This is a genomic window from Halodesulfovibrio sp. (assembly GCF_015482765.1).
In the GTDB taxonomy this organism is placed as follows: Bacteria; Desulfobacterota; Desulfovibrionia; order Desulfovibrionales; family Desulfovibrionaceae; genus Halodesulfovibrio.
In genome coordinates, this window is the sequence record NZ_JADMLB010000061.1 from 1 (window position 1) to 57,671 (window position 57,671).

General features: G+C 45.6%; 46 protein-coding genes and 5 tRNA genes (1 of these 51 running past the window's edge). 10 read left to right on the plus strand and 41 right to left on the minus strand.

All coding sequences use genetic code 11. The features are described from left to right. Positions 1-77: 77 nt before the first annotated feature. The 10 genes from QZY95_RS10600 to QZY95_RS10645 all read right to left on the minus strand — a co-directional run bounded on the left by QZY95_RS10600 (position 78) and on the right by QZY95_RS10645 (position 13,865). A complete protein-coding gene (locus tag QZY95_RS10600) occupies positions 78-1,430 on the minus strand; it encodes an SLC13 family permease (RefSeq protein ID WP_290923224.1) in 1,353 nt (450 codons plus the stop codon). A 110-nt stretch (positions 1,431-1,540) separates the two neighbouring features. After that, positions 1,541-2,857 carry a malic enzyme-like NAD(P)-binding protein gene (locus QZY95_RS10605; protein ID WP_290923226.1) on the minus strand — a complete coding sequence of 439 codons (1,317 nt, stop codon included), beginning with the start codon at positions 2,855-2,857 and terminating at the stop codon, positions 1,541-1,543. Between the two features lie 23 nt (positions 2,858-2,880). Continuing rightward, complete coding sequence (locus QZY95_RS10610; protein WP_290923227.1) at positions 2,881-3,426, minus strand: Fe-S-containing hydro-lyase; 546 nt, start codon at positions 3,424-3,426, stop codon at positions 2,881-2,883. Next, positions 3,426-4,262 (minus strand): fumarate hydratase, encoded by an 837-nt coding sequence (locus QZY95_RS10615; RefSeq protein ID WP_290923229.1) that lies wholly within the window; start codon positions 4,260-4,262, stop codon positions 3,426-3,428. Before QZY95_RS10615 ends, QZY95_RS10610 begins: the two co-directional genes overlap by 1 nt. Next, the gene (locus QZY95_RS10620; protein ID WP_290923231.1) at positions 4,249-5,037 is read right to left on the minus strand and encodes a fumarate reductase iron-sulfur subunit; all 789 of its coding nucleotides are present in this window, start codon (positions 5,035-5,037) and stop codon (positions 4,249-4,251) included. Before QZY95_RS10620 ends, QZY95_RS10615 begins: the two co-directional genes overlap by 14 nt. Positions 5,038-5,048: 11 nt before the next feature. Next, positions 5,049-6,944, minus strand: coding sequence for a fumarate reductase flavoprotein subunit (locus QZY95_RS10625; protein WP_290923233.1), 1,896 nt, complete (start codon positions 6,942-6,944; stop codon positions 5,049-5,051). 28 nt (positions 6,945-6,972) lie between these two features. Continuing rightward, positions 6,973-7,626, minus strand: a complete 654-nt coding sequence (locus QZY95_RS10630; RefSeq protein WP_290923249.1) for a succinate dehydrogenase/fumarate reductase cytochrome b subunit — start codon at positions 7,624-7,626, stop codon at positions 6,973-6,975. Between the two features lie 430 nt (positions 7,627-8,056). Continuing rightward, complete coding sequence (locus QZY95_RS10635; RefSeq protein WP_290923251.1) at positions 8,057-9,481, minus strand: sigma-54 dependent transcriptional regulator; 1,425 nt, start codon at positions 9,479-9,481, stop codon at positions 8,057-8,059. After that, a complete protein-coding gene (locus tag QZY95_RS10640; RefSeq protein WP_290923253.1) occupies positions 9,453-11,372 on the minus strand; it encodes a cache domain-containing protein in 1,920 nt (639 codons plus the stop codon). The genes QZY95_RS10635 and QZY95_RS10640 overlap by 29 nt, the downstream gene beginning before the upstream one ends. A 276-nt stretch (positions 11,373-11,648) precedes the next feature. Then, positions 11,649-13,865, minus strand: a complete 2,217-nt coding sequence (locus QZY95_RS10645) for a hypothetical protein (RefSeq protein ID WP_290923255.1) — start codon at positions 13,863-13,865, stop codon at positions 11,649-11,651. Between the two features lie 1,033 nt (positions 13,866-14,898). Between QZY95_RS10645 and QZY95_RS10650 the strand changes: the two genes are divergently transcribed. The 6 genes from QZY95_RS10650 to QZY95_RS10675 all read left to right on the plus strand — a co-directional run bounded on the left by QZY95_RS10650 (position 14,899) and on the right by QZY95_RS10675 (position 22,570). After that, positions 14,899-16,632: an ABC transporter substrate-binding protein gene (locus QZY95_RS10650; protein WP_290923257.1), complete on the plus strand. Its 1,734-nt coding sequence runs from the start codon at positions 14,899-14,901 to the stop codon at positions 16,630-16,632. A gap of 59 nt (positions 16,633-16,691) precedes the next feature. Continuing rightward, positions 16,692-17,723 carry an ABC transporter permease gene (locus QZY95_RS10655; protein ID WP_290923260.1) on the plus strand — a complete coding sequence of 344 codons (1,032 nt, stop codon included), beginning with the start codon at positions 16,692-16,694 and terminating at the stop codon, positions 17,721-17,723. Between the two features lie 10 nt (positions 17,724-17,733). After that, the gene (locus tag QZY95_RS10660) at positions 17,734-18,669 is read left to right on the plus strand and encodes an ABC transporter permease (protein WP_290923262.1); all 936 of its coding nucleotides are present in this window, start codon (positions 17,734-17,736) and stop codon (positions 18,667-18,669) included. A gap of 1 nt (position 18,670) precedes the next feature. Beyond that, positions 18,671-19,831, plus strand: coding sequence for an ABC transporter ATP-binding protein (locus QZY95_RS10665; protein ID WP_290923264.1), 1,161 nt, complete (start codon positions 18,671-18,673; stop codon positions 19,829-19,831). After that, the gene (locus QZY95_RS10670; RefSeq protein ID WP_290923265.1) at positions 19,828-20,865 is read left to right on the plus strand and encodes an oligopeptide/dipeptide ABC transporter ATP-binding protein; all 1,038 of its coding nucleotides are present in this window, start codon (positions 19,828-19,830) and stop codon (positions 20,863-20,865) included. The genes QZY95_RS10665 and QZY95_RS10670 overlap by 4 nt, the downstream gene beginning before the upstream one ends. A 559-nt stretch (positions 20,866-21,424) precedes the next feature. Further along, the gene (locus QZY95_RS10675; protein ID WP_290923266.1) at positions 21,425-22,570 is read left to right on the plus strand and encodes an aromatic amino acid transport family protein; all 1,146 of its coding nucleotides are present in this window, start codon (positions 21,425-21,427) and stop codon (positions 22,568-22,570) included. 163 nt (positions 22,571-22,733) lie between these two features. Here the strand turns inward: QZY95_RS10675 and QZY95_RS10680 are convergent, their stop codons facing one another. The 27 genes from QZY95_RS10680 to rpmE form a co-directional block, all read right to left on the minus strand. Beyond that, positions 22,734-23,564, minus strand: a complete 831-nt coding sequence (locus QZY95_RS10680) for an amphi-Trp domain-containing protein (protein WP_290923268.1) — start codon at positions 23,562-23,564, stop codon at positions 22,734-22,736. A gap of 24 nt (positions 23,565-23,588) precedes the next feature. Further along, complete coding sequence (locus QZY95_RS10685) at positions 23,589-24,758, minus strand: GAK system CofD-like protein (RefSeq protein ID WP_290923270.1); 1,170 nt, start codon at positions 24,756-24,758, stop codon at positions 23,589-23,591. Positions 24,759-24,769: 11 nt separating this feature from the next. Continuing rightward, positions 24,770-25,882, minus strand: coding sequence for an HprK-related kinase B (locus QZY95_RS10690; protein WP_290923272.1), 1,113 nt, complete (start codon positions 25,880-25,882; stop codon positions 24,770-24,772). Further along, a complete protein-coding gene (locus QZY95_RS10695; RefSeq protein ID WP_290923274.1) occupies positions 25,873-26,748 on the minus strand; it encodes a GAK system ATP-grasp enzyme in 876 nt (291 codons plus the stop codon). Before QZY95_RS10695 ends, QZY95_RS10690 begins: the two co-directional genes overlap by 10 nt. A 67-nt stretch (positions 26,749-26,815) precedes the next feature. Beyond that, positions 26,816-28,456, minus strand: coding sequence for a PhoU domain-containing protein (locus QZY95_RS10700; RefSeq protein WP_290923276.1), 1,641 nt, complete (start codon positions 28,454-28,456; stop codon positions 26,816-26,818). Positions 28,457-28,539: 83 nt separating this feature from the next. After that, positions 28,540-29,709 (minus strand): hypothetical protein, encoded by a 1,170-nt coding sequence (locus QZY95_RS10705; protein WP_290923278.1) that lies wholly within the window; start codon positions 29,707-29,709, stop codon positions 28,540-28,542. Positions 29,710-29,733: 24 nt separating this feature from the next. Next, positions 29,734-30,264, minus strand: coding sequence for a GAK system XXXCH domain-containing protein (locus tag QZY95_RS10710; RefSeq protein ID WP_290923280.1), 531 nt, complete (start codon positions 30,262-30,264; stop codon positions 29,734-29,736). 143 nt (positions 30,265-30,407) lie between these two features. Beyond that, positions 30,408-34,565 (minus strand): DNA-directed RNA polymerase subunit beta', encoded by a 4,158-nt coding sequence (rpoC, locus tag QZY95_RS10715; protein WP_290923282.1) that lies wholly within the window; start codon positions 34,563-34,565, stop codon positions 30,408-30,410. A 101-nt stretch (positions 34,566-34,666) separates the two neighbouring features. Then, positions 34,667-38,770 (minus strand): DNA-directed RNA polymerase subunit beta, encoded by a 4,104-nt coding sequence (rpoB, locus tag QZY95_RS10720; RefSeq protein ID WP_290923284.1) that lies wholly within the window; start codon positions 38,768-38,770, stop codon positions 34,667-34,669. A gap of 476 nt (positions 38,771-39,246) precedes the next feature. Beyond that, positions 39,247-39,624 carry a 50S ribosomal protein L7/L12 gene (rplL, locus tag QZY95_RS10725; RefSeq protein ID WP_290923286.1) on the minus strand — a complete coding sequence of 126 codons (378 nt, stop codon included), beginning with the start codon at positions 39,622-39,624 and terminating at the stop codon, positions 39,247-39,249. Between the two features lie 55 nt (positions 39,625-39,679). Continuing rightward, positions 39,680-40,201, minus strand: coding sequence for a 50S ribosomal protein L10 (gene rplJ, locus QZY95_RS10730; RefSeq protein WP_290923289.1), 522 nt, complete (start codon positions 40,199-40,201; stop codon positions 39,680-39,682). A gap of 168 nt (positions 40,202-40,369) precedes the next feature. Next, the gene (rplA, locus tag QZY95_RS10735) at positions 40,370-41,077 is read right to left on the minus strand and encodes a 50S ribosomal protein L1 (protein WP_290923290.1); all 708 of its coding nucleotides are present in this window, start codon (positions 41,075-41,077) and stop codon (positions 40,370-40,372) included. Between the two features lie 107 nt (positions 41,078-41,184). Beyond that, complete coding sequence (rplK, locus tag QZY95_RS10740) at positions 41,185-41,607, minus strand: 50S ribosomal protein L11 (RefSeq protein WP_290923292.1); 423 nt, start codon at positions 41,605-41,607, stop codon at positions 41,185-41,187. Between the two features lie 60 nt (positions 41,608-41,667). Then, a complete protein-coding gene (gene nusG, locus QZY95_RS10745) occupies positions 41,668-42,222 on the minus strand; it encodes a transcription termination/antitermination protein NusG (protein WP_020000631.1) in 555 nt (184 codons plus the stop codon). Between the two features lie 12 nt (positions 42,223-42,234). Beyond that, positions 42,235-42,471 (minus strand): preprotein translocase subunit SecE, encoded by a 237-nt coding sequence (gene secE, locus QZY95_RS10750; protein ID WP_290923298.1) that lies wholly within the window; start codon positions 42,469-42,471, stop codon positions 42,235-42,237. A gap of 31 nt (positions 42,472-42,502) precedes the next feature. Further along, positions 42,503-42,579 (minus strand) — tRNA-Trp (locus QZY95_RS10755). 15 nt (positions 42,580-42,594) lie between these two features. Further along, positions 42,595-42,744 carry a 50S ribosomal protein L33 gene (gene rpmG / locus QZY95_RS10760; RefSeq protein ID WP_074216730.1) on the minus strand — a complete coding sequence of 50 codons (150 nt, stop codon included), beginning with the start codon at positions 42,742-42,744 and terminating at the stop codon, positions 42,595-42,597. A gap of 3 nt (positions 42,745-42,747) precedes the next feature. After that, complete coding sequence (tuf, locus tag QZY95_RS10765; RefSeq protein WP_290923304.1) at positions 42,748-43,941, minus strand: elongation factor Tu; 1,194 nt, start codon at positions 43,939-43,941, stop codon at positions 42,748-42,750. 51 nt (positions 43,942-43,992) lie between these two features. Beyond that, positions 43,993-44,068, minus strand: a tRNA-Thr gene (locus QZY95_RS10770). A gap of 40 nt (positions 44,069-44,108) precedes the next feature. After that, positions 44,109-44,184: transfer RNA gene (locus tag QZY95_RS10775), tRNA-Gly, on the minus strand. A gap of 55 nt (positions 44,185-44,239) precedes the next feature. Beyond that, positions 44,240-44,325 (minus strand) — tRNA-Tyr (locus tag QZY95_RS10780). Between the two features lie 5 nt (positions 44,326-44,330). After that, positions 44,331-44,406: transfer RNA gene (locus QZY95_RS10785), tRNA-Thr, on the minus strand. A 493-nt stretch (positions 44,407-44,899) separates the two neighbouring features. After that, entirely contained in the window at positions 44,900-45,814 is a 915-nt protein-coding gene (lpxC, locus tag QZY95_RS10790) for a UDP-3-O-acyl-N-acetylglucosamine deacetylase (protein WP_290923306.1), read from the minus strand. 144 nt (positions 45,815-45,958) lie between these two features. After that, positions 45,959-46,837, minus strand: a complete 879-nt coding sequence (prmC, locus tag QZY95_RS10795; protein ID WP_290923309.1) for a peptide chain release factor N(5)-glutamine methyltransferase — start codon at positions 46,835-46,837, stop codon at positions 45,959-45,961. Between the two features lie 14 nt (positions 46,838-46,851). Then, positions 46,852-47,922 (minus strand): peptide chain release factor 1, encoded by a 1,071-nt coding sequence (prfA, locus tag QZY95_RS10800; protein ID WP_290923313.1) that lies wholly within the window; start codon positions 47,920-47,922, stop codon positions 46,852-46,854. After that, entirely contained in the window at positions 47,922-48,932 is a 1,011-nt protein-coding gene (locus QZY95_RS10805) for a DUF1385 domain-containing protein (protein ID WP_290923316.1), read from the minus strand. The genes prfA and QZY95_RS10805 overlap by 1 nt, the downstream gene beginning before the upstream one ends. Before the next feature lie 110 nt (positions 48,933-49,042). Further along, complete coding sequence (rpmE, locus tag QZY95_RS10810; RefSeq protein WP_290923318.1) at positions 49,043-49,252, minus strand: 50S ribosomal protein L31; 210 nt, start codon at positions 49,250-49,252, stop codon at positions 49,043-49,045. A 339-nt stretch (positions 49,253-49,591) separates the two neighbouring features. Here rpmE and QZY95_RS10815 point away from each other — a divergent pair, with 339 nt between their 5' ends. Together QZY95_RS10815 and QZY95_RS10820 are read left to right on the plus strand one after the other, a co-directional pair. Further along, a complete protein-coding gene (locus QZY95_RS10815) occupies positions 49,592-50,335 on the plus strand; it encodes a TlyA family RNA methyltransferase (RefSeq protein ID WP_290923320.1) in 744 nt (247 codons plus the stop codon). A gap of 276 nt (positions 50,336-50,611) precedes the next feature. Further along, complete coding sequence (locus QZY95_RS10820) at positions 50,612-52,924, plus strand: methyl-accepting chemotaxis protein (protein WP_290923322.1); 2,313 nt, start codon at positions 50,612-50,614, stop codon at positions 52,922-52,924. A gap of 124 nt (positions 52,925-53,048) precedes the next feature. On the opposite strand, the gene QZY95_RS10825 is transcribed toward QZY95_RS10820, so the two are convergent. The 4 genes from QZY95_RS10825 to QZY95_RS10840 all read right to left on the minus strand — a co-directional run bounded on the left by QZY95_RS10825 (position 53,049) and on the right by QZY95_RS10840 (position 55,874). After that, the gene (locus QZY95_RS10825) at positions 53,049-53,609 is read right to left on the minus strand and encodes a manganese efflux pump MntP family protein (RefSeq protein ID WP_290923324.1); all 561 of its coding nucleotides are present in this window, start codon (positions 53,607-53,609) and stop codon (positions 53,049-53,051) included. Beyond that, entirely contained in the window at positions 53,609-54,022 is a 414-nt protein-coding gene (locus tag QZY95_RS10830; RefSeq protein WP_290923325.1) for a MarR family transcriptional regulator, read from the minus strand. Before QZY95_RS10830 ends, QZY95_RS10825 begins: the two co-directional genes overlap by 1 nt. A 12-nt stretch (positions 54,023-54,034) precedes the next feature. Then, a complete protein-coding gene (locus QZY95_RS10835) occupies positions 54,035-54,991 on the minus strand; it encodes a sulfite exporter TauE/SafE family protein (protein ID WP_290923327.1) in 957 nt (318 codons plus the stop codon). Between the two features lie 157 nt (positions 54,992-55,148). Further along, positions 55,149-55,874: an energy-coupling factor transporter transmembrane component T gene (locus QZY95_RS10840; RefSeq protein WP_290923329.1), complete on the minus strand. Its 726-nt coding sequence runs from the start codon at positions 55,872-55,874 to the stop codon at positions 55,149-55,151. A 127-nt stretch (positions 55,875-56,001) separates the two neighbouring features. Between QZY95_RS10840 and umuD the strand changes: the two genes are divergently transcribed. Both umuD and QZY95_RS10850 read left to right on the plus strand, forming a co-directional pair. Continuing rightward, positions 56,002-56,442 (plus strand): translesion error-prone DNA polymerase V autoproteolytic subunit, encoded by a 441-nt coding sequence (gene umuD / locus QZY95_RS10845; protein WP_290923331.1) that lies wholly within the window; start codon positions 56,002-56,004, stop codon positions 56,440-56,442. Beyond that, positions 56,439-57,671: the 5' portion of a Y-family DNA polymerase gene (locus tag QZY95_RS10850; RefSeq protein ID WP_290923333.1), read on the plus strand. 66 nt of this gene lie beyond the right edge of the window; 1,233 of the gene's 1,299 nt are visible here — the first part of the coding sequence; its start codon is at positions 56,439-56,441; the stop codon falls past the right edge of the window. Before umuD ends, QZY95_RS10850 begins: the two co-directional genes overlap by 4 nt.

Here is a 57,671-nt window from a genome sequence, read left to right on the forward strand (position 1 = left end):
AGCTTTTTTTTTGTGTTATGGGGGTTTCAAACTGTGAATGTTTTTGGAACTATGATTCTTTCTGGCGGATCTGTTCATTATGGAGCGGTAGGGTTGAACGGCCAGATAAGAGGAACAACCGCAACAATTACAACAAAGCAGATAACCTGAAGTGGCCAGCCTGCTTTTACATACTGACTGAAGGTATATTTACCCGGGCCAAGCACGATGGTGTTAGGCGGGGTAGCTACAGGGGTAAGGAAACAGGCAGAAGCAGACATTGCAATACCCATAACCAAAGGCAGTGGAGAAAGACCACTGTTAACAGCGATTGGAATAGCTAAAGGAGCCATAAGCGCTGCTGTTGCTGTGTTAGACATAAAGTTTGTTACCAAAGCTGTTACAGCGCAGACAACAGCTAGCAGTGCATATGGACTTGTCACATAATGAACGACTGTGTCGGCGATAAGTTGTGCAGCGCCGGATGATTTCATAGCAGTAGACATGGACAACATGCCCGCAAACAGGAAGATGGTTGTCCAGTCAACAGACCTGTAGGCTTCTTCCATTGTAATACAGCCGGTGATGATTACGAGACATGCGCCAAGCATTGCTGCGGTAACCAGAGGCATAATTTTAGTAGCCATGGCAACAACTACAAAGAAGAAGATGATAAGTGACCACCACATTTTTTCTGGACGGGAAGGCTTCATAATTTCGCCTTCTTCACATTCTGCTGTGTTGTCAGGAAGGAATTTGTGCCCGATGAAAGTATAGTATAAGATGCCTACAACAAACAGGATAGCGCCGATTTTTGCGAATTCGAAGAAGCCAAATGGCTCGATTCCGGCAGGACCCATTTTTTCAAGTACTGAGTTTACCAGACCGTTCGGCGGAGTACCGACAAGTGTCATGGTACCGCCAAGCGATGCAGCGAATGCAACAGGCATAAGAATTTTACTTGGGCGGATGTTGGCTGATGCACACATGCCCATAATCATCGGGATAGCAACTACTGTTGTACCTGTGTTGGAAAGAAACGCGGAAAGTACACCAACAGAACACATTGCCAGCACGAGCAGGCGAATTTCGCTGCCCTTGGAAAGTTTTACTGTAGCTTGGCCAATTTTATCTGCAAAACCGGTAATAAAGGTAGATTCACCGACAATAAACATTGCCATGAAAATAACTACCCACTTGTTACCGAAGTTAGCAAAAGCAGCGGTTGCAGGAATGATATTAAACATACTTAACGAAACAGGAACAAGCATTGCTGTTACTGGAAGTGGAATAATATCTGAGAAGAAAAGGACTGCGGAAACAAGCAGGATGCCAAGAGTAATGTAGGCGTCCATTGATGCACTTTCAGGAGCAGCTGCCGCAAATGCAAGAGAACATCCTAAAAACAGGACAGTTCCGACAATAGAGACGAGAAAAGCAAATTTTTTCATGTCGTATCCTCTGTTAAGGGGGAACGATGTGGCGCGAGCCTGATAACCTGTGGTCGCGCTTTCAGGAACCGCCTGCAGTTGCCGCTGCAGGCGGTTTTCTGTGGCATTGATTATTTGTAGTAGCTATCTACGAACGGGGCGATGCGGTCATGAGAAGCTGTAATACGTTTCTTGAGGTCGTTCTTGTATGCTTCCATGTCTGCGATTGGCATTGTTGCAACACCGGTATCCATAGCAGCCTGGGCTACTGCCGGAACTTCCCATTCAAGGACTCGTGGGTCGAGTGGCTTTGGAATAATGTAATCAATACCGAAGGAAAGGGATTCTACGCCGTAGGCTTCACAAATTTCGCTTGGAACCGGCTCTTTTGCCAGATCTGCGAGAGCATGTGCTGCTGCGACTTTCATTTCTTCGTTAATGATGGTTGCGCCTACATCAAGTGCGCCGCGGAAGATGTATGGGAAGCCGGACACGTTGTTAACCTGGTTAGGGTAGTCTGAACGACCTGTACCCATAATGCAGTTCGGGTTGGCTTCTTTAGCATCATCGTAAGTAATTTCAGGATCAGGGTTCGCCATTGCAAAGATGACAGGACTGTCTGCCATTGAGCGAACCATATCTTTAGTGAGCAGACCTTTCTTGGAGAGACCGAGGAAGCAGTCTGCGCCTTTAATAACTTCTTCAAGTGAGCCGTAGTCTTTATCCTGTGCAAATTCAGCTTTGTACGGGTTAAGGTCTGTACGGCCTTTATGGATCAGTCCTCGGGAATCGAACATGAAGATGTTTTTAGGGTCTATGCCCATTTGTGCGTAGAACTTGGTACAAGCGATACCTGCTGCACCTGCGCCTACAACAACAACTTTTAAATCTTCGATTTTGCGATTGGTGATTTCACATGCGTTGATGAGACCTGCGCCGGAGATAACCGCTGTCCCGTGCTGGTCATCATGGAATACAGGAATATTCATCATTTTTTTCAGAGTTTCTTCAATGTAGAAGCACTCCGGAGCTTTGATATCTTCAAGGTTGATACCGCCGAAGGTAGGTTCCATTGCTTTAACAATACGAACAAGCTCATCAGAATCGGTAACATCAAGGTTGATGTCGAATACGTCGATGTCTGCAAATGTTTTAAAGAGAACGCCTTTACCTTCCATAACCGGCTTACCGGCAAGTGGGCCGATGTTGCCGAGACCGAGAACTGCGGTTCCGTTGGAAACAACAGCCACGAGGTTTGATTTGCCTGTGTACATGGCAGCTGCAGCAGGATCAGCATGGATTGCTTTACATGCTTCTGCAACACCCGGAGAGTATGCCATGGAAAGATCTTTTTGAGAGCCGCACGGCTTCACAGGTACAACTTCAACTTTACCTCTGCGTGGAAGCTTATGATAGTCAAGCGCTTCTTCTTTAGTGAACAATGCCATTATCTTTTTCCTTTTTTGATGAGTTAAAATTCGAAGTTTGGTTTTGCGTACTGTTCTCCACCATGGCTGTCGTTTACTACGAGCAGTGGAAAGCTTTCTACGGTCAATTCACGAATTGCCTCAGGGCCTAAATCGTCAAACGCGATTACTTTGGCTGCGGTAATACACTGGGAGAGGAGTGCCCCAGCGCCGCCGGTTGCGCCAAAATATACACCGGTGTGTTCCTGAAGTGCCTTGCGAACTTCAGGGCTGCGTTTACCTTTACCTACGCTTGCTTTAACCCCGAGGCTGTGCAAACGCGGAGCATATGTATCCATACGGTAGCTGGTGGTGGGGCCAGCGGAACCGATTGGTCTGCCTTCTGGAGCAGGGCTTGGACCTACGTAGTAGATCACTGCGCCTTGCAGTTCGAAAGGAAGTTTCTCATTGTTATCCAGCATGTCGCACAGACGTTTATGAGCAGCGTCGCGTGCTGTGTAGATAGTGCCGGAAAGCTTTACCACGTCGCCTGCACGCAGTTTTGCTATGTCTTCATCTTTCAATGGTGATGTCATTTCGTAGGTAGGCATTAGAGTGTAACCTCCTTAATTCTGGAAGAGTGACACTGTACGTTTACAGCAAGCGGCAGGCTTGCAATGTGGCAAGGACGCATGGCGATTTTTACGCCGAGACATGTGGTGTTACCACCAAGTCCCATTGGGCCGATGCCGAGCTGGTTGATTTCGTCAAGAAGCTCTTGCTCCATTGCTGCCAGTTCAGGATCAGGGTTTTCAGCAGAAAGAGGACGGAAGAGTGCTTCTTTTGCTAAAGCCGGAGCCAGATCAAACGTACCGCCGATGCCGATACCTACGATGGTAGGAGGGCAAGGGTTAGGGCCTGCTTCTGCCATACGGCGCACAACAAACTCTTTAATGCCTTCCCAGCCTTGAGCCGGAGTAAGCATGGTGCAGCGGGACATGTTTTCGGAACCGCCGCCTTTAGCCATGTGCTTAATGTTAAGTTTGTCACCGGCAACGTGGGTGAAGTGGATAACAGCAGGACTGTTGTCCATTGTGTTTTTACGTGTCAGCGGATGACAGGAAGATTTGCGGAGCAGACCTTTTTCGTATCCGTCGATCATTGCTTTGTTGATGATGTCGGTAATATTTCCTTCAATCTGTACTTCATCACCGATTTCAACATAGAAAACGCCTAAGCCTGTGTCCTGACAGAGCGGAAGTCCGGACTCTTTGGCAAGATCTGCGTTTTCTAAAAGCTGGCCGAGAATTTCTTTTGCAGAATCAGAAGTCTCGTTGTTACGTGCAACACGGATGGCGGTTTTGACGTCTTCCGGAAGGTAGCGTGCAGCCTTTAAAACCAGATCAACAACAGCGTCATGAATCTGTTCAGCCTTAATGACTTTCATGGCAGCATCCTTTGTGTTTGAGTTTATCAAGAACACGTTTTGGAAGAATTCCTTTTACGGAATGAATGGCAAGCATGCGACGCATGATGCCAAGCTGGTCCTGAAGCGGGATATGCTTAGGACAAACATCTTCACAACCAAGCAAGCCCATGCAACCGAATACGCCTTGATCATTACCGATGACCTGATAGTAGTTTTCTTCGTTTCGCTCATCGCGAGGGTCAAGGTAGAAGCGGGCAATACGGGCAATAGATGTGGCCCCGAGGAAGTCTTCGCGCATACGGGCTGTACCGCAGGCAGAAACACAGCAGCCACATTCAATGCAACGATCAAGCTCAAAGATGTCATTTGCTAAATCGTTTTCCATACGTACTTCTTCAGCGCTTGCATCAAAGTCGTCATGGTCGTTATGAACCCATGCTTCAATGCGTGCGCCTGCATCGCGGAACCATGTTCCGGTATCAACGGAAAGGTCACCGATGAGTTTGAATACCGGCAGCGGGTGCAGAACAATATGATCTGGCAGGTCTTTTGTCTGTGTGTGACAGGCAAGCCCCGGTCTGCCGTTAATAACCATGCCGCAGGAACCGCAGATGCCTGCACGGCAGCAGAAGTCAAACTGTACTGTCGGGTCCTGTTCGTCGCGGATCAGGTTGAGTGCGATGAACAGAGTCATGGAGTCGTATTCATTTACATAAAATGACTGCATGTGCGGTTCGGAATTAGGATCAAGCGGGTTGTATCTGAATACTTCAATATGTAGACGACGGCTCATACTTTTGCTCCTTAGCTGGCTTTTTTGGTCTGTTTTGCTTTCTTTTTATCTGTGCCTTTGCCCGGCACTTGAAGCTTTTCTTCCGGAATGTCAGCTGCGATAATTTTACCGCCGCCGTAACCGCGTTCGCCCGGAGGAATTTCAAAGTATGGAGTTGTCTCTTCGTATTTCAGTTCAGGACGGGTCTCGCCATCTTTCCAGTAAGCCAATGTGCGGTTGAGCCATTCTTTGTCGTTACGTTCCGGGAAGTCTTCGCGAGTATGTGCGCCGCGTGATTCTGTACGCATGAGAGCGCCGTATGCAGTACACTGAGCAAGTTTGAGCATGCCCGGTATTCTGAGAGCCAATGAGATTTCTGGGTTGAAACCAATTGCAGTGCCTTGAAGTTTGATGCTCTTGGAACGGTCGATCAGTTCATCAAGCTTATCTACTGCAGCTTGCAGGTCTTTGCCGTTACGGAAAATACCAACATTATCCATCATGGTGCTGTGCATTTCGTCGCGTAACTGGATAGCGCTTTCCTGTTTGCTGCTGCTTTTGGTCATTTCCATAATGCGTGCTGCCACTTTAGTGTGGGCATCGTTAATGGCAGACTGTTTGAAATCAACAGTGTGACCCTGCAGGAATTCAACAATTTTCTTACCAACATAGCGACCAGCAACAACTGTTTCTGCAAGGGAGTTGCCACCAAGGCGGTTGAAGCCGTGCATATCCCAACAGGCTGATTCACCGGCGGAGAACAGACCTTTAAGGCCGTATGCTGCGCCGTCTTTGTTGGTGCGGATACCACCCATAGAATAGTGCTGAGTCGGGCGGACTGGGATGAGATCGTGGATCGGGTTAACACCGAGGAAGTTCGTGCAGATATCGTATACTTCACGGAGCTTGGTGGTAATGTGTTTTTCACCAAGATGGCGGATGTCGAGCCAGAGATGATCGCCATATGGGGATTTAACGCCGAGTCCTTTGCGAATGTGTTCCTGCATACGGCGGGATACAACGTCACGGGAGGCAAGTTCTGCTTTTTCCGGTTCATAATCCGGCATAAAGCGATATTCGTTCACGTCCAGCAGGGTACCGCCGTCACCGCGGCAGCCTTCTGTTACGAGAATGTCGGTAGGTACTGTTCCGGTTGGGTGGAACTGGATAGCTTCCATGTTACCCATTGGAACGAGTCCGGTATCGAGAGCTGCAATCTGACCGCCGCCGTCACAGATAACTGCGTTTGTTGTAGCACGGTAAATTCGACCGTAACCACCGGTAGCAATAAGTGTTGCTGTAGCGAGGTATGCTTTTAATTCCCCGGTCTTAAGACAGCGTACGATTGCGCCGAGGCAGTTTTCGCCATCATGGATAAGTGCTTCAGCCTGAGTACGGTCATGAATACCTACTTCATAGCGAAGGCACATAGAGTCGAGCGTGTTAAGAACAGAGCGTCCTGTACCGTCCGCGGTGTAGCAGGTACGCCACTTAGCAGTACCGCCGAATGCACGGGCATGGATAAGACCATGTTTATCACGCTTTTCTTCAGCATCAAATGGCTTACCGCCTTTGTAGTAGGTATGAACACCTGCTTCTACACGGTTCCAAGGAACACCCCAGTGAGCAACTTCGCGCATTACGATTGGTGCAGTGTCTGCAAAAATACGGGCTACTTCCTGGTCACAACCCCAGTCTGAACCTTTTACGGTATCAGCAAAGTGGATGTCAGGACAGTCGCCGTCACCCATGATTGCGTTACCGAGTGCCGCCTGCATGCCACCCTGAGCAGCAGAAGAGTGAGAACGGCGAGGGGGAACGATTGAAAGACAAGTTACATTAAAACCGGCCTTAGCAGCTTCTACAGCAACGCGTTCCCCGGCAAGTCCTGCGCCTATACAGAGTAAATCACTATAAATAATTTGCATGAGATAATCCTGTTAATCGAGTTGGCAGTTAAACCGTAAGGAACAAAAAGCGGATAAGGGTAATAAGACCGATAGTGATAAAGCCGCCCATCATGTAGTTTTCAAGACGCTGGTACCACTTACGGTTTGCTTTGGTAATGTATCCGTACTTTACGCCGATGCGGTAGAAACCGATGCCAACATGGATTTCGGCAAGAGGAAGAAGAACGAGGTAGAATGGAAGCCATGTTCCACTTTGAATACGGGCAGCACTTTTTACTGCTGTAATTGGGAGGTCTGTAAGAACAACCCACATGTGGATGGAAGCCATAACAAGAATGAGAAGCGCAGTAGCAACCTGAGCAAGCCAGAGCCAGGTGTCTTTATGGTGCATCATTACGCTATGTTTTACGAAAGCATTTGTTTCTGAAGCGCGCCAAGGCATTTTGCGTGCAGCGAGAAGGAAATGCGTAAAAATAAGCAGGCCGATCAGTGGACCCCCGACTTGTGCCATGTAGGTGGCTTCAAAGAACCATGCAATGGCGTCCATAAGTTTAGGGCTGATGAGAACACTTGAAACAAGCATCAAGTGTGCCCAGAGAAAAACTATAAGCAGAACTCCTGACAACATTTGCATGACATCAAGGCGTCCGACTCCGGCTCCGTTTTTTCTTACATGTAGCGTGAGCGTACTAGCATCCATGGTCTCTCCTTAGCAGGTACTTGTGGTGCAGGGGATAAAAGAATTGTTGATGATAACTTTCAAACAACTCTGCTTAGTTCTGCACCGTTAGTGTTGAGCGGTGACCCTCAAAGCGGGTCGAGTACTTTGCTAAAAGCATGGAATATGCCAAAAGATATAAAACAATAAAGTGCATTAAAACAATATGTTAACTTTGTTTGATTGATGAAATATTCCTGTGATTTTCTTGCGTCGCAGGAAAATCCTCTTGTCTCGCAAGAAAAGAGAAGTGGTTGATTACACAGTTTTTTTGTGGGGCAGGAATGCCGCGTTTGTTTTTTAGCAAACAGTAAAAGAAAGGGCTGTCCTTATGGTTAAGGACAGCCCTTTCTTTATTGAAATATACGATTGTTTGCCTTGTTAGGGCATTACATCCCGTTGGGTTGGGGAGTTATTTAATATGGTGTTTTTTCAACAAGGCGTACAGGCGGGATTGTGAGAGTCCTGAAAGTTCTACAGCCTGTTTAATTGAGCCTTTTGTAGAGTTCAGCAGGTGAGTCAGATAGCTGTGTTCTGCCTTTTCAATGACTGCGTTTCTGTGTTCCTGCATTGTCGGGAGACCTTCGTCGCTGGCTTCATATGAGAAGTTGGACGGCAGACCTTCCTTCGGTGTTTCATGCGGAGTGATACGGTTTTTTGCAAGTCGGGCTCGCAATGCCGGTGGCAGATGTTTTATAAAGATGCGGGATTCATTCTTAGACGTTGAGACCATGAATTCAACAGCATTGACGAGTTCCCTGATGTTTCCCGGCCAGTCGTAATCTTCAAGCGTTGTAAGAACACTTGGGTTGAATGCTTTTGAATCCAGACAGTTTTTCTTAAAGAAAAGTGTCATGTAATGGTCAATAAGCAGGGATATATCGCCCCGTCTTTCTCTAAGCGGCGGAAGAGTGATTTTTGCAGCACAGATGCGGAATGCTAAGTCAGTTCTAAAGGTGCCTTCTGTCTGCATTGCTTCAAGATCTCTGTTGGTTGCAGAGATGAGTCTGAAGTTACAGGGAACTTCCTTTTTGCTGCCAAGCGGACGCACTGTCCGTTCCTGTAATACACGAAGAAAGGCTTTCTGTGTGGAAAGGGGGAGTTCACCGATTTCATCCAGAAACAATGTGCCGTTGTTAGCTTGGAGAATAAGTCCTTCTTTATCCTGCAACGCGCCTGTAAATGTACCTTTTTCATGTCCGAAAAGGATGGTTTCAACAAGATTTTCGGGCAGGGCTGCACAGTCTACAACAATGAAAGGTCCTTTACTGCGTGCGCTGTTGTTGTGCAATGCGCGCGCAAAAAGTTCTTTGCCTGTTCCTGTTTCACCGGAAAGAAGCACGTTCATGTCGCTGTCTGCAAGTTTTCCGACCTGTTCAAGGCAGCGTGTGATGGCGTTGCTGTCACCAATAATGTTTTCTCTTCGTAAGGCTTGAATTTGACGAACCTTTCGGGAGGAGAGTTTATCGGAGCGGTATTCAAGTGCATTTGAGAGAGTATCCATAATGGTATGGATGGAGTCTCCCTTTTCCACGTAATCCCATGCACCATTGGAAATAGCCAGTTCAGCGGCGTCGGGGTCGCCGTTACCGGTTATGATGATAAGCTCAGGGTGAGCCGGCTGGTTCATAATGTCGGTGATAATATCCATGCCGTTTCCGTCCGGCAGCTGGACATCAAGGAACACAGCATCAAATTCCTGCTGTGTCGCTTTAAACAGAGCATCATGAATTGTGGCAGCGGAGTCAGCAGCGTATCCGAGATGGCGTGCTGCACGGCTAAGCGCATACGTTACTTCAGGATCATCATCAATTATGAGTATTGCTGGTGTATTCATGAGGTTCCTTGTCTGTTGAGCAGGATTCGTTCAGTAACTGGCGGACTGCTTCACACAGAAGTGCCGGTTCGAACGGTTTTGAGAAAAATTTAGTGACCCCAAGGTCTTCCCATTCGGAAGGAGTTTCTGCGCACAGGTCGCTTCCTTCCAACCCGCTGTATAAAATTGTCGGCATATTCGGTTTAACGGAATGAATTTCTTTGATGAGCTCAGTTCCAGTTAAATGCGGCATCATCTGGTCTGTCAACAGCAGGTCAAAATTCTCCGGAGCAGCTTTAAATGCAGTAAGCGCATCCTGACTGTTGGTGAACAGAGATACATTGTAGCCGTAGTGTGTAAATAGTTTTTGAACAGGGTAGGCAAGGTCTTTGTCATCATCTACGAAGAGGATGGATTCTGTGCCGCCCTGAACTTGTATTGCGTTGAGCGGTTGCGGTGCAACTTCTTCAGACTTGCCGGCATATGGCAGAAGTACTGTGAATGATGTGCCCACATCCGGTGTGCTGTCAACGCTGATGTGTCCTTTGTTTTGTTTTATAATAGAGGATATTACTGAGAGTCCGAGCCCTGTGCCTCCCACTTTTTTACGGGTTGTATAGAATGGATCATATATTTGATCGATTAAGTGTTGTGGAATGCCTGTGCCAGTGTCGCGAACTGTAAGGGCGACATAGTGGTAGGCTGCAATTTTCATATGCTGTGCTTCGGCAATGCCTACTTCACGGATGGCTAGTTCAATATGCAGGCTGCCTTTTTTTCCGTCCATAGCCTGAACAGCGTTAGTGCAAAGGTTCATCAGTATCTGAAGATATTGATCCGGATCAGCGTAGATGAGTGCTGAATCACATCTGTTGCGGACAGAAACATCAATGGTAGCAGGGATAAACGATTCAAGAAGGCGCATGCATTCTTGCAACACAGTTGAAGGACGCATCAGTTGTACATGCGTGCTGTTACGGGTGCTGAATGCTTTAATTTTACGTACCAGCGCCTTGCCGCGGTTTGCAGCTTGAAGAATACGACGTAAATCTTCATGGGCAGACATACTTTTCTTTATGTCCAGTAGCGCCAGTTCACTGCACGATATTATCGCCCCGAGAATGTTGTTAAAATCGTGTGCTATGCCGCCGGCAAAAATACCGATGGCTTCCATTTTCTGTGCATGGCGCAACTCACGTTCCATTTGCTTCCAAGGTTGAATGATCGTGTTAATCATATAGAAGCTCGCCGGAACAACCAGGAAGAACAGTACAAAGGTTGTACCCACTGATACGATTATAATCGCCTTTTGGACGTGACTTTCTAATTTCTTAGTCAAAGCATTTTGTTCTGCATCAATGGTATCGATATAGATACCTGTGGCTATCCACAGGTCAGTACCGGGAATCATTTGAGCATAGGCAAGCTTAGGAAGCGGTGTTTTATTATCCGGTTTGGAAAACCAATAGGTGGTGTATCCGCCACCGTTTTTCGCGGCTTCAGCGAGATCTGCAATGTAGCGGTGTCCATTTTGATCTTCATGGGTGAGACGATTGGTATTGATAAATTCTGGGTGAAGGGGGTGAGCAATGTTAATACCTTTTGTGTTGTACACAAAGTAGTATCCGTCAGAATCATAACGCAGTTTTTTTACAGCTTTTTGGATTTGAGCCTGATGCTCACTGGGGGGGGTGTTCTTTAGTTGATTGCCCAACAAGTCCGAAATGGTACGAATGGAGTAGGCTATGCTGCGCTTGTAGCCTGTAAGCATAGATTTTTGCGATTCTACTATCGCATCCTGCTTAACTTTATTCATGTAATAGATGTACGTAATGCCGATGGTCGCAGAGAAAAAGAACATAAAGACCAGCAATAACGTAACTCTGTTGGTGATCGTCGGTTGGTCGGACACTGCACTTACTCCAAACTTGATGAAAGAACACGGGTCGACTGTAGGACAAGCTGACAAAAAGGAAAAGGGAAAGGCGCAACTTTGCAGTTTAGCACCAATTTTGAGTGATTACGTAGGTGTTTTTTATGCTATCTTTGATTCTAATATACTGTTTTTAAAAGAATATTTGTGTGTTGATTGATTCATCAAAGTGTAAAAAGAAGTATTGTTTTTGGAATAAGCAGTTCTAGAAAAAACTAAGGGGCAGCACTGACGAGTGTTGCCCCTTAGTTTTTTCTATTGTGTTTTAAAGGTGAGGTGGCCGGAAGCATAACGCTTTGTGTTTGGGGCTACATTTAGAGTATAAACAAAGCGGACAATATCTGAAGATGTATACGGCTTAATTTGAAGTCTGCAATCTTTCCAGTCAGGCATGTAGTTCCTAAGTTCAAGGGTCAGCATTGTGTTGCCTCTGACGATGATGGCAAAGTCAATATTTTTTTCACGTACACATTCACCGTTGTCTTTCACGAAGCCATTTGATGAACTTTCTTCATTTTCAAAGCGAAGCATCACGGATAGTGGTGTTTCTCCTAAGGGATATTCAGGCTGCTCTTCTTTAGGGATTTCTGCAAGGTCATACCACGATAATATCCTGCAATTGAACGTAAAGTCAGGGAGAGTTACAATTGGATCCTCATGGTCTGCGGGGTATGTTTGCACTAGAGAAGGGGAGTCAACAAGTTGCATGTCAACGATTTGGTTAAGAGCTATTCTGGAAACAAAGCAGCCTTCAAGGGTGTCCTCTGCAATGACTTCCTTGGTTTCAAGATTAATTACCTGCATAGTAACTTTTTTCTTTTCAACTGAAACATCTTTTAATGTGACGATCTCAACCCAGGAGGGGAGAGTGAATATAAATGAATCGGCAGTAGTTTCAGGTGGAGTTGTAATGAGCTTTTCTTCAATTAGTGCATCGTCAATTTTGAATGCTAACCCCTCTGGGAGTTTAAACTTTACGCCAACGGATTTTATTAATTCTTCTGAAGAGATTGCATTGATATCTGTTGTTACAGTCGCAGCTAGTTGAGATTCCACAAGTGAGCATGACGAATTTTTAACAATAGTCGTGTGGTCGCCTCCGCTAAAGACAAATAGTTTTTTACTACTAGTTCCATCGATAGACTTGATAACTACAGCATCTTCTTCCTCAGCAATGAACGTAATTGTAGCGGTGATTGTTGGATCGGAGACTGAAGTAAACGTTATTTGATGCGAAGAGCCAACGATAGCCCCGCTATCTAAAAAAAATGTAAACTCGCTACCATTCTCGAATGGTTGAGACGGTGCTGAAAGTTGAGTGTCCTGATTGGGTGAAAGAGGACTTCCTTCATTAAGGACACCTAGGGCATTGATTGCAGTAACAACATATTCACCAGAATATACAGGGGTAGGTTCTTTTGTATTATTAGCGGTTGTCTCAGCTATGCTGTCTTCGTTTCCAAGAAGAGTGATTTTGAAATGAAAAGGAATAGGAGTACTGTTTCGAGGGAGGGGGATTGTAGGTGGTAGGTTTGAATAAGAGCCATCTTCTTTTACTTTGGTTTTCAGAAAACGAACCGGCACTGCTGTATAATTGAATTCTGAACTGACGATCTCATTCATCTCTTTGAGAAAATTGATTCTGGATATTTCTTGTTGCTCAGGATCTGTCTCGCTTTTTGCAAGAAGTGAAGAAGCTCTGCTCGTAATCTCACTTTGATGAGCGGTTATGTAATCTGGAATTGTGGAAGTAAGGTTTGGATTAATGCTTTTTACTGCACCTAAAAAAGTATCACTCTCCATTTTATGTACTATGTCGGTAACAGTTGGGATAAAAGTATCCATTGCAATGGCGTCTGTTTCTAAACCTAATCCTAATGTAACTAAAAATGCTTGCTGGAGTACTTCATGTTTTGAAAGCCCTTCTTGGGCAGGGTCTGCAAAAGGGTTGAAGTGAGGCAATCCATATGTGTTGTGAACAAGTAGAGTGATTTTGCGTTTAATTTGCTCTGCAGCTTTTTGAGTTTGTGGCCCTTGTTCAAACATAAGAGCGGCGAGAGTTGTAAGCGGCGTAATGTATGGCGAGTCTTTTTCAGACATCATTATACCACGTGGTTTAATGTTCACCTGCGTGCCGTCTGCAAAATGCCCTTTTCTTTGCTGGTTAGCATAGAGAATAACAGGGAATTTACTGATGATACTGAGGTTGGTGAAGTGAATAATGCCATTTTCAGTATAGCCTATATTTTCTAATTCGCCATTAAGCATAATGTCCACGGATGTATTGTGGACTGGAGCTGTTACAACTGCGCCTGAGATCGTTTCTGGTGTAGCTGGAGGCGTAATATTTTTTTCCGACCCATTTGATCCTGAAGACTGCTGAAAGGAGAATCCTTTATCATACAGATCACAACCAGGCAAAAGAACTGCAGTGCTAAACAATAGAAGTAAGATATAACGTTGTATTTTCATGTTTTCCCCCTAAGACGTGGGAATGTATTCACATAGTTCCTCTTTTTTTTATATGTTTTTTTATTTTGCAAGTGTTATGCAAATCAGATTTTCTATTTCAATACGTAAAGGCAAATTGTTTGGTTTGTGAAAAAACACGAGAGGATATTGGTATAGTATGCATCTATTGTTTTAAAAATATGAATTGTCAAAATAACAAGTTATGAATGTTTAAAAAAAAAATTTAATGATTGTTGCATCACTATTAACCGTGTAAAGAAAAAATATTATTGTAATATAACAATGAAAAGAAAATTTAAGCGACTGGTAGCGCTTTTATATAAAATGATAACATGTTTTTGTAAGTTTAATTTTTTTTTGAACATAGGGGTATGTGTTCAAAAAATAGTAGAAGTTTTTTTTTGTTACGAGTTTTCATGTTAAAAAAAGGAAAAGCTTTTTTGGGATTGATGGTATTTCTTCTTCAAAATGTGAACACATTTTTTTGTTTTTATCTATTTAATATAGAATGATATATGTTTATCGTCATGCAAAAGCCCAGAGGACTAAGGTTCTCTGGGCTTTTGCATCGCTCCTTCTAGAAGAGTGAAGTCAAAGAGTCACTAGCATAGAAGTACATTTTTTAAAGTGCATGGAAGGAGGAAGAGAGTGGAGACTGTGTTTAATTGTGCAACAAGTGGGAGCGTAGGACGGAGCTGATGCTTTCATCACAATGAAAAAATAAGAAAGTGTGATGTAATATAATAAAAAAGTTGAACTTCATTTTATAATAGCAGCGCAGTGGCTTGATGTTGGCATTTGATATGCTGATATGCGCAGAAAATGCTGATTTGGTGGCACTTCATCAGGGTTTTGTGGTTTGATAATATTGGTTTTTTACATTGTTGTATAGAAAGTTAATGTTGTTGGGTGCTTGCGATAAGGTAAACACTGTGTCATGAGTTAAACGATTTTATACTGTGTTGTTTACTGCCACTTGTTACTTGTTACCTGTTGAAGCGTCGTTGCACTCTTCGACATTAAGGAGGTTAGGGTGAAACGAATTATATTAGCATTTGCATGTGTGCTTTTGATGGCATCTGCTGCTGTTGCAGCATCCCCGAAAGACACATTTGTATTCGAAAGCTATGGTACTGTCCGTACTCTTGACCCTGCGTGTGCTTATGATGTTGTGTCGCATCAGCGTATCATGAACATTTATGAATCTCTTATCTTTTTTGATGGTTCAGCTACGGATAAATTTGCACCGGTTCTCGCTACAGAGGTTCCTTCTGTTGAGAATGGTGGCATTCGTGACGAAGGTAAGACCTACGAGTTTAAAATTCGTAAGGGTGTGAAGTTCCATAACGGTAACGATCTTACCGCGGAGGACGTTGCATACTCCCTTAAGCGCCACATGGTTGTCGACCAGGAAGGTGGTCCTATGTGGATGATGCTTGAGGCCGTTGCAGGTGTTTCTTCTACCCGTAAAGATGGTAAAATTATCGACGGAATTTTTGAAACAATTGATAAGTCCATTGACGTAAAAGGTGATTCCGTAATTATTCATCTTCCAAAGCCATTCCCTCCTTTGCTCGCTGTACTCGCATACTCCTACGGTGGCGTTATTTTAGATAAGGAATGGACTATGGCCAACGGTGGTTGGGATGGTACAGTCAAAAATGCAGCTAAATACAACGGTCCGGCTTTTGGTGCAGAACCATTACAGAAAATTGCGAACGGTACCGGCCCGTACAAGATGGTGAAATGGGCTCCTTCAAACGAATTTATTTTCCAGCGTAGCGATAACTACTGGGGCGAGAAGCCACAGCTTAACACCGCAATTATCCGTTACAACAAAGAATGGAGTTCCCGTAAGCTTGCATTGCAGAATGGTGACGCAGACCGTGTTACTGTTGATGCACAGTACCTTACTGAAGTGCAGGATATGGACAATATTAAATTGTTCTCAGTGCCGCAGCTTTCTGTAACTGGCGCTATGTTCTGTCAGAAAATTAACCCTGAAGCGAACCCGAACATTGGTTCAGGCAAGCTCGACGGTGAGGGTATTCCTTCCGACTTCTTTGCGGATATTAACGTGCGTAAAGCATTCCTGCATGCATTTGATCGCCAGATGTACATTGAAGATGTATGGAACAATAACGTTACTATTCCTACTACTCCAAACGCAAAAGGGCTTCCATACTCAAAAGAAGAGCCTGTGTATGAGTATGATTTGGAAAAAGCTGCTGAGTGCATGAAAAAAGCATGGGGCGGTAAAGTTTGGGAGAAAGGCTTCAAAATGGTTATTACCCACAATACAGGTAATGCCCAGCGCGAAGCAGCAGCGCTTATGATTGCTGAAAACATTATGTCCCTGAACCCTAAGTTCCAGATTGAAGTACGTAACGTTGACTGGAAAGATTACAACGTAGCTTACCGTAAATTCCAGTACCCGCTTTTCATTATCGGTTGGGGTGCAGACTACCCTGATCCTGACAACTTCCTCACTACCTTTATGGCATCAACCGGTGTGTACGGTAAGTACATGGGATACAAAAACGAAGAAGTGGATAAGCTTGCACGCTATGCACGTTTCGAGATTGATCCTGAAAAACGCCGTGATGCGTACTACCGCATGCAAGATCTTTGGTACGAAGATGCGCCTGGCGTAATTCTTTACCAGAAGGTTGATCACTTTGCGTACCGTTCAAACATCGACGGATTTATACCGCATCCGATGCTCGATCATGAATGGGAAAACCTGAAGCTGCTGAAGAAGAATTAATTAGATAACTCGAAACGCAATGCCCCGAAGGTTTTCCTTCGGGGCATTTATGGGATGTCATGACTGCTTATATTATTCGGCGGCTACTTTTTCTAGTGTTTGTTCTGTTCGGTGTATCAATCCTTATTTTTGGATTGCTCTCTACCTTCAGTCCGGAACGACGCGCAGCTGCTTATGTGACCACACCTAAGCAAGCAGAAAATATTCCGCTTATTATACAAAAATACGGGCTGGATAAGCCTTTTTATGTTCAGTACGGCAAATGGGTTGAGCAGGTTGCAGACGGCAATCTTGGCTGGTCCCTTGTTGCTGCCCGTCCGGTTGCTCAGGCTTTCTGGAATTACTTTCCGACCACTCTTGAGCTTAACCTTTTTGCGTCACCGCTTGTTATCATAGTAGGGATCTGGCTGGGGACGATGTCGGGAGTTCATCGCGACTCCTTTTTTGACCATTCGACGCGTATTGCCGCGATTGTCGGATGGTCGTTGCCTACCTTCCTTTTTGCGCTGATTCTTTTGATGGTCTTTTATGGATATCTGGACATGTTTTCTCCGGGGATTCTTTCAAGCGATCTGTCACTTTGGGTTGCCAATAATCCTGACAAGTTTGTGCGCTACACCGGCATGTATTCTATCGACGGATTATTAAACGGCAGACTTGATATTACTCTGAATGCACTCAGTCATCTGGTCTTACCTGTTGTAACGCAGGTTATTGTTGTCGTTGCGTTACTGATGCGTGTTATGCGTTCCGGCATGATCGAAGAAATGAATAAAGACTATGTCATCACAGCTAAGGCAAAGGGCGCAGATTTTAAAACAATCTATAAGAAACATGCAAAGAAAAATGCCCTTATTCCGGTAATTACCGTTGCTGGTCAGCTTGTTGCACTTTCTATGGAAGGCTCCATTGCCGTTGAGGTTGTCTTCAACCGCCAAGGCATGGGGTGGTGGCTTGCAGAATCGGCTACACAGCTTGATATGCCGGTTCTTATGAGCGTCTGTATGTTCGTGGGGCTTGTCTTTGTAACTTCAAACCTGATTATCGACATTATGTACGCATATGTTGATCCTAGAATCAGGCTCCACTAGGAAGGCGCTTATGGAAACAAGTACAGCTATGACTGCCGTACAGGCTCATGAGCATCCTCGCCTTCGTGAGCTTAAATTTACTCTTGCACGTATTTTTCGGAATCCTTCCGCTGTAATTGGTGTGGTTCTATTATCCTTTTTTATCGGCGTTGCTATTGCAGCTCCGTATATTGCACCGCCTAAATATGCACATGCGCCTTACAAGATGCCGCACAAAGGGTTTTCTCCAACCCCTAAGGCTCCTTCTGAGCGTTTTATTATGGGTACGACCTCTGGTCAGTATGACATTTTTTACGGTGTAGTATGGGGAACTCGTACTGCATTTAAAATCGGCTTGTTTGTTGTAGGTATTGCCGGTTTTGTGGGTATTACATTAGGGGTTCTTGCTGGATATTACGGCGGATGGTTTGATGAATTTTTAATGCGATTTGTGGACATAGTGTGGTCGATTCCGCTCCTTGTTCTGGCAATGACGATTGTTGTTGCTTTCGGAAGGGGGTTGGAAAACATTATGATTGCCTTGGCTCTTGTTGAGTGGCGGTGGTACGTGCGAGTTATTCGTTCAGAAGTACTGAAGCTGCGTAACCAAGAGTTTGTTCAAGCTGCAAAGTTGATGGGTGTTTCTGATTGTAAAATTATTCTTCGCCACATTCTCCCGAACTCCATTTATCCTGTATTGATTATGGGATCTATGGATATGGGGTCTATGGTAATCAGTGCATCGTTTATGAGCTTCGTCGGGCTCGGTGCTCCGAAAGGGTATGCAGACTGGGGGCAAATGGTAGCCCTTGCCCGAAACTATATTGTGGGGCCGTCTAACGATCCGCTTCAGTTCTGGTACACAATCTTCTTCCCGGGTATCTGTATTATTCTCTTTGTGCTGGCTTGGAACCTGCTGGGTGATGCTTTGCGTGATGCCTTTGATCCTAAGTTGAGGAGACGCTAGCATGGCTGTTCTACTTAAAGCACAAGATCTTACTACGAACTTCTATACATACGAGGGTGCGGTAAAGGCGCTGGATAAGTTTAGCTTGTCTATTGACCATGGATGCACTTTCGGGCTTGTAGGTGAGTCCGGTTGTGGTAAATCGGTAACTGTTCGTTCAATGCTTCGTGTTATTCAATCTCCGGGAGTTATTGAAGGCGGCAAAGTTTTGTTTTCTGAGAAAGCAGATGCCGAACCTGTTGATTTACTCGCTTTGACTGAAGAAGAGATGGAGAGTGTCCGCGGTGATTCAATTTCCATGATCTTTCAGGAGCCGAATGCAGCGTTGAATCCGGTTATTACAATTGGAGATCAAGTTGCAGAGAGTTTTCTCTTTCACCGCGTAGCGGAGATGAGCCAAAAGATCTGTGATGCAATTGACTCCGGTGAATCTTACGGACTTCTTACTCCGTATTATCGAGCAATGCTTGGGGTTGCGGCTAAGAATCCTAAAGCTCCACTTTTGAAGTTCTGTTCTCAGGTGCCATTTTTAAAATGGTGGGATAAGCCTGTGAAGAAAGAAGCATTGCAGCGTGCTATCAAGATAATCGGCAAACTGGGCATTGCTAACCCTGAAGAGATTGTCACCCGTTACCCGCATAACCTTTCTGGCGGGATGAAACAGCGAATTGTTATTGCAATCGCTCTTGCATGTCATCCAACGTTGCTTATTGCGGATGAGGCGACATCCAACCTTGACGTGACAGTTCAGGCACAGATTCTTCAGTTGTTAAATGATCTGAAGAAAGAAAGCATCTCCTCAATTCTTCTCATTACCCATGACCTTGGTGTTGTGGCGGAAACATGTGAAAAGGTAGGGGTTATGTATGCAGGAACGTTGTGTGAAACAGGTGATGTGAAGGATGTATTTTCTACTCCATTACACCCTTACACACAGGCTTTGCTTACTTCTGTTCCTAAATTTAATCAGGAAGGTGAGTTGCAGTCTATTGAAGGGAGCGTGCCGAACCTTGTGAATCCACCGTCCGGATGTAGATTCCATCCACGTTGTCCGAAAGCAATGGATAAGTGTTCCACTGATAAGCCGGAACTGAAGGAATTGATTCCGGGGCATTTGGTAGCATGTCACCATGCAGACAGGGTTATCGGGGGACTCTCATGAAAAAGAAGATAATTGAGCTTAAAGGGCTTGAGAAGCATTACCCTGTTTTTGGTGGTGTGTTGAAACGGCAGGTGAATTCTGTAAAAGCCTTGGATGGCATTGATCTTGATATCTACCGCGGGGAATGCCTCGGGGTGGTTGGCGAGTCTGGTTGCGGTAAAACGACGACAGGTAAAGCCATTATCAATTTGCATGCTCCCACAGGTGGCGAAGCCATTTATTATCCTGAAGACGGCGACCCAATGGATCTGGCAAAGATGTCTAATCGCCAGATGAAGAATGCGGGTATTCGCAGTCGGTTGCAGATGGTGTTTCAGGACCCGACAACGTCCTTGAACCCTCGTATGCTGATTAAGCATATTATTGCTGAGCCGATTAAAGAACAGGAAAAACTGAGTGCTCGTGAGCTTGAAAAAAAGATTGTTTCCATTTTGGAAATGGTTGGACTTTCTCGCATGCACCTTATGCGTTATCCGCATGAGTTTTCCGGTGGTCAACGCCAGCGCATTGCTGTTGCCCGTGCAATTGCAGCTTCTCCAGAATTTATCGTTCTTGATGAGCCGACAAGTGCGTTGGATGTTTCAGTACAGGCACAGATTCTAAATTTGCTTGATAAATTGCGTAAGGAACTGAATCTTACATACTTGTTTGTGACGCACCACTTGTTGGTTGTTAAATACATTTCTACGCGTATCGCTGTTATGTACTTGGGAAAATGTATTGAGACATGCCCGACGGATGAGTTGTTCAGCAATCCGTTACACCCTTATACTCACGCGTTGCTTTCTGGTATTCCGAACCCTGAAGTTGCAGCAGAGCCGAACCGCATTGTTTTGGAAGGAGATGTTCCTAGTCCTTTGAACCCGCCAAGCGGTTGCCGTTTCCATACGCGTTGTCCATTCTGCATTGATGTGTGTTCCCGTGAGGAACCGGTACTTCTGGATGTAGGGAATGACCACAAAGTTGCTTGTCATCGTCAAGATGTTGTGAAGGAACTTGTGAAAGAGAAATTCGGTATTGAGGGCTATTTTTAGCATATATTCCGAGTGTTATTTGAAAAAAGGACTAGTCAACAGCAACTGTTGATTGGTCCTTTTTTTTCTACGCATGACTTGAAAAAGGTATGTGATGCGAAGGTGTATGACAGAGCCTACTACAGAGGTAAGAGGGGGAGTATTTTTTTTCATGTCTAAAAATGCATAAAAAAAATTTTTAAAAAACAGACGGTTGAACAACGCTCTCTTTTTTTGGGTAAACACTGTAAAGTGTGTTTATGTCTTGTAACAACTTGTTTTTACGCGAGAAGAAACTGTTGTAGCAGGTGGAAAAGACTGTAAAATAACAAATATGTGAACTTCATCTATAGCGAAATGCACTTGATTTACACAAACGCCATGTGTAGGACTTATCTTCGCTAAAGGATTACTGCATTGTTGCAGTGAATTAGTATACAAAATTGTCAAAAAAATATGCACAGCATTTGTTTTGCGTTGTCATAGTTAATGCAATAGACACAGCATTGCAGTAAAGCACATTGCCTTTTGTTCATAGGCTGAGTGGGGTGTGATGCAGTACTATGAAAAAGGGAGAGGTATGCTTTCAAAAAATCTTGGTGCCATCAGCATTGTTGCAGGCACATCCATCGGGGCGGGAATGCTTGGACTTCCAATGGCAATCGGAAGTCTAGGGTTTGTTACAGGTTCTTTGGTCTTATTGTTCATGTGGTTTGTAGCAATCTACGTGGCCCTGCTTCTGCTCGAAATTAATATTGAATTTGGTAAGGGTGTTAACCTTAACCATATGACTCATAAAATTCTCGGACGTCCAGGACAGGTTTTGGGAACAGGCAGTGTTTTCTTTTTGTTTTACTGTCTGCTTGTTGCCTATCTGACAGGGATGGGGGGAATTATTGCCACGAATACAGGTATTGATGCTCGTCTTGGAACATTGATATTTACCGTGATCAGCGCCGCACTCTTGTTTTCGGGTACAAATTCTGTTGTGACTGCAAATAAGTATTTATTTATCGGAATGCTTGTTGCCATGGTTGTTTGTTTTGCGACTCTTGGCGGACAGCTTAATGTAGAGAATCTAGCGGTGGGACAGCCGAAGGCAAAAGTTCTGATCATGTCTTTGCCTGTGTTATTTACCTCTTTCGGGTATCATCCGTGTTTGCCGAGTATTGTAAATTACATTGGTGATGATAAGAAAACGCTTGTTCGTATTCTTATTGTCGGAAGTACTATTCCGTTTATCTGCTACTTTACTTGGTTGACCCTTGCTCTTGGCAGCGCAACTCCGGATCAACTTGCGACAATGGCAAACGTAGATGTGCTTATTAACCAGATGAGTGGTGGCTCTACTTGGGTTTCCACTATTTTGTCTCTGTTTGCTTCACTTGCACTCATTACTTCTTTTATCGGTGTTTCATTTGCTTTGTTTGATCTTGTAGCAGAAACCTTCCGTCGTACTGATGACAAAGCAAGTCGCGCAGGAACCACTGCAATGGTATTTGTACCACCGCTTGCCGCATCTCTTCTTGCCCCTAATGGCTTTATTGCCGCGTTGGGACATGCCGGTGCTGCATTCACCATCATCGCAATCTTTATCCCTTGCGTGATGGTATGGAAAATGCGCTCAGCCGGACAAAACCAAGCGTACAGAGCCTTTGGTGGTAAGCCGGCAATTGTTATCAGCTTTCTGTGCGGCATTGTTATTGTCACAGCAAGCTACCTGTAATTTTCAGTTACAGAAATAGGATATGAGAAAGCTCCCTTTGTTTAAAGGGAGCTTTTTTGTGTCTTATTAGGAGAGTGCAGTGCGGTAAACAAGGCAGAATGAAATATCCCGTGCGTATTGTTTTTTTGAATCAAAGAAGCAGTGCAATGACTTGATGGAGAGGCTATTTTTCTTTCTTTTTTGCCTTAGGAGTTTTGCTTTTCTCATCCGATTTAGCAGGCTTTTTTTTCTTATCTTCGCTTTTTTCTTTAGCGACACGTTCTTTTTTTGCACTGTCTTTTTTCTTGTGACTATCTTTCATCTCAGCCGATTCCAGATCTTCACCATAATTGTGTTCTGCACAACATCCAGCATGTGGAGTGTGTGTTTTGCCTTCGCAACACCCTCTATATCCATGAACGTGGTTGCCATGGTGATCGTTTGTGTCTGTTGGGTCTGCCTGTTCTGATGAAGCAGTCGCGCCGTAGTGATGCTCTGCACAGCATCCGTCATGAGGCTCATGATCTTTTCCCTGACAACAGCCGTGATGCATATCATGATGGCCTTCTGCATGTTCGTGAGTATGGCAGAGCTGGTGTTCATCTTTTCCGTGACAGTGGTAGTGAGAGTGGAAGCCTTCGGGATGTTCGGAGTGATGATCGCCGTGATGCCCGTCGTAGAGCTCATCATGGTGTCCGGGGCCATGCGAGTGGGCATGTTTTATAAAGTTACCGCTGCGGTGTGATTTATGCTTTCCGTGGGAATGGTGGGGAGAATGGGTATGGGAAGCACCCTGTGTTGTCCATTCTAGTGAAATGACAAGACGTTGTTTTTCGTACTTGGTTTTTGCCTCAATATTCATTTCAATTTCGGCATCGGGATGCAGGACTATTTTTTCATGCCCTTCTTCAATAACAACACTGCCGCTGCGTATTCCATCAAGAAAACATTCGATATGCGATACTGCGAGATCGCAAGGCATTTTTCCTGATATGTGAATTTTCTTTTTTTCCATGTGTCTCTCCTCATGCCGGCACTGCTAGCAAAGAGATAAGAGAACCTTGTTTAGCACTGCGGCATCTATGTATGGTGAGCTGTTTTTTGTAATTACGTTGCAGGATACCACATCAATGCCTTCTCGTGACAGCATATCATTGTTGAGGGAGCCATTATATCGCGTAGAATCAGAATCAACGACGATCAGGTTCAGCACATCTTTGGTGGAAATTGTATTTGGAGAGTCTTTTTTCAAATGATGTAGCAGTGTTTCTATCTGCTCGGATAGAGTATGTCCTGCAAGTTCTACATCAGTTCCTGTATTAGGAATAAAGATTTTCGGGCAGTTTGTTTGTGCAATGCTAGTTCCTACACCTTTAGGCAGCAGGTTGGCGATGACACTGGAGTAAAAGCTTCCCATTGGGTAGCAGATAAGCTCTGCACTGTGGATAAGTTCCTGTGTGCGTTGAGGAATGCTTACAGTGATCGGTGTCGGGTCATGTTGTGATGCTGCAAGCCATATGTTGTTAATTTTTGAGTGTAACGGTGCAGCTTCCTTCCCTGTAATGAGATGCTGCCCGACAATAGTTGTTCCATCAGTAAGAGAAACAGCCAGTTGAGCAGTAACATTGGCGATAGGCCGGACAAGCCCCCGCACTTCAGCCAGTTTGGAGAAAAGGTAAATGACCGGAGAAAGGTGTCTGCCGTGATCAAGGTATTCAGCTGCAAGAACAAGGTTACCAAGACTTGCACCGCGAAGATCAAAAGATTCAGATGCAGATCTTCTAAAAGACACCATACTTGCTTGAATGAAGCTGCGCATGGGATATGGAACAGCCAACATAAGGGGGTGTGTGCCGTCACAAAGGTGAGACAGTTCAGAACGCAGTTCTTGTTGGGATGCTTCCTTATCAAGCCTGTGAGCGAAAAAGGAATACATATCCGGATTTCCATGAATGGAACTGTCAGCAAGTGACATAAGGCGATTACGGATATCACCGACGGCAGGCATTGAAAATTCTTTACGTAATACCGCTGAACTGCCACCGGAATCAAACGGGGTAATCAGGTGGATAGAATTATGTGTGTATTGGATAATATCCCGTGAAACACCCTGTAATGCAGTTCCGCCACTGAAAAAGAGAATGCGTGGTCCGTTCTGCGGAGCAGAGCGGTAGCGTTCAATTTTTCGAGGGTCTGGAATGGAAACCATTCTGGTTATTTCTACATGCTGCATTGTTTATTATTAAGCTGTGTTTCAAGTTTCAGGGTTGATAGTAAGGCTTGTGTAGCGTCAGCAAAATTAACGCCGCCTTGCAAAATAAATATCGGGATATCGCGAAGCGCCTGTATATAATCTGGTAACGTCGGGTCTGTATAGTTTTTATTTTCTGGGAGAAAAAGCAGGTCGTTTTTCTTCATTAAATACTTAATAAAATAGGATGCATTTTGAGCTGAAAGTTGTTTAATTTGCACCGGTACATCAATTCGTTCCCAGTCCATAATGACAACACCACTGAGGGGAGCATGGGGGATAAACCTGTTTGCTCCATAGTAGGTTGGAATAAGCGCGTCATACTTTATTTCTGTCGTCCACAGTTGTTCTGAAGGCAAGCTTTCGAACTTATGGTGTTCCTGTTCTGAAAGTATACTGTCCAGACAAGGGTTGTTCAATGCTGTTCCCGGATTTATGCGTGGTTGCTGTGCTGTTCCGAAAAATAAACCTGTCCCGTCTTTATTGATGAGCACTCTGTCATTACTGACAAAGTTTGCTCCTGCTGTAACCATATGGAGCGCCAGAGTAGATTTTCCTGCACCGGAATCTCCACTGATAATCATACCATGTCCATCAAGTTCTACTGCCGAGGCATGTCCCAGCAGATAGCCTTCATCAACTTTGTTTTTAATAAAGCGGCTGTTAATGAAGTTCACAACTTGATTTTTCATTGTAAGGCAGGGACCAGCCATACAGTTTTGTTCGTTCCCTATGAAGTAGTGCATGTCAGTGATGCGGTGGTGAACTATTCTTCCTCCAGAAAGATCAATCCACTCATGCTTGCATGGTTTATGCGGAGCTGAGGGCGTTGCCAGTTTGTAGGAATAGGGAAAGCTTATGGAAGAAGCGTCGTGCACCGTTACAGTGCTGTGTACATCAGCCTGTGGGGTTTCGACAATGAATTCATGAAAGTAGGCGGTTAGAATTTGTTTAAGAGGAAGACTGTTTGTGAATACATCAATATAGAAACCATTGAAGGTTATTTGCAGACGGAACGTCGCTGGGTAGCGACTGCGCACGGCATCAATGACTGATGTGAAATCTGAAAAATCTATGTCCATGACAGTTCCTTAACTACAGAATCTACATAGAGTTTTGCTGCATTGATACCGCTGGACTTAAGGATACCTTTGAAGCCGCCAAATGCTGAAACCTCAAAGACAACTGGTCCGTCTGAAGTAATGGCGACATCAACGCAGGTAAAATCGAGATCAAACAGCTCCTGTGCCTTGCGTGCCAATTCAATGATCTCAAGAGAAGGTGTATAGCTTGCATAGTGCCCGCCTGAAGCTGTTGTTGTGTTCCAAGAGTTTCCTTTACAGCGGGCGTAGGTGGTTAAGTATTTTCCCTTAATGAAGACAACGCCAAGATCTTTATCTTCCTCTAAATCAACAACCTTTTGTATGTACATGAGAGGGAAATGTTCTGCGTATTCAACAATGGTTGAGTATGCTTCTGTGTTGTTCTCCACCACAATCATTCCCCGTCCTTTAGAAGAGTAGAGAGGCTTGAACACAGCTTTTCCGTATTCTTTTACGGTTGCCAGAGCTTCTTCGACATTTTCTGTCAACGTTGTTGGCGGCATTGGGATACCGGCAAGTTTGAGAGAGGCTGTGCACGATAGTCTGTTCAGTACAGATATGATGCTTGAAGGTTTTGAAAAAACGGGCAGCCCGTTTTCATTGAGGAACCGGAGCATCTCTAAACGATCAAGTAAGGCGGGAGAGTACCATGCTCCGACTTTTTTGATCATAAGACCGTTTAAGGTATTCAGGTTTACGCCATTGAACCAGCAGGTATTGTTATGCAGATCTAGGCGGATGTCCTTCATATCAATCAGTAATCTGTATCCAGTTTTTTCAGCAACCGTGTCGGCTAACAGCTCGGAAGACCATCCGCCGGGGGTGCCGATTACACCAATTTTCATGTGACCCATCCTGAGTTTAGTTGCTTCTTTGTTTTTTCCGGTGGCAGGTTACGTGCCGCACGCCAACTCAGTAGTATAAAATATCCTCTGGAAGCTTAAAGGCACTCCACTTCCCCGTGTGGCTTAGAAGTTTTTCCATAAGATAATGTGCCCGTAGGTACATTCGTTTTGCAAAGCTCTGGTTTAGTTCGAATCGGGTTGATGTGTAAAAGGAACGAGCTAGTGCAAACGTAAGTCTGGTTTCGAATGTGGAATCAGCGTGAGTTTTGGAGAATTCTTGAACAAACGAGTAGAAAGTCTCTGTGGTTCTATTGAGCTTGTCTCGAAGTTCAGGTTCAAAAATTGGCAGGCGAAAGAGTGAGATAAGAAATACGGAGGCATCCTGCACGTAGTCAAAGTCTCTTGAGCGGTAAAGATCAATATAGCGAACTGTTTGTTGCTGATTGTTGTATACGATGTTGTTCATATTAAAATCGCCATGAATCAGAACGGAAAAGGGAGCTGTCAGACCTTTTTCTAAGAGAGAGCACTGGGCAAGGAGTTCACGAGTTGAAAATGCTTTTATTCCGCCGATGGAAAGAGAATCCCGTGCGGATGCGGGGTGAACTTTCAGTACAGGAGACAGTCTGCTTGCAAGCTGTTGGATATAGTTTGTGGGAACTGGATGTACATTCTTGGTTGTTTCCCAGACACTTTGTACGGTTGTTGTTAGTGCAGTAAGAGCCCGGTCTGTTACATATTGATCTGCCTGAAGAATTATTTCATCTAATGTACAGCCGTGCAGCAACTCAATGAGTAGGGCGGCATTATCTGTTCCTTCATGGTAACCGTAGATGTGCGGCACTAGCGCAGGAAACAGGTTTTGCCAACGCTCAAGGTTTTCCTTTTCCTTCTTAATTTTATTAATCGACCCTTCTTTGTATATTGAGCCGTGTGGGGCATGTTCTGCTTGATCTGCTGTTTCTACAACTCCGACACAACAGCCGGAACGACTTCCAAGGATTGCTCGATAGTCGACTTCATTCATTGACCCTGTGAAGCCTGATTGTGTCAGGGTTTCTTGCAGTGCATCAAATTGTGATATTTTTAAGGTATTACCTATAGTTATACAGATGAGCGCTTCACCTATGCGTAGGAGAGAATCTCCGATGCGTTCCAGATAGCGGTAGATGAAAATAGCAGTAACATGTCCTGATGCTTGTTTGCCTGAATCTATTTCAGTTATGAGTTTAGAGAACACCTGTTCGTATTTTTCATCAAGTGTGTGCTCATACTGGCATATTTGGAGTGCTGTAGAGAGATCGCCTGTATCAATAGTGGGGCGGATAAGCTTCAATGCTTCTTGGATGTCAGTAAAAAACGGTGTGAATTCGTGAGGATTCAGTTTGCTGTAGCGGGTCAGGTAACGCATTTGTCCTGTTATGTTTACGCAAAATTCAGCGATAAGATGTAAGTGCGTAGCCATCTTCTGCAATGCGCGTAATTTATTAACCTCGGCTTGAGTTAATTTATGCGTTGAGTGGAGTTCGGAATAACATTTCGTTTCAACCACGGTTTGTATGTTGGCAGTACGATCACAACGAAGAGCGATTTCCTGCCGCAAACTTTTAGTTGGCCGCAGCAAAAATTGCAGGGTGGCATCTATTTGCCCCTGAACTTCGAGTAAGAGGAATGTAAAATGTTCGTGCAGTGCTTCAAACATCAGCATAGTGTTTCTACCAATTCCAAGATAACGTTGCCGTAAATATCCATTTGTCGGGGAAAAGTCAGGATTTTCGTAAAAAACGAGATCTATCCTGACAGACGGTTTCGATACTCTTCAATAACATTCTTTCGAGTAACGCCGCCGCGGATGAGTTTTTTTTGTATACAAAGGTCATCCCACGCTGGTTGCAGTCCTATTTCTCGTACGGTTTTTTCTGGGTCCTGCTCTTCTTTTCTGCGTGTTTTTTCACCTTGGTGGCAGTCATCGCCCATAAGAATGAGAAGTTCTCTACAAACGCCTTTGCGGGGCTTGTTGTGTTCGTTTACGACATCGATAAGAAACTCTGTGTAGCGGTGGGATTGTGGATTCCAGACTTCGTATCCATCAACATCATATCGGCCAAGAAGGATCGGCCAAAATTGTTCTGGATGAGGAATAACGATACAGCCGCCTATACCTCGCGTTTCTTCTATAATTTCAGATGCCCGATAGAAATATTCTAGAGGAAAGCTCGCTTTTACGAGATTTTTTACTTCCTGAACAAAGGTTTGGACGCGGTCGATGAATTGATGTCCGAACTGTGGACGCATGGCGTCAAAGTAGTTTCGGATAAGTTTATTACGTATGGAAAATTCGGGAACATTCTCCCAGTGTTCGTTCAGGAGGCGTTCGATTTTTCCGACAACTGTACAGGCAAATTTTACGGCAACCGGATCAACACCTGTTTTGCGGGAAGCTTTATGCAGGCGATCTTCTACAGGTTTGGTAAATGAATGAATGAAGTCGAAGAGTTGACTTGATCTGTACTTACGTGTGTGCGCAAGCATCGCACGAAGCATGGTGTCATTCCCTTCAAGTTTGCTTGTCTCAAAGTGAATAAGCAGTTGAACTTTTTCTTGAAAGCCGCTGGCATAACAATCTACTTCCGTCCCTGTATAAGCGCCATATGCAAGTAACTCATTATGCTGGGTGGGGATAATGAGTTCGTCCTTACGGTTGGGGAACATTTTCTCAATACGTTCTTTATTAAGCTCCATTGGAACAAATTCTGGGTGCCAATGGGTAGCCAAGACGTGTTGCTGCCTCGGATAAAGAGTATCCGGAGCAATAATTTGCTGAGCCTGCCAGTCTTCAAGCGTTGTAGAAATTATGGTTAAAAAGATTTTATGGTCTCTTTCTGTAACTTCTTCTGAGTAGTTACGCAGTGTATCAAGAAGTCTGGCATTATCTTTTTCCTGTTCGGCAGTGAACTTCATGTGTCCCCCCAACCGCAAGACACGTTATTTATACTTATGATGACATTCTGTTTTCATGTGGTTCATTGCATCTACGGTTTCATGGAATTTCTGTAAGTTTTTATTCTGCCATGCTTCTTCGAGTATATCTGTGAGTTTGTCGTATTCAGCATACAGCGGGTCACCTTTACCCGGATATTTTGTCATTAATCTGGAGTCCGTAATGAAGTCCTGCACAGCCTCTTCAGGCGGTGTAATATTTTGGTGTAGAGATTTAAATATGACTTTAAAACTTGAAGCCATGCGTTTTTTTAAGCGCTTGTAGCGTGGAAGACCATCAGGACGTCTGCCACCGCATTCACAGTCTTCACAAATTTCACATTCATCTATGTAGGCGCTCAGTTTCAATTTGACAGTAAGTTGGCCATATTCATCTTTGATTCCAAGACGTATTTTTTTTGCGTTTGTGCAATCTGGAAACCCTTCAGCCGGCGTAGATTCGCATGCGTCTGCAAGCTTGCGGAAGAAAGCGGGCAGATCTTCCCGTGTGATTGTCTGTGTGTATTTTTCAGCCATGTGGTCTCCTGTGAGTCGTAGTAAAATGAGAGTGTATGATGAGAAGAGCATGACTTTAATTGATAGTCAAATGGCAGCCGGTATTATCAACAAAAAAAGCCCCCGCATCTGTTGATGCGGGGGCTTTGAGTGCGAATAGCGTATTAAACGCCTGCAGAGTAAACCGGCTCGTCGAGTTCGTCGAGGAACTTGTCGGCACGTTCTTCCTGCTGAGGTACTTCGATGTTTGCGGAAACGAAGTCGCGGTAACCGGAACCAGCCGGAATGAGGCGACCCACAATAACGTTCTCTTTGAGACCGCGCAGTCTGTCGCGTTTGCCGCGCAGAGAAGCTTCGGTAAGAACTTTTGTGGTTTCCTGGAAGGAAGCCGCAGAGATGAAGGAAGATGTTGTGAGGGAAGCCTGTGTAATACCGAGAACCAATGGCTCAGCATTCGCAGGTTTGCGACCTTCAGCAACAGCTTTTCTGTTTTCATCACGGAATTCCTGCTTGTCGACCTGTTCACCAACGAGGAAGCTGGTTTCACCTGGATCAAGCACGGATACCTTCTTAAGCATCTGGCGAACGATAATCTCAATGTGCTTATCGTCAATACCTACGCCCTGGAAGCGGTAAACTTCCTGAATCTCTTCACACAAGTAGTTAGCGAGGAATTTCTCGCCTTTAATGCGGAGGATATCGTGAAGTTCTGGCTGACCTTCAGTAAGCTGTTCGCCTGCTTCAACGAAGTCACCTTCGGTAACAGTGATGTGCTTACCTTTTGGTACGAGGTATTCTTTAGGTTCGCCAACCTCAGGTGTAACCATAAGCTTACGCTTACCTTTTGTTTCACCTGCGTAGGATACGATACCGTCGATTTCTGTAACAACAGCGAGGTCTTTAGGTTTGCGAACCTCGAAGAGTTCCGCAACTCGTGGAAGACCACCAACGATATCTTTAGTTTTGGATGTTTCACGCGGCTTACGAGCGATAACATCACCCGCTTCAAGCTGCTGGCCATCCTGAATCATGATAATCGCGCCAACTGGGAGCTGGTAAACCGCAGGGATGGAAGAATCACCACGGAACTTAGGCTCGCCGTCTTCATCACAAATAGAGATGGAAGGCTTCAAGTTGGTTGTACGGTACTCAATAATGGTACGTGTTGCCATCTGAGTAGCGAGGTCAGTAGTTTCCTGGAAGGTTTTGCCATCGATAATATCGGTGAACTTAACAGTACCAGGAACTTCAGATACGAATGGTTCGTTAAACGGATCCCATTCTGCGATTACCTGACCTTTTTCAACTTCCTGACCTTCGGTTACGTTCAAACGGGAACCGTTAGGCAGGATGTATTTTTCACGCTCACGACCCTGTTCGTCAACAATGGAAACCTGACCGGATTTACCAAGAACAAGGTGGTAACCTTCTTTGTTGGTAACAGCTTTAACACGGGAGGTCACAATGCGACCAGCGTGCTGAGCTTCGATGCTGGATTTCTCAATCTGAGTAGATGCAGTACCACCAATGTGGAATGTACGCATTGTCAGCTGAGTACCTGGTTCACCAATTGACTGAGCAGCAATAATACCAACAGTTTCACCGCAGTTTACGAGACGACCGCGAGCGAGGTCACGACCGTAACACAGTGCACAAATACCGTGTTCGGAAGAACAGGTGAGTGCAGAGCGGATGGTGATGGAGTTAATGCCACGATCGTCGAGCAGCTGTGCGCGTACTTCGTCGATCAGGCCATTTGCAGGAATGATTTCTTCTTTAGTAACCGGATCAATAACCGGGTACAGAACAACACGACCGATTGCACGCTCGGAGAGGCGCATTTTGATCTCACCACCGATAATGAGGTGACCGAGTTCAAGGCCGTCAACAGTACCACAATCGTGTTCGCCGATGATAACGTCCTGTACAACGTCAACAAGACGACGGGTAAGGTAACCGGAGTTCGCGGTTTTAAGCGCGGTATCCGCAAGACCTTTACGAGCACCGTGAGTAGAGGTGAAGTACTGAAGCACGGAAAGACCTTCACGGAAGGAAGATGTAATTGGTGTTTCAATAATTTCACCGGACGGTTTCGCCATCAGACCACGCATACCTGCGAGCTGACGCATCTGGTCCTGGTTACCACGAGCACCGGAGTTGGACATCATGAAGATGGAGTTGAAGGAGAGGTTAGCCTCTTCTTTACCAGTCTTCTCGTCTTTGATGATATCACGGGAGATGTGTTTCATCATTTCGTTGGACACGTCCTGAGTGGTCTTAGTCCAAACATCAACGATTTTGTTGTATTTCTCGGTACGGGTAATGATACCTTCGCGGTACTGGCGTTCAATTTCGTCAACTTCTGCCTGAGATTTTTCCAGAATGCCTTTTTTGCTGTCCGGAATCTCAAGGTCTTTAACCGCAATGGTAACACCAGCGCGGGTACCGTACTCGTAACCTAAGTTTTTGAGACGGTCACAAAGAAGAACAGAAGCTTTGATGCCGCATTCGCGGTATGCGGAGCTTACGAGTTTACCAATGTTTTTCTTGGTCATAACTTCGTTAGCACGATCGAAGCTCATGCCTTTTGGCAGAATCTGAGAAACGATAACTCGACCCGGGGTGGTTTCTACGATGCGGCCGCTATCGAGGCGAACCTTGATGCGTGCATGCAGGGATACCTGACCATGGTCGTATGCTGTAATAACTTCCCAGCGTCCGCAGAATTCCATGCCTTCGCCTTTCTCGAAAGAACGCTCAACAGTCATGTAGTACAGACCGAGAACGATATCCTGAGAAGGAACGATAACAGGAGAACCGTTAGCTGGTGAAAGAATGTTGTTTGTAGACATCATAAGTACGCGTGCTTCAATCTGCGCTTCCACAGAAAGAGGTACGTGTACAGCCATCTGGTCACCATCGAAGTCAGCGTTGTACGCGGAACATACGAGAGGGTGCAGGCGAATAGCCTTACCTTCAACGAGGGTAGGTTCGAATGCCTGAATACCGAGACGGTGAAGTGTCGGCGCACGGTTAAGGAGAATTGGGTATTCGCGAACAACCTCTTCGAGGATATCCCAAACTACCAGCTCTTCTCGTTCAACCATTTTCTTCGCACTCTTAATAGTAGAGGCGAGGTTTCTTTCTTCGAGCTTGGAGTAGATGAACGGCTTAAACAGCTCAAGAGCCATCTTCTTAGGAAGACCGCACTGGTGCAGTTTAAGGTTTGGACCTACTACAATTACGGAACGACCGGAGTAGTCAACACGTTTACCGAGAAGGTTCTGACGGAAACGACCCTGTTTACCTTTGATCATGTCTGACAAAGATTTCAGTGGGCGACCGTTAGTACCGGTAATTGCGCGACCGCGGCGACCGTTGTCGAAGAGTGCGTCAACGGATTCCTGAAGCATACGTTTTTCGTTACGGATGATGATCTCAGGAGCACCAAGTTCCATCAAACGCTTCAGGCGGTTGTTACGGTTAATTACACGACGGTAAAGGTCGTTGAGGTCGGATGTTGCGAAACGTCCGCCATCCAGAGGTACGAGTGGACGAAGTTCTGGTGGAATTACCGGAACAACTTCCATAATCATCCATTCTGGACGGTTGTTGGACTCAAGGAAAGCCTCAACAATCTTCAGTCGTTTTGTAAGCTTTTTCTTTTTAGTCTGAGAACGGGTAGTCTGAGATTCTTCACGCAGCTCATGACGAAGTGTCTCAAGATTGAGCTCTTCGATGAGGCCGCGGATAGCTTCTGCACCCATGCCAACTACGATTGCGTCTTCGCCGTAGTGGTCGATTACCTGGAAGTAATGGTCTTCGGAGATAACCTGATTCTTGGCAAGGGATGTCTGACCCGGATCAAGAACAACAAAAGAGTCGAAGTACAATACTTTCTCAAGATCAGACATGGTCATGTCGAGCAGTGTACCGATCTTGGAAGGCAGAGTTTTAAGGAACCAGATATGTGCAACAGGAGCTGCAAGCTCAATGTGACCCATACGTTCACGACGAACTTTGGAAGCAATTACTTCTACGCCACACTTTTCGCAGACGATGCCGCGGTGCTTCATGCGCTTGTATTTTCCGCAGTTACACTCGTAATCTTTTACTGGGCCGAAGATCTTTGCACAGAAAAGGCCGTCGCGTTCTGGTTTGAACGTACGGTAGTTGATGGTTTCTGGCTTTTTAACTTCACCGAAAGACCACTCACGAATTGCTTCCGGAGCTGCAATTGAGATCTGAATAGCCTTCAGGTTGTGAATATCTGCAGCCTGAGCTGTATTGCTTCGTGCAGAGAAAAGATCATCTAAAGTCATAGTTGTTACCCCACCCATAAAGGTTGTCATGCGGGTTTTGGGAACTGTAACAGTATCCTAAAATCGGGTTTGCCTTGGCCTGCAAGGCAAACCCGTTCTATTTAGTCAGCAAGGAAGGTGCGTGGACCTTTTTGTTCCTCTTCCTGATGCAGGGTGACATCCAAACCGAGGGACATCAGTTCCTTAATAAGTACGTTGAAGGATTCAGGCATACCCGCTTCAAGGAAGTTGTCGCCTTTTACGATCTTCTCGTACATTTTTACACGACCGGTCACGTCATCAGACTTAACGGTCAGGAACTCCTGCAACATGTAAGCTGCACCGTGTGCTTCCAGTGCCCAAACTTCCATCTCACCAAGACGCTGGCCACCAAACTGAGCTTTACCGCCCAGTGGCTGCTGCGTAACGAGTGAGTAAGGACCAGTTGAACGGGCGTGGATTTTTTCATCAACCAAGTGGTGCAGTTTCAGGATGTACATAACACCTGTTGTTACGCGGTTCTGGAACTGGTCACCTGTACGGCCGTCGAACAGTACGTTCTTACCGTCATCAGGCATGCCTGCATCGGCAATCCATGACCAGATTTCTTCTTCGCGTGCACCATCAAATACCGGAGTCTTAGTAACGATACCGGTGCTGAGTCGACGAACGGCTTTGGTGAATTCTTCATCATCCATTTCGTCAACCATACGGTTGATGGTCTCACACTTGTAGACTTCTTTTACACGGGAACGAACATCTTTGAGGTGTTCACCGGTTTCGAGAAGTGCTGCAAGCTGTTCACCAAGCTTAAGTGCGCCCCAACCAAGGTGAGTTTCCATGATCTGACCGATGTTCATACGAGACGGTACGCCCAGTGGGTTCAGTACGATGTCTACGGTAGAACCGTCGGCGAAGAAAGGCATGTCTTCGATTGGCAGAATCTGGGAAACAACACCTTTGTTACCGTGACGGCCAGCCATTTTGTCACCTACGCTAAGCTTACGCTTAACGGCGATGTAGCATTTAACCATCTTGAGAACGCCTGGAGGCAGATCGTCGCCTTCAGATACTTTTTCGCGCTTGGTATCGTAGATGTTCTTAATAAACTCAACCTGTTTGTCATACTCTTCAATGAGATGCTCAATGGCGTCGTTTACATCTTTAGATTTAAACAGACCTGAAAGTTTCTTAACTGGTACTTCGTTAAGAATTTCAGCTGTTACTACGTGGCCTGCTTCTGCAAGAACTTCGCCTTTGCGTTTACCTGGAATGTTGTACGCAAGCTGCTTGCCTTCTGCTTCTTCCACAACTTTAGTCATGGTAGACATGGTGAGGGCTGAAATGTGGCTCTGTTCTTTACGATCAAGCTTAGCAAGTTCGTAGTCTTCAATATTTTTAGTGCGTTCGTCTTTTTCGCCGGAACGACGGTTGAACACTTTAACGTCAATTACAGTACCTTCGATTCCAGGAGGAACTTTCAGGGAGGTGTTCTTAACGTCGCGTGCCTTATCACCGAAGATCGCACGAAGGAGTTTCTCTTCAGGAGAGAGCTGAGTCTCGCCTTTCGGAGTAATTTTACCTACGAGGATATCGTCCGGGCATACGTTTGCACCGATGCGAATAATGCCGCTGCCATCAAGGTTGCGGAGCATTTCTTCACTTACGTTTGGAATATCGCGGGTAATTTCTTCAGGTCCAAGCTTGGTGTCACGAGCAACAACTTCAAACTCTTCGATGTGTACGGAGGTAAAGACATCTTCTTTTACCATACGTTCGGAGATGAGGATGGAGTCCTCAAAGTTGTAACCACACCAAGGCATAAACGCTACTACGAGGTTTTTACCCAGTGCCAGTTCACCGTCTTCAATACCAGGGCCGTCAGCGAGAATTGTACCGCGAACGACTGGCTGATTTGGATGACAGGTAGGCTTCTGACCAAAACATGAGCTCTGGTTAGATTTGTGGTGCTTCTGCAAGTCGTAGCTGCGCACGCCACCGGACTCTGGGTAGAGGCCGTTAGTGTAAGCAACAACAATGCGGTCTGCATCTGCAAAGCGAACAATACCTTCGCCTTCAGCAATGATACATGCACCTGAGTCCTGAGCAACTGGGCCTTCCATGCCGGTACCAACAATTGGTTTGTGACAGCGAAGCAGTGGTACTGCCTGACGCTGCATGTTGGAACCCATAAGCGCGCGGTTCGCGTCATCGTGCTCGAGGAACGGAATCAGCGCTGCGGAGATGGAAACCATCTGGCTTGGAGAAATGTCCATCAGGGTTACGTCTTCACGTGGAGACATGAGAACGTCGCCGAGGTAACGAGTTGTAATGAAATCTTTTACAAAGTTACCGTCTGCATCGAGTTCTGCGTTTGCCTGCGCAACAACCTGACCCTGTTCTGTGGTCGCATCCATGTAAATGATTTCGTCAGTAACGCGGGAATCTTTTACCACGCGGTACGGGGTTTCGATGAAACCGAAGTCGTTTACCTTGGAGTAGGTTGTAAGAGACACAATCAGACCAATGTTCGGACCCTCTGGAGTTTCAATAGGGCAGATACGGCCGTAGTGAGATGTGTGTACGTCTCGAACTTCAAAGCCAGCACGTTCACGGGTAAGACCGCCAGGACCAAGAGCAGACAGACGACGTTTGTGAGTAACCTCAGAAAGTGCGTTTGTCTGGTCCATGAACTGTGAAAGCTGGGAAGTACCGAAGAACTCTTTAAGAACAGCAGCAACCGGTTTAGGGTTGATGAGGTCGTGCGGCATAAGGGTCGCAACTTCCTGCAAGCTCATACGTTCTTTAATAGCACGTTCCATACGTACGAGACCGATGCGGTATTGGTTTTCTACCAGTTCACCTACCGGACGTACGCGACGGTTACCGAGATGGTCGATATCGTCTGCAGGACCGTGAGAGTCTTTCAATTTACACAGGATCTTAATAGCTGTGAAAATGTCGTTGTCTGACAGCGTGCGCATGTCGTTCTCGCGATCGAGATCGAGGCGCTGGTTCATTTTGTAACGACCTACTGGGGATAAGTCGTAGTAGTCTCCGCTGCGGAAAAGGTTTTCGAAGAATGTACTTGCGATTTCCGGGGTTGGAGGGGAACTTGGACGCAGACGACGGTAGATTTCAACACGTGCGGACTCAGAATCTTCTGTTTTATCAAGAAGAAGAGTGTCGCGCATGGAAGAAGATACATCAGCACCGCGAGTGTGAAGAACAGGCAGACGAGTTACGCCGGCTTCACGGATGCGTTCAACGATATCTTCAGTAAGTTCATCTGCTGCATCAGCAAGAACTTCACCTGTGTTTTCATCAACAAGATCTTCGGCAAGGAACAGACCGTTGAGGGTGTCCGGAGCAACTTCAATTGCTTCGACACCAGCTTCGAGAAGCAGACGCCATGTACGTTTTGTAATTGGCTTGCCCTGCTTTGCGAATACTTTTTCTCCATCGCCAAGATCAACGTACGCAATTTCTTTGCGGTACATGTCTTTTTGCACTTCCCACAGAACCTTGCCGTCTTCGAAACGGAAGTATTCTTTCTCGTAGAAGCAATCGAGGATCTCGGAACGAGACATACCCATTGCTTTAAAGAGAATAGTGGCAGGCATTTTGCGACGACGGTCAATACGTACGTACAAAATATCTTTATGATCGAAGTCGAAATCGAGCCAGGAGCCTCGCATCGGAATGATACGGCAGCTGTAAAGCACTTTACGGCTGGAGTGCGTTTTACCTGAATCATGTTCGAAGATGATACCAGGAGAACGCTGCAACTGGTTAACGATTACACGCTCGGTACCGTTAACAATAAAAGTACCTTTCTCGGTCATCAAAGGCAGGGTACCAAAATAGATGTCCTGCTCTTTAATATCACGGATGGTGCGGTTTTCGGTCTCTTCATCTACATCATACACAACAAGACGCACGGTAATGCGAATTGGTGCTTCGTAGGTAAGACCTTTAGCAATGCATTCAGCCTGGTCGTATTTAGGTTCGCTGATGTCATAGCGAACGTACTCAAGGCTTGCTGTGCGGTTAAAGTCTTCAATAGGGAAGACAGAACGGAATACACCTTCAAGACCTTCGTCAGGCAGTCGGTCAGTACGCCCTTCCTGCAAAAACTTCTTGTAGGAATCTACCTGCAAGTTAAGAAGATGCGGGATAGGAAGCGTTACTTCGATTTTACCAAATTTTTTATAAAGTTGGCCCATATTTACACCTCAAAAGAGACGGTTTGCCAAAGATGATGCCACTGCGGCTAAGAAGCATCGGAAAATGGCGCGTTTGCTTAACCAAAGTCGGCGGATTATCTCCGAAACGGATACATAAGCATGCGAAAAAGGGTGCCCGGTGGACTTAGCAGTCCGGGAAGACTGGGCAAAGGGTAGGTGCTGCTTGAAGCATGCAAATTCAGCAGCAGAAAGCAGAACATGTCCGCTCGGTCATGTTCTGTATTAAATGAAAAAATTCGGGATGGTAAACGTTCGGAAATGGTCAGCAACGTGTCGCCCAATTGTTAATTAGCGTTACGTAACAAAGACAAGTCGACCAAATGCGTAATCTAGTTCACTACTAGAATATATGCAAGCTTTTTTTTGATCTACCCCTGTACATCAGAGCTAATAAAACGCGGACAGGAATAAATTCCCACCCGCGCCTGAATTCGCTTCAGCAGTAAAAAGTAGAATTACTTAACTTCTACTTCTGCGCCTGCTTCTTCGAGAGCTTTCTTAGCAGCTTCAGCATCTTCTTTAGATACAGCTTCTTTGAGAGCTTTAGGAGCGCCGTCTACAGCTTCTTTAGCTTCTTTGAGGCCAAGACCTGTGAGAGCACGAACTGCTTTAATAACAGCAATTTTGTTGCCGCCAGCAGCTTTGAGGATAACATCAAACTCAGTTTTTTCTTCAGCTGCTGCGCCACCTTCTGCAGGTGCTGCTGCTACTGCTGCTACTGGAGCTGCAGCGGAAACGCCGAAAGTTTCTTCGAGTTCTTTGATGAATTCGGAAAGTTCGAGTACGGTCATGCTAGAGATAAATTCTACAACCTGTTCTTTGGTCACGGACATGGTAGTCTCCTTAAAATAAATTTTGGCTTAATATTTTAGTTAATACACGTTCTGCTTATGCAGCTTCTTTCTGGTCTCTGATAGCGTTCAGAGCGTAGAGGAAGTTGCGCAGAATGTTGGCGAAAAGGCCAACGAAGTTTGTTGGAACGGCGTTCATTGTGCCAAGCGCCATGCCAAGCAACTGCTGCTTGCCAGGGAGCTTTGCGAGTTCACCAAGCTGAGCTTCGGTGAGAAGCTTGCCTTCAAGAGAAGCATGCTTAACAACGAGGTGTTTGCTCTTTTTAGCGAAGTCAACGACAGCCTTAGCAACTGCAACGGGATCTTCGAAACCAAGGGCGATCGCGGTGTTCTCTTTGAATGTATCAGCGAGAATTTCATGATCACCACCGGTGACTGCGATGCGAGCCAGAGTGTTCTTCACAACATGGTATTCACCATCTGCTTTACGAAGGTCACTTCTAAGCACAGTCATCTCTTCCACCGGCAAGCCCTTGAAGTCAGTCACAACCGCAATAGAAGCACCTTCAGCTTTTTCTTTCAGGCGCTCAATAATGGCGGCTTTTTCAGACCTGTTCACGTTCAGTCTCCTTAGACTAAGGGGGATTTGCCAATGGAAAACTAAGCCAAATTGTCTCGGTAGGACTTATAATGCCTACTGTCTTGGACTCAGAATTCCAGTCCTCTGCCAAAAAGCAGGAGCGAAACGAGGTGTAACGCTCCTACCTAAATATGATTTCTCGAAAGACTAGCCTTCGAGGAACTTGCGAATAAGTGTAGTGTCTACTTTGTAGCCAGGACCCATAGTGCTGGAGAGGGACATAGCCTTCATGTAAGCACCTTTAGCGGATGATGGCTTAAGACGGTTCACGTTATCCAGAACGGTTTTAAGGTTGTCCATGAGCTTTTCAGCACCGAAGGAAACTTTACCGATTGGAGCGTGAAGAACACCAGCTTTGTCTACTTTAAATTCAACGCGGCCAGCTTTCATTTCTTTAACAGCATTTGCAACGTCGAAAGTTACAGTGCCGGTTTTTGCGTTAGGCATAAGACCACGAGGGCCGAGTACGCGACCGATCTGACCTACGAGTGCCATAACGTCTGGAGTTGCAACAGCTTTGTCAAAGTCGAGCTTGCCTTCTTTAACTTCTGCTACGAGATCTTCTGCACCAACGATTTCAGCACCAGCTTCACGAGCTTCAGCCTGTTTTTCGCCTTTACAGAATACTGCTACGCGCACATCTTTACCAAGACCGTGTGGAAGGGAGCATGCGCCACGAACCATCTGGTCAGAGTATTTAGGGTCAACGCCGAGGTTGATAGCAACGTCAACAGTTTCATCAAATTTTGCAAAAGCAGAATCAACTACTTTAGCCATCGCTTCTTCAACTGCAAAACGTGCGTTGATCTCAAGACCTTCTGCAGCCTTGCGGTATTTTTTCCCATGCTTAGGCATAGTAATATCCTTTTTATTCTCTGTGTTAATCTCCTGCCGTTCGATCTAAGATAAAAATAGCCGTGGTTAGTTCACGGCGAACGGCAGTCCAACTGATTTACAGAATGCTATTTAACTTCAATGCCCATGGAACGAGCAGTGCCAGCGATGATCTTCTTAGCTGCGTCCATGTCTGCAGCATTGAGGTCAGGCATTTTAAGTGTAGCAATTTCTTCGATCTGTGCATCGGTAACGGAACCAACTTTGTTACGGTTAGGCTCACCGGAACCTTTAGCAACTTTCGCAGCTTTAATGAGCAGCACAGATGCAGGTGGAGTTTTGGTGATGAAAGTGAATGAACGATCCTGGAATACTGTAATGATTACAGGAATGATCATGCCTTTCTGATCCATGGTCTTAGCGTTGAACGCCTTACAGAATTCCATGATGTTCAGGCCGTGCTGACCAAGAGCAGGACCTACTGGAGGAGATGGGTTCGCAGAACCAGCAGGAATCTGAAGCTTAATTTTTGCAATTTCTTTTTTAGCCATACCACTATACCTCTATAGCAAACGCCACTTACGTGGCGATAGGTGCTTTATTGTGCTTGTTTATCCCTTATCTACCTGAACAAAGTCCAGCTCGACAGGTGTTTGTCTGCCGAAAATAGATACGGATACTCTGAGCTTACCCTTGTCGTAGTTTACATCTTCCACGACGCCGTTGAAACCGCCGAACGGTCCATCAATAACGCGTACTTCGTCACCACGCTCAAAGTTGAACTTAGGACGAGGCTGTTCCTGACGAGCTTCCATCATAGAGAGGATACGTGCTGCTTCTGAATCCCGCATCGGGGTAGGGCGGTTTTTGCCGCCGATAAAGCCGGTTACCCGCTGAATGTTGGAAATAAGATGCCAAGAGAGGTCTGTCATGATCATTTTGACCATAACATAACCCGGGTAAAACTTACGTGTAGAGGTGCGTTTTTCACCTTTTACCAGTTCTACCACTTTCTCAGTAGGTACAACAACTTCCTCAATTTCGCCTTGCGCTTCACCGGTGCGGATCATCTGTGAGATGGTCTGCTCTACACGCTGCTCAAAACCTGAGTAGGTGTGGATAATGTACCAGCGAGCTTTTCTTACGGGTGCTTGTTCCTCGGTCATAGGAATATCCGTTTAGGAAAGAATGTATTCTACGAGCTTTGTAAGACCTAAGTCTACAAAGCCAAGAAATAGAGACATAACAACAACAAGAGCCAGCACTGCGATGCTGGTTGTCACTGTCTCTTTTCGGGAGGGCCAGACTACTTTTTTAATTTCGACCTGGGACTCTTCGAAGAACTCTTTAAGCTGAGTTACTTTATTTGCTTCAGAAGCTTTCACTTCAGCCTTTTTTGAGTGCTTTTTTGCCATTGTCGCCTCGCCGTGTAAGAAGGAAGAAAAATGGCAGGGGTGGAGGGATTCGAACCCGCAACATCCGGTTTTGGAGACCGGCGCTCTAGCCGTTGGAGCTACACCCCTGCGTTTTTATAACACTTACTTAGTTTCGCGATGAAGAGTGTGTTTCTTGTCCCAAGGACAATACTTCTTCAACTCAACGCGAGCAGTAGTGTTTTTCTTGTTCTTTACGGTCGCGTAATTGCGTCGTTTGCACTCAGTGCAAGCGAGCTGGATGTTAACGCGCATGAATTACTCCACGATTTCAGAAACAACACCTGCACCTACGGTACGGCCACCTTCGCGGATAGCGAAGCGGAGACCATTTTCCATAGCGATTGGGTTGATCAGTTCTACGTTGAATACAGCGTTATCGCCTGGCATTACCATTTCAACGCCTTCGTCAAGTGCGATTACGCCAGTGATGTCAGTTGTACGGAAGTAGAACTGAGGGCGGTAACCGGAGAAGAATGGAGTGTGACGTCCACCTTCGTCTTTGGAAAGTACGTATACTTCAGCTTTAAACTTGGTGTGAGGAGTGATGGAACCTGGTTTACAAAGAACCTGGCCACGCTCAACCTCGTCACGTTTAACACCGCGAAGGAGGAGGCCAACGTTATCGCCAGCTTCACCGCGATCGAGAAGTTTACGGAACATTTCAACGCCGGTACAAGTAGTTTTCTGAGTTTCTTTGATACCAACGATTTCTACTTCTTCACCAACAGTGATTACGCCACGCTCAACACGGCCAGTTACTACTGTACCACGACCAGAGATGGAGAACACGTCTTCAACTGGGAGAAGGAAAGGTTTGTCGATATCGCGCTCTGGCTCAGGAATGTAAGAGTCACAAGCATCGAGGAGTTCGAGGATTGGAGCAGCAGCAGCGTCTTCAGCAGAATCAGCTTCGAGAGCTTTAAGTGCAGAACCACGGATAACAGGAATGTCATCACCTGGGAAATCGTAAGAAGAAAGAAGTTCACGAACTTCCATTTCAACGAGTTCGAGGAGTTCTTCGTCGTCAACCATGTCGCATTTGTTCATGAATACAACGAGGGAAGGTACACCAACCTGACGAGCGAGCAGGATGTGCTCACGAGTCTGAGGCATAGGACCGTCAGTCGCTGCAACAACGAGGATACCACCGTCCATCTGTGCTGCACCGGTGATCATGTTTTTGATGTAGTCTGCGTGACCTGGGCAGTCAACGTGAGCGTAGTGACGTGCGTCAGTTTCGTACTCAACGTGTGCAGTCGCGATAGTAATACCGCGCTCTTTTTCTTCAGGAGCTTTATCGATTTCATCGAATGCTACTGCGGTACCGCCCTGTTTGAGAGCTGCAACTTTAGTGATAGCTGCGGTAAGAGTGGTTTTACCGTGGTCAATGTGACCAACGGTGCCGATGTTTACATGCGGCTTACTGCGTTCAAATTTTTCTTTACCCATGAGTAAATCTCCCTGGCAATGAATTTTTCTCGGTTATCCGAAAATAATTAATGGAGCTCTCAAGCAGAATTGAACTGCTGACCTCATCCTTACCAAGGATGCGCTCTACCTACTGAGCTATGAGAGCTTCTCTTATTCAAAAAGCTATAGGGAGAACTCAGGCTAGTTGGAGCGGGAAACGAGACTCGAACTCGCAACCCTCAGCTTGGAAGGCTGATGCTCTACCAATTGAGCTATTCCCGCTTATAAGCGCCGTAGTTCTCCGACTTGAGTCTCCTACAGCCTGCTACTTAGCAACTGGTGGTGGGGGGAGGATTTGAACCTCCGAAGGCATACGCCGACAGATTTACAGTCTGTTCCCTTTGGCCACTCGGGAACCCCACCTGTTCTGGAGCTGGCGATGGGACTTGAACCCGCAACCTGCTGATTACAAATCAGCTGCTCTACCAATTGAGCTACGCCAGCAACGAGAAGAGTGTTTATATAGCCCCCAAAGTTTTGGCAAGCAAAAAAACACTTTTTTCCATGTTTTTTTTGCCCTTTTTTAAAAGAGCAGTAAAAACAGATAGTTGAAAAAGAGCTTAGACTGAGGTTATTCTCTTGATTTTAGTTGGTTAGGCAGTGTTTGCCTAGACAACAAGTGTACACACTCTTTCTTTTTGCGGCATTTGTCCACTATAATTTAGATAAACAGCAGGCTAACGCTGCAAAACTTACCATCACCTTTTGATGCGCACACACTATAGTAAAATATCACTTGCGCGTGTTTTATATATTACCGCTCTTAAACATGAATATAATGTCTTGAATTTTGACGCTCAGCAGGGAGATTTTCTGTGTTTGCGGGTGATGGGGGTGCCGATCTTTTGTTACGAGGGTATCTATATATATAGAAGGGAATAAAAAAGACCGCCCAACAGGGCGGTCTGAAATAACGAAAGAAGAGGGAGGAAGAGAATTAAGCAACAGCCGGTGCTGCAGATGCTGCAACTTCCGGTGCTTGAGCGGCTGCTGGAATTTCAGCAGTAACGCTTTCGAGGTAGATGTCAGAATTTTCGTCAATGGCACGCAGGAACTGGTTGTTCAGTGCGTGACCGGAGCAGTATACTTCAAAGTGGCCTTCGAGAGGAGCGCCGAGCATTGTCATGTCGCCGATAAAGTCGAGGATTTTATGGCGCACGAACTCGTCTGGGAAGCGCAGTCCGTCTTCGTTGAGAACATTGTAGTCATCAAGCACGATCGCGTTCTCAAGAGAGCCGCCAAGTGCAAGCTTTTTGGAGCGCAGGTATTCTACTTCACGGAAGAAGCCGAAAGTACGCGCTTTAGCGATGTCGTTTGCAAATGTTTCAGGAGTGATCTCGAGAGACATTGTTTGAACACCGATAAGTGGGTGGTCGAAATCGATGGTGTATTCGATGGAGAGACCGTTGTGCGGCTTTGCAGTGATGCGTTTGCCGTCACGTTCGAAGTTGATTTCTTTCTTGATGCGTTTGACTGTGCGCGGGCGAGCCTGTTCGCGTAGTCCGGCATCTTTAAGCAGGAAGATGAAAGATGCAGCAGAGCCGTCCATAATTGGAACTTCGCCGCCTTGGATTTCAATGCGAATATTGTCGATCTGCATGCCGTGCACAGCTGCGAGAAGGTGTTCAACTGTGGCAGCTGAGTTGTTACCTACGCCAAGAACTGTGGCAAGCTGGGTTGCAGTTACAATTTGTGGAGTTGGTGCGATGACCTTAACGCCGTCTTCGCCATGTATATGAAAGATGATGCCAGTGTCTTCGGCAGCAGGGTGAAGTGTAAGTTTTACAATTTTACCGCTGTGTACGCCTACACCTGAGCATCCGATGGATTTACTGATTGTTTTCTGTAGCATTAATATTCCCTCCAGCCACTATTAAGCAAAGAGTGTGCCAGAGGTTTTGTTTTTAGCATTGTATTGAATTTTCAGTATTTTTTATACAAAGGCGAGTGAGGCTAACTGTGTGTTTTTAGCACAATGTGACTTTTTAGCACCATTCTATGCTTTATAACCACATACAAAACGGTCATGACCTGAGAGATCTTTAATGATTGCCGTGTCGCGCCACATAGAAGCGTTTTTGCTGAATTCATTCATAAAATCAGGTCCTTGCCAGAATCCCATTTCCATGATGAAAAATCCTGATGGCTTAAGCCAGAGCGCTGCAAGCTCAATCAAACGTATACCGTGCTCAAGTCCGCTTGAATCAGGGACGAGCGCAGATTTAGGTTCAAATTGCTGAACTTCAGGGTCAAGTGTTATATATTCTGATTGGCTGACATATGGCGGGTTTGTGGCAATTAGGTCAAATGTGTTGTTTTTGAACAACGGTGTGGTGAAATCGGCACGGATGCATTGAACACGTTGAGCCACATCATTTGTTTCTAAATTACGTTTTGCAGTTGCCAGTGCTCCGGCGGAAAGGTCAACCGCAACGCCATGGGCGTGTGGAAGTTCTGCAGCAATCGTTGTGGCAATACAGCCGCTGCCGGTTCCGAGATCTGCGAATAAGAAACGATCCTTATCTCCAAAGCGTTCAACAACAGCTTCGATGAGGTGTTCAGTCTCCGGTCTCGGGATCAGCGTATGGGGATTAACCTGAAACGGGCGGCCAAAAAATTCACGTTCACCCATGATGTAGGCAGCAGGTTCACCTGTACCTCTCCGAAGAATAAGTGGAAGCATGGCTGTGTATGCTTCTTCTGATACTTCGTTGTTTGAATTAACGAGAATGTCGAGACGTGTAATGCCGAGGATTTTGCGAAGCACCATTTCAGCAGAAAGTCTTGGAGAATCAACAGCCTTCCCGGAAAGGTATTCCGAGAAGGCTGTGAGTGTAGTCTGAATGGTGAGCTTTGCGGGTTTGTTAACCGCCATAATGCCCTCTTTGTTTATGCGTCAGCCTGAGCTTTAAGCTTTTCAGTCTGGTCAGCAGTAATAAGAGCGTCGATAAGCTCGTTGATGTCGCCGTCCATGATGGCGTCGAGTTTGTAGAGAGTCAGGTTAATGCGGTGGTCGGTACAACGACCCTGTCCGAAGTTGTATGTACGGATACGGCCAGAACGGTCACCGGAGCCAACCTGTGATTTACGCTGCTCTGCAAGTTCATCATGCTGTTGCTGCTGTACTTGCTGTAACAGACGTGATGAGAGAATTTTAAGAGCTTTCGCTTTGTTTTTGTGCTGAGACTTTTCATCCTGACAGGAAACAACGAGGCCGGTCGGGATGTGAGTTACACGGATTGCGGAGTCTGTGGTGTTAACAGACTGTCCGCCAGGGCCGGATGCACGGAAAACATCAAAGCGAAGGTCTTCGTTACGGATGTTGAGATCAACTTCCTCGGCTTCAGGCATAATTGCCACTGTAGCAGCTGAAGTGTGAACACGACCCTGAGTTTCAGTTGCCGGAACACGCTGTACACGGTGGATACCGGACTCAAACTTCAGGCGGCTGTAAACTTTGTCGCCTTTAACGAGAGCGATAACTTCTTTAAGTCCGCCAGTTCCGGTTTCACTTGAACTGAGGAGCTCAATTTTCCAGCCGATACGTTCAGCGTAGCGGGTGTACATGCGGAAAAGGTCGCCAGCAAAAAGTGCTGCTTCATCGCCGCCTGTACCGGCACGGATTTCAAGAATGGTGTTCTTTTCATCCATTGGATCTTTAGGAAGAAGGAGGATGGTGAGCTCGCCTTCCATTTCTGGAATCTGACGCTCAAGTTCTTTCACTTCTTCTTTTGCCATTTCAGCAAGTTCCGGATCGCTGTCATTCATGAGCTCACGGTTTTCTTCGAGAGACTCCTGCATGGTGCGGTATTTACGGAATGCATCAACAACTTCTTTCAGATCTGAATGAGCCTTGGTCAACTTGCGGTAGCGTTCCTGATCGCCAAAGACTTCAGGAGAGCTGAGCTGTTGTTCAAGGTCTTCGAATTTGCGCTCAAGATGTTCTAACTTGGCTAACATTATTCTTTCTCCGCTACTGTATACTCAGTGGTATAAATATCGTCGGGAGCCTCGTCGCCGAGTGCTTCCTTAAGTGCAACAATGGCAACCTCAAGCTGCTTGGAATCAGGTTCATGGGTGGTGAGCATTTGCAGCATCATACCCGGTGCGCTGAGAAGTTTGCCTAAAAAGGTATCATTAATCTTGGCGCTGTACTTAATAAGTTCATATGCAAAAGCACTGATAGGTGCCATAAGCAGCAGCTTGAAGAAAATGATGAAACTGTGTTTTACGACTGCGGATTCAGGTGTCCAGATCATAAGCATTGCCGGAACGAGAATCGTATGCAGGATAATGGCTACAGAAAGCACAAACAGCATGAAGGTAGTACCGCAACGAGGGTGGAGTCTGCTGTATAAAATGGCAGAACCCGGGCTGACAGCTTTGCCTTCTTCATATGCCCAGATGGTTTTGTGCTCTGCTCCATGGTATTGGAAAACACGCTTGATATCAGGAATAAATGAGATACTGATTATGTACCCCAAGAAGATACTGAATTTAAAGAAGCCGTCCCAAATCTGGAAAGAAAGCCCGTTTACGTCACCGCCAAGTCCTAAGTAGTTCATCCCGATGGAGAACAGGTGTGGAAGCACAACAAAAAGCAGAAGTGCAATACCCACAGAGCAGATAAGGGTGAGCGTAAGATGCCACGGTTTAAGTTCTTCTTCCTCTTCTCCATCTACAGCTTGTGTTGCGGAGAAGTTGAGAGCTTTAATGCCGTTGACGAGCGTTTCTATAAGGATAGGAAAGCCGCGTACGAAAGGACGCTTGAAGAATTCAGCCTTGGAAAAGGTGAACCAGGGGCGTTGATCCACAACGATTGAACCGTCAGTTTTGCGTACGGCAATAGCCAGACGGTCTTTGTTGCGCATCATAACGCCTTCCATAACTGCCTGACCACCGACGTTGCATCGGGCTGCAGAAAGTATGGTTGATAATAACTTGTGGAAATTTTTGCGGAGAGTAGTCATCTGTTCCTCGCAGTCGAGCTAAAGAATACTCCTCCCCAAAAAGGAAATCTTTAAGGGGAGGAAGATTCGCCGCCGGTCTGGCGACGGCCTCAAAAAATGCGAGAAAAGTGCTATTTCTGGAATTTGGCGTATTTCTTGCGGAAACGATCGATACGACCTGCGGTATCAACAAAGCGCTGTTTACCAGTGTAGAATGGGTGGCACTGAGAGCAAATCTCAACTGCTACTGCTTCACCTTTGGTAGAACGTGCTTCGGATTCGTAACCACATGCACAAGAAATTTTTGCCTTAAACACTTTAGGATGGGTATCTTTTTTCATATTTAACTCCTACGAAGATGCAGAACGGATTTTCTTACGTCAGTTGCGTTTGGAAGGCAAGAAAAATATATTGAGTCTCCACAAACGATGATGTAGTTGACAGTTCGCTTAAGTTTATAAGCGCTGGCATCATAAAATGCATTTAACTAGTCTGCATGCCTCAGGGTGAATGAAGTATTTTCGTACATGCCGAGGTGCAAAGAAATTTTTACCGAGTCGTGTGCCTATGGTTTTATACATAGCCGACTCGTCGCAGTCTAAGATGTCCTGCGCCATCTTGTAATTATAACCGGCAAGGAGTGCGTATGCTTCCCTTGCTTCAATGTCAAGGCAAATAACATGGCAAAAAAAGAACGAGCCGATCAACTTGTTTTTGATGCGGGTCTGGCAGATAGCCGCGAGAAGGCGAAACGCCTGATTATGGCGGGTCAAGTGTACGTTATACGAAACGGAAATCCTGAGCCGGTTATAAAGCCGGGACAGAAGATGGATTTAGAATCACTTTTCGAAGTTAAAGGTGTTGAACGATTTGTTAGCCGTGGGGCGTACAAGTTGCTCACCGCGATCGAACATTTCGGGATAGATCCTTCCGGAAAGGTTGCTTTGGATGCCGGTGCTTCCACGGGCGGTTTTTCGGATTGTCTCCTCCAGCATGGCACGAAGAAAGTTTATGCTGTTGATGTCGGCTACGGCCAGCTGCATGAAAAGCTTCGTCAGGATGATCGTGTCATTAACCTTGAGCGAACTAACCTTCGAAATATTGATGAAACTGTGATTCCAGAACCACTTGATCTTGTTGTGGGCGACGTTTCATTTATTTCTCTTAAACTGATCCTTCCTCCGTGCGTTGCGTTGCTGCGTGATGGCGGTGAGTTGGCAATGCTTATTAAGCCTCAGTTTGAGCTTGGTCCGGGCATGACTGAAAAGGGCGTTGTGCGTGATCCTGCTCTTCATCAGCAGGCGATTGATGACGTTACAGGCTTTGCAATAAATGAACTTAAATTGACTCTGCTTGGCGTTGTTCCTTCAAGCATTAAAGGGCCAAAGGGTAATCAGGAATTTATCGCTTACTTTAAGAAGTAGGAGTTAAAATCTTCTAACATACAGTATGTATTCACTTTTATTGCGTAAAGTTTTACTCCCCTTGTCCGATAAGAACTCGATACGCTTCTCTAGCTGAATAACTAAATATGAGAGTGCTGCTTCATAATGCTGACTTCCCGCATGGTGCGGAATAGCAAAATAAGGCAGCAATTGCTGCAACTTCTCATATTGATTGAATGTTCCGGATTCTAAGTATTCAGAGAGAGTCGACTATGTTGGGGTTTCAAGTCTTATTGGCTAAAATAGGGGTTTGATGTGCGCATAAAAAGTATTGCTACTGAACTTGTTGCTACAGTTTTACTCATCGTTTCTGTCTCGATTCTGTGCATTGTTCTGTATGTTTCCTCTTCAACTAAAGAGATAGTTGAAGAGATTCAGCTGGAGGCAATGGATAGAGAAACGGTGCTGGCAGATACCTCTTTAATGCAGTTTACTGCTAACATTCATTCACTTGTTACATACCTTTCCGGTCATGAAGATGTTATTAACAGCGCATGGGTTGAAGGAGAGGAAGGGCGCAAGCTTTTAGAAAATATTCTCAAGTTGAATAAGGATGTTGAGGCTGTCTTTGTTTTTAACCAGAAGGGTGAAATTACCTCCGGGGTCACCCGCAGTGGTCCTTCTTTAAATGGAGATGCTGAACGTGCAGCGTTATGGAAAGCAAAGCTGTTAGATGGCAGTGCTGAACAGTACGTAACGCAAAAGGTTATGTCTGATGACGTTATTGGGGAACGTCTTATTGGTATGGGCGCCCGCCTGTATGATTTTGTTGACGATTCTCTTATTGGTGGAGTCGTTGTTTTTGCAGACATAGGCAACTTTAGTGAGCGGTATATTGATTCAGTTTCTTTCGGGAAATCCGGCTATGCATATTTAATTGATGCCACGGGTACTATCGTTGCTCATCCGAACCCTAAAGTTATTTTTAAACGTTCTTCTGTTTTTGATCGAATTGTAGCCACAGAAGCTGGCGGAAAGAATTTCTTCACGTACTTGTATAAAGGGGTGGAAAAATCGCAACGGTTTGTCAAAAACAAGGAGACCGGCTGGTATATTAGTACCACTGTTCCTCGTGAAGAGCTTGTTACTACTGCGAATATGCAACGTAACATCATTATAGGTATCGGTGCGGCGACCCTTTTGGCGGCTGCGCTTATTTTACTGATTAATATCCGAAAGTTCTTTGCAATTCCGTTAGGTTCTCTGGGTGTTTATTCTCAGAAAATTGCTTCCGGTGATTTTGAGGCTCAACTGGAAGGTTCATTCCGCCATGAGTTGAATTTGCTGGCTGAGCATCTTCAAAAGATGTCTGTTGATTTAAAGGAACAGCTTGGCATGTCGCAAGGTGTTCTTCAGGGCATCAACTTCCCATGTGGAGTTGTTGATACTGAAAACCGCTTCACGTTCATGAATAAAGAGCTTCTTGAGCTGTTCGGTAGAAACGGTGAACCGGAGGACTATCTTGGTAAAACTTCCGGTGATGTATTCTTTGGTGATGATAATGTAGATACGCGGCTACTTCAGGCTGTCCGAGAAGGAAGAGAGACCCGTGAGGAGGGTTCCCTTTCAAGGCTTGATGGTAGTAAGCTTGTTACTTATTACACTGTTACACCGATTTATGATATGTCCGGTAAGTCATTGGGTGCTTTTGGATTATATTACGATCTGACTGAAATTCGTAATGCTGAAGCGCGTATTTCTGAGCAGCATACAGCGACACTTGAAGTTGCGGATAGAGTTGACGCAGTGGCAGTGTCGCTGGAAGCAGCAGCGGGTAATTTGCTTTCCCGTATCTCTGAAACAACGAGCGGTGCTCATGTTCAGCAGGAGCGTGCCTCAGAGACGGCTGTTGCTGTTGAAGAAATGAATGCTACTGTTTTAGAAGTTGCTAAGAATGCAAGCAACGCAGCATCCAGTACTGGGCTTTGCAACGAACGTGTGGATGAAGGCTCCGCAGTTGTTACTGAAACTATTCATGCTATTGGCAAAGTGAACAGTGAAGCTGAGGAATTGAATGCACAGATGGCCGGTCTTGGGAAACATGCTGATGACATCGGAAACGTTATCAGTGTAATTTCGGATATTGCAGATCAGACTAACCTGCTTGCTCTTAACGCAGCTATTGAAGCGGCGCGTGCCGGCGAGGCTGGTAAGGGGTTTGCTGTTGTTGCGGATGAGGTTCGCAAACTTGCCGAAAAAACAACGACGGCGACCCGTGAAGTCGGCGAGGCTGTCAGCAGTATTCAAAGTTCTACCCTTAGCGTTGCTGAAGGTGTGGAAAAAGCTGTAGCGGCTGTAAGTGAAGGCACTGCCAAGGCTGAAGCATCCGGTGAGCTGCTTGTATCTATTAAACATATGATGGATGAAGCGTTAAGCGAAATAACCGCGATTGCGACAGCTACTGAGGAGCAGTCTGCAACTTCGGAACAGATTAGCAAAGCCTCTTCAGAAATCAGCACAATCACTGATGAGGGTGTTCATACTCTCGGGGCAGCGAATGCAGCTGTTGAAGATTTGCAGGAAATGGTTCTGGAGCTTCGTTCGCTTACAGAAGAAATGAAGCAATAGCGGTATAGCGCTGTGGTCTTCTTGCTTACTATAAAGATAAAAAAAGCCGGCCTTTTTATAAAGGTCGGCTTTTTTGTACTTATCGTTCTAGTCTGTACTGCAATAGTACCGGCTGGGAAGTGTCTTAAAATACGACTCTTAGTCCGAGGAGTATAAGGACAACTCCTCCACAAATCTCAGCATATTTACCGAGAGTTGAAGTAGCGCCGATAAGTTTTCCAATCTGTAATCCTGCGAGTGTGAACAATGCTGCAGTTCCGCCGATAACGAAGGCTGGGAACCATACAACATGGTTTAAAACGGAAAGTGATAAGCCGACTGCCAGCGCATCAAGCGATGTTGCTATTGCAAGCATGATGAGTGAAGCGCCTTTTGTCGGATCATAGCGCTCTGCTACTTTTTGGTGTGCAGGGTGCTTTACTGCTCCGATAATCATTTTGACACCGACCCATGTAAGAAGCCCGAAAGCGACCCAATGAGTATATGTTGCCAGATAAGATTTAAGTGAATCACCGGCAAGCCAGCCGATGATAAGCATGGCGGCCTGAAAGAACCCGAATTGCCCAGCCAGAGTTAGAGTCTGACCTATTCCTGCGTCTTTTAGACGAACACCCGCGGCAATCGCAACAGCGAAAGCATCAACAGATAGTGCAACAGCAATGGCAACGAGTTCAGCCCAGTGCATTAAAACGCCTTGTTCATTTTCTCCAGACAGCGGTGCAGGCACTGACGTTCTTCCTGAGAAAGATCAGATACCATGGTTTCAGTTAATTGCATGTGCAGCTTATCATGCTCAAGAAACATTTGTCTGCCTGTATCAGTAAGCTCAATAATGATGGAGCGACGGTCGGTTTTGTGCGGACAACGGCGAACGTAGTCTTTCTTTTCCAGGCGGTCGATCAACACAGTGAGAGTGCCGGTTGTGGTGCCCATCCAGTTTGCGAGTTCTTTCATTCGCATGGATTCGTGAATGCCGAGAATCTCCAGTGCATGAATTTGCGGAAGGGTAAGCCCTTTTTCGCGTACAACATCATGCTCCCAAGAGGATAATTTTTCGTAGAACTCCACTATGGCGTGATTCAACTCATCAAGTTCCATCACTGATCTCCTTTAGATCATATTTGTGTCAGCTAAATATGAATATACAGCAAACACTATTGTCAGCACTCCCGCAGTTCGCATAACAAGCGGTTCAATCCACGGTTTATTGAGTGCATTCAGTGCGTTTGTTGCTTTATAAATTGCGAAAATGACAGCGGAAAGTGTTAATCCTGTGCCAAGAGCGTAACTTAAAAATACAAGTGTGCTTTTCAGGATGCTACCTGAATCCAAACCGTAGCTGTACATAATTGCTACTGTTGGACAAGGGACAATCATATTGAGGAAGCCAAAAACTGTCAGCCCCCAAAATGTAACTTTTGTAATTTTACTACTGGAAGAGCACCCGCAACCATGATGGTGGTTATGTGTATGCTCTTTTTTTGTTGTGCTTACCTTCTGTCCCAGCACAAAGGCACTTTGGTTTGTTGTGGCAGCGCTTACAGGTTGCCCCAGAGCGAAAGCAGGCGCGGCAGTCATTGCAGTGTTTCCTGCTATGATGGGCTGTAGCTCTTCATGGTGATGTGAGCTGCAACAGGCAGGATCACCGGGAGCGTGATTACCGCAGCATTTGCTGCCATGCGTGTGATGAGCGTGATCATCATGGTGATGACTGTGATCATGATCATGATCATGATCGTGGTCATGGCTGTGTAAGAGATGCGGCTTAATAATGAGGATTAGCCCTAAAACAATGAGGATTGCTACTGTAGCTAGATCGACAATAGTTTTAAATGATGCAGGAATTGCCAATGAAATAGAGCCGAGAGAAAAACCAATGGCAAGGCAGGCGAGTGTGGTGCCTAGAATAAAACCTGAAGTAATAGAAAAGACGTGTTTTCCACTTTTTGCGCCATACGTAAAAGGAGCAAGCACCAGCCATGAATGGCCGCATGGGTTGATGCCGTGGATGAAACCAAGAGCAAGCGCACTTTGTAGCGCCATAATAAATACAGAATCAAACAGCATAAAAAGTCCTTTAATTTTTTTTGGTAAAAAAGGACTACGCTCATAATATTTGAGTGTCAAATAAAAAATAGATCAAAATAGTTTTAACTCAAATAAAACGTGCTCCAAATAAGTAAGGACTTTGATAAAACAGGCAGTTGATAAAAAAAAGCTCAAATTACATTTGCATCAAAATAAAGGGCGCTGTTGCAGCAATAGTAAGGAAAAGAAAAATTATAACGTCATGCAGACGAAGCGGGAAAGAGACGTTCCATGCTTCAGGAGTGTCCAGCTTCCGTGCGGCAACAGCAATGGTTTGTGTCCAGGTTTTTTGGGCGCAAATTCGCAGCACCGCTTGAGGAATAAGGAGAAAGCGTTGCCACTTGGAGCGTGGAGGATTGCGTAGTTCCATCGCCTGCAATACTTGGGAGAAAGTTTTTTGGATGAGCGGGATAAAGTGGATCATAAGAGCAAGGCTGAGCGCCGGTTCCCAACTACGTTTTCCGAGAACTGGACGCAGAAACCATGAGAGTGCCAGACCTAGCTGTCGTGCTGAGCTGGTAGTCGCTAACAACATGCCGATACCAATGAGGATACTCAACCGCAAAGCAAGTATGCCGGCGGCTTGTAACGCTTCGGAATAATTGGGAGTGATGCCTTTAAGCAACGGTGTACAGTCCAGTGCAAACTTGATTCCCGCCCAGAGCAGAATGAAATAGCAGTAGGTCGCTATGGCGCGCCACCCCATGGTTACATGTGCTTTACTGGTAATGCCGAGTAAAAGAACGCAGAATGCATATGCAGAAAGAGCGTAGACAGGTACGTGCCATGTAAGCACCCCGACGGTGGCAGCTAGAATGATTTTTAAACGGGGATCGAAAGAAGCAATAGATAAATTTTTCATAAGTACGGTTGTGTAAAAGTGAATATGTACATATGCCCTCGTTGCACTCGCATGCACGGTAACACTTGCGTATTCTACGGTACATAGAGTCAGGCTGCAATTGCAGCGTGTGAAGAGAGGTACATATATGAGAAGAAAAACAGATTTTCCAGAAAATAGCGCTACACCTGAAGGATACGGGCAGATGCACACTTCTTGTGCTCATGCTGGATTCCCTTCCCCTGCGGACGACTATTTGGACGGTGCATTGGATTTAAACAAACTGCTTGTAAATAACGCTCCGGCAACATTTTTTTTACGGGTGAAAGGTGATTCAATGACGGGCGCGGGAATTCATTCAAACGATATTCTTGTTGTTGATCGTTCGGTATCCGCCAGTCATAATTCAATAGTTGTTGCTGTGCTTAATGGCGCTTTGACGGTTAAGCGGTTGTGGCAGCGAAATGGTAGAGTTGCCCTGATGCCGGATAATCCGCAGTACAAGCCCGTTGAAGTAACACACAATGAAGAATTTGAAGTGTGGGGTGTTGCAACGTCAGTTATTCATTCTCTCAGGAAACAAAAGTGAGTAAGGCCGTTTACGCACTGGTAGACTGCAATAATTTCTACTGTTCTTGCGAGCGGGTCTTTCGTCCTGACTTGAAAGGAAAGCCGATTGTTGTGCTTTCCAATAATGATGGCTGCATTATTTCGCGTTCGAACGAGGCGAAAGTTCTCGGAGTGAAAATGGCAGCGCCGTATTTTAAGCAAAAAAGTTTTCTTCTTCGCAATAATGTTACTGTATTTTCTTCAAACTATGCGCTCTACGGCGATCTTTCAAATAGAGTTATGAATACTCTCCGGACGTTTTGTCCCGATATGGAGGTGTATTCTATTGATGAAGCATTTTTAAGGCTGGACGGATTTTCCACATATAATCTTACAGAGTATGCAAGGCATATAAGACAGACGGTGTATCAGTGGACAGGAATTCCTGTTTCTATAGGTATTGCGCCTACCAAAACGTTGGCGAAGATTGCGAGTCATTTTTGTAAGACGATTTCTGACTCTTCAGGAGTATTTAGTATTTCCGATATATGGGAGAAGCCGGAGCAGGTTGATAGATTACTTGAAACAGTTCCGGTAACGGATATTTGGGGGATTGGAAGAAAGTCTGCTGAAAAATTGAACCGTTATGGAATTACCACCGCTCGGCAACTTCGGGACAGAGAGAATAAGTGGTTGCAAAAAATGCTGACAGTTACCGGATTGTACACGGGGCTGGAGCTTCGGGGGATATCGTCCATAGCTTTGGATGATGCTCCTGCATCGCGACGGAGTATCCGTTCATCACGGTCATTCGGAAAGCCTGTTACCGAGAAGAGCCATGCGCAGGAGGCGACTGTTGCTTATACTGTCCGTGCAGCGGAAAAGTTACGTCGTGATGGATTATTAGCAACAACAATTTCAGTATTCATCAAAACCAGTAAACATCGTCCCGGCGATCTGCATGCTGAGTATTGTTCTTACACATTAGATAAGCCGACGGATTACACACCGCTTCTGGTACATCATGCCTCTGAAATGTTGCGGAAAATGTTTCGGGAAGGACATCAATATCAGAAGGTAGGAGTATTGCTTTCCGGATTGGAATCACCGCATAATCAGCAGGGCTCGTTGTTGGAAGTTACTTCCCCGCAAGCTCAGAAGCAGAACGAATTTGAAGCAAAGTTGATGCACGTTACAGATGCCATTAACAAAAAATTTGGACGCGGGACGGTGCAGTTAGCTGCCGAGGGGCTTGGGCAGCCGTGGAAG

What these genes read in the sequence shown, in the direction of transcription:
- QZY95_RS10805 (WP_290923316.1), bottom strand. Translation starts at nt 48,932, where the DNA reads ATGACTACTCTCCGCAAAAATTTCCACAAGTTATTATCAACCATACTT.
- QZY95_RS10655 (WP_290923260.1), top strand. Translation starts at nt 16,692, where the DNA reads ATGACTGCTTATATTATTCGGCGGCTACTTTTTCTAGTGTTTGTTCTG.
- QZY95_RS10815 (WP_290923320.1), top strand. Translation starts at nt 49,592, where the DNA reads ATGGCAAAAAAAGAACGAGCCGATCAACTTGTTTTTGATGCGGGTCTG.
- rplL (WP_290923286.1), bottom strand. Translation starts at nt 39,624, where the DNA reads ATGTCCGTGACCAAAGAACAGGTTGTAGAATTTATCTCTAGCATGACC.
- QZY95_RS10635 (WP_290923251.1), bottom strand. Translation starts at nt 9,481, where the DNA reads ATGAATACACCAGCAATACTCATAATTGATGATGATCCTGAAGTAACG.
- rpoC (WP_290923282.1), bottom strand. Translation starts at nt 34,565, where the DNA reads ATGACTTTAGATGATCTTTTCTCTGCACGAAGCAATACAGCTCAGGCT.
- QZY95_RS10660 (WP_290923262.1), top strand. Translation starts at nt 17,734, where the DNA reads ATGGAAACAAGTACAGCTATGACTGCCGTACAGGCTCATGAGCATCCT.
- tuf (WP_290923304.1), bottom strand. Translation starts at nt 43,941, where the DNA reads ATGGGTAAAGAAAAATTTGAACGCAGTAAGCCGCATGTAAACATCGGC.
- QZY95_RS10840 (WP_290923329.1), bottom strand. Translation starts at nt 55,874, where the DNA reads ATGAAAAATTTATCTATTGCTTCTTTCGATCCCCGTTTAAAAATCATT.
- QZY95_RS10675 (WP_290923266.1), top strand. Translation starts at nt 21,425, where the DNA reads ATGCTTTCAAAAAATCTTGGTGCCATCAGCATTGTTGCAGGCACATCC.
- QZY95_RS10690 (WP_290923272.1), bottom strand. Translation starts at nt 25,882, where the DNA reads ATGGACATAGATTTTTCAGATTTCACATCAGTCATTGATGCCGTGCGC.
- QZY95_RS10830 (WP_290923325.1), bottom strand. Translation starts at nt 54,022, where the DNA reads ATGGAACTTGATGAGTTGAATCACGCCATAGTGGAGTTCTACGAAAAA.
- QZY95_RS10825 (WP_290923324.1), bottom strand. Translation starts at nt 53,609, where the DNA reads ATGCACTGGGCTGAACTCGTTGCCATTGCTGTTGCACTATCTGTTGAT.
- QZY95_RS10625 (WP_290923233.1), bottom strand. Translation starts at nt 6,944, where the DNA reads ATGCAAATTATTTATAGTGATTTACTCTGTATAGGCGCAGGACTTGCC.
- QZY95_RS10705 (WP_290923278.1), bottom strand. Translation starts at nt 29,709, where the DNA reads ATGAAGTTCACTGCCGAACAGGAAAAAGATAATGCCAGACTTCTTGAT.
- rplK (WP_290923292.1), bottom strand. Translation starts at nt 41,607, where the DNA reads ATGGCTAAAAAAGAAATTGCAAAAATTAAGCTTCAGATTCCTGCTGGT.
- rpmE (WP_290923318.1), bottom strand. Translation starts at nt 49,252, where the DNA reads ATGAAAAAAGATACCCATCCTAAAGTGTTTAAGGCAAAAATTTCTTGT.
- QZY95_RS10645 (WP_290923255.1), bottom strand. Translation starts at nt 13,865, where the DNA reads ATGAAAATACAACGTTATATCTTACTTCTATTGTTTAGCACTGCAGTT.
- secE (WP_290923298.1), bottom strand. Translation starts at nt 42,471, where the DNA reads ATGGCAAAAAAGCACTCAAAAAAGGCTGAAGTGAAAGCTTCTGAAGCA.
- QZY95_RS10610 (WP_290923227.1), bottom strand. Translation starts at nt 3,426, where the DNA reads ATGCCTACCTACGAAATGACATCACCATTGAAAGATGAAGACATAGCA.
- QZY95_RS10685 (WP_290923270.1), bottom strand. Translation starts at nt 24,758, where the DNA reads ATGGTTTCCATTCCAGACCCTCGAAAAATTGAACGCTACCGCTCTGCT.
- nusG (WP_020000631.1), bottom strand. Translation starts at nt 42,222, where the DNA reads ATGACCGAGGAACAAGCACCCGTAAGAAAAGCTCGCTGGTACATTATC.
- rpoB (WP_290923284.1), bottom strand. Translation starts at nt 38,770, where the DNA reads ATGGGCCAACTTTATAAAAAATTTGGTAAAATCGAAGTAACGCTTCCT.
- QZY95_RS10835 (WP_290923327.1), bottom strand. Translation starts at nt 54,991, where the DNA reads ATGCTGTTTGATTCTGTATTTATTATGGCGCTACAAAGTGCGCTTGCT.
- rpmG (WP_074216730.1), bottom strand. Translation starts at nt 42,744, where the DNA reads ATGCGCGTTAACATCCAGCTCGCTTGCACTGAGTGCAAACGACGCAAT.
- QZY95_RS10600 (WP_290923224.1), bottom strand. Translation starts at nt 1,430, where the DNA reads ATGAAAAAATTTGCTTTTCTCGTCTCTATTGTCGGAACTGTCCTGTTT.
- QZY95_RS10695 (WP_290923274.1), bottom strand. Translation starts at nt 26,748, where the DNA reads ATGAAAATTGGTGTAATCGGCACCCCCGGCGGATGGTCTTCCGAGCTG.
- prfA (WP_290923313.1), bottom strand. Translation starts at nt 47,922, where the DNA reads ATGTTAGCCAAGTTAGAACATCTTGAGCGCAAATTCGAAGACCTTGAA.
- QZY95_RS10700 (WP_290923276.1), bottom strand. Translation starts at nt 28,456, where the DNA reads ATGCTGATGTTTGAAGCACTGCACGAACATTTTACATTCCTCTTACTC.
- QZY95_RS10670 (WP_290923265.1), top strand. Translation starts at nt 19,828, where the DNA reads ATGAAAAAGAAGATAATTGAGCTTAAAGGGCTTGAGAAGCATTACCCT.
- rplA (WP_290923290.1), bottom strand. Translation starts at nt 41,077, where the DNA reads ATGCCTAAGCATGGGAAAAAATACCGCAAGGCTGCAGAAGGTCTTGAG.
- QZY95_RS10710 (WP_290923280.1), bottom strand. Translation starts at nt 30,264, where the DNA reads ATGGCTGAAAAATACACACAGACAATCACACGGGAAGATCTGCCCGCT.
- prmC (WP_290923309.1), bottom strand. Translation starts at nt 46,837, where the DNA reads ATGGCGGTTAACAAACCCGCAAAGCTCACCATTCAGACTACACTCACA.
- QZY95_RS10615 (WP_290923229.1), bottom strand. Translation starts at nt 4,262, where the DNA reads ATGAAAGTCATTAAGGCTGAACAGATTCATGACGCTGTTGTTGATCTG.
- QZY95_RS10680 (WP_290923268.1), bottom strand. Translation starts at nt 23,564, where the DNA reads ATGGAAAAAAAGAAAATTCACATATCAGGAAAAATGCCTTGCGATCTC.
- QZY95_RS10620 (WP_290923231.1), bottom strand. Translation starts at nt 5,037, where the DNA reads ATGAGCCGTCGTCTACATATTGAAGTATTCAGATACAACCCGCTTGAT.
- umuD (WP_290923331.1), top strand. Translation starts at nt 56,002, where the DNA reads ATGAGAAGAAAAACAGATTTTCCAGAAAATAGCGCTACACCTGAAGGA.
- QZY95_RS10665 (WP_290923264.1), top strand. Translation starts at nt 18,671, where the DNA reads ATGGCTGTTCTACTTAAAGCACAAGATCTTACTACGAACTTCTATACA.
- QZY95_RS10605 (WP_290923226.1), bottom strand. Translation starts at nt 2,857, where the DNA reads ATGGCATTGTTCACTAAAGAAGAAGCGCTTGACTATCATAAGCTTCCA.
- QZY95_RS10630 (WP_290923249.1), bottom strand. Translation starts at nt 7,626, where the DNA reads ATGGATGCTAGTACGCTCACGCTACATGTAAGAAAAAACGGAGCCGGA.
- lpxC (WP_290923306.1), bottom strand. Translation starts at nt 45,814, where the DNA reads ATGCTACAGAAAACAATCAGTAAATCCATCGGATGCTCAGGTGTAGGC.